Raw genomic sequence first — 54,863 nt, 5'->3', positions numbered from 1 at the left:
CGTCGGCGGGACTATATTTATCTTGCATGATGGTTGCGGCCAGTAGGAATATTGGTGGATATTGGTGAATATGAACCTTTCATTATACTGGTTCACGCCCGGAGTTAGCACGCAGCGTCTTATAGCAGATGTACTACGAAGAAATCCCTCCCCATCCCTTACTGCGCCGTTACGTCGCGTGCCTGTGGCGCAGCGGCTCCCCGGGCGGCGGCCAGGCCGGCGCCACACACCGCGTGTTGCCGGACAATTGCATCGATATCCTGTGGCAAGACAGCGGCCGGCCGGCGTTTGCCGTCGGCATGATGACGCGCGCCATCCACGTGCCGCTGGCGGGGCCGGTGCGCACGGTGGCGGCGCGTTTCAAGCCCGGCGCGGCGGGCCTGTTCCTGGGCGTTCCCCTGCATGAACTGACGGATCTCGACGTGGCGGTGACGGAATTCCGGGCGCTGGGCGACGTCGAGCGGCTGGCCGACGTGCTGTGGCGGGACGGGCTGGACGATGCCGGGCGGCTGCGGCTGATCGAGCAACATTTATTGTCACGTTTGCCGTCACTGGCGCCCATGGCTGGACCGTCGCTGGTCGGCGCGGCGCTGAATGCGCTGGACAGCAGCGGCGGCGCATTGCGCGTTGACGCGCTGGTGGAACGGCTGGGCGTCTCGCGCCAGCACCTGGCGGCGCAATTCCGCACCCACGTGGGCCTGTCGCCCAAACTGTACGCCCGCATTCTGCGCTTCCGGCGCGCCACCGACGCGCTGCCGCAACCCGGCCTTGCCGCCGTGGACTGGGCACACCTGGCGCTGGATTGCGGCTATTTCGACCAGTCACACCTGATCCGCGATTTCCGGGAATTTGCCGACAGTACGCCTGAAGGTTTCCATTTATCCAATCGCGTTTGACGCCCCCGTGGCATCATGCCTCTATTGCAATCTTTTCAGGAGACACATGATGATCAATGGACTGCGCACCGTGAAATATCCCGTCAGCGATCTGGATAAAGCCAAGTCCTGGTACACCGAAGTTTTCGGCACGGCGCCCTACTTCGACCAGCCGTTTTACGTCGGTTTCGCCATTGCCGGGTTCGAGCTGGGCCTGGTGCCGGACGGCGAACCGGGTACGGCCGGCTGCTGCGCTTACTGGGGCGTCGATAACATCGAAGCGGAAGTCGAGCGCATCGCCGGACTGGGCGCTTCCGTGCACGCCGCCATCCAGGACGTCGGCGAAGGCATCAAAGTGGCGGAGCTGGCCGATCCGTTCGGGAATTTGCTGGGGCTGATTTACAACCCGCTGTTCAAGGTTGCGGACGTGCGCTGACGTCCGGCGCTTGCACCGCCCGCCTGGCGCGGTAGCGCTTCCTTGCCCAAAAGGCAAGGATGATGCCGATGATCGCGCCCAGCAGAGCCCCGGCAGGCGCCGTCACCATGGTCATGTAAGGCAATGCCTGGACGTTCGCCGGCGCGCCGCCGCCCGCCACATAAGCCTGGGCGAATGCGAACAAGCCCCAGAAACCGAGAAACCCGCCCAGCATCATGCCAATCAGGCCTGCGGCGATTATGTACAGGCACGTCAGAAATAGTTTCATCGCGGCTCGCTCGACATGGGTGTCGGCCCAATTTAACACGAATCCGCCGCCCATCGTGAGAGCGGCGGCCTGAATCATGATAATATACGTTTCATATACACTTCATATAAACGCATTTGACTTATTATGGGCATCGTAAAAATCTCCGACCAGATGCATGAAAACCTGCGCATCGCGAGCACGGCATTGAACCGTTCGATCAATGCACAGGCCGAGCACTGGCTGCGCATCGGCTTGCTGGCCGAAACCAATCCCGACTTGCGTTACAGCGACATCTGCCAGATGCTGATGCGCACCGCTTCCAGCGAAGGCGGACTCACTTTGGCCGACGCCATGGCGGGAGGCGTGCATGCGTAAAAAGAAAGACAACGCCATCCTGATCAAGACCCCGGCGCAAATCGAAGAGGCGCGCGTGGCGGCCAAGCTGGCGGCCGATGTGTTGACGATGATCGCCCCCCACGTGCAGGGCGGCGTCAGCACCGAATACCTGGACAAGATCTGCCACGAATTCATCGTCGACGAACTGAAAGTCATTCCCGCCAATGTCGGCTACGGCGGCTTCCCCGCGTCGATCTGCACGTCCGTCAATGAAGTGATTTGCCACGGCATCCCGTCGGCGAAGCGCATCTTGCGTGACGGCGACATCATCAACATCGACGTGGCCGTCATCAAGGATGGCTGGCATGGCGACACCAGCCGCATGTATTACGTGGGCCAGCCGTCGAAACAGGCGGAACGTTTGGTGAAAACCACGTACCAGTCGATGTGGGCCGGCATTCGCGCCGTGAAGCCGGGCGCCACCCTGGGCGACGTGGGCCATGCGATCCAGAAGCTGGCGGAAGAAGCAGGTTATTCCGTGGTGCGCGATTATTGCGGCCATGGAATCGGCCTGGTGTACCACGAAGAACCGGAAGTTCGCCATTACGGCCGCCCTGGCGCCGGCATGGTGCTGCAACCGGGCATGCTGTTCACGATTGAACCGATGATCAACGCGGGCAAGCCGCAGTCGCGCCAGATGCCGGATGGCTGGACCGTGGTGACGGCGGACCGTTCGTTGTCGGCCCAGTGGGAACACATGGTGGCGGTGACGGAGACCGGGTTTGACGTGCTGTCGCTGGCGCCGGGTGAGGCGGGGCATTAACCCTTAGCGGCAGTGGTGTGGTGCCAGGCACCTGCGGTACCGGGCACCGTTCGGCGGCAGCGCAACGCCGCGGATCGCGTGATTCAGCGCAGCGTGAGTTTCAGCGCCGGCTTCTCGCCATAATCTTCATAGCGCTCATTGATGCCGCCAATGCAGTAAGCCACTTCCTCGACGATGTCCGGCGCCGCCGCCTGCATCGCGGCGGCATTGGTGATGACGATTTCCAACACTTCATTCGGCTTCAGGCGGAACTTCGTCATGCCGTCTTCATCGCGCAGGTACGACAGGCAATCGACCCACGCATCCATCGTGCCGCCGTACGTGTCGGGGAAGCCGAAGGCGGCGCGGCATTCGTTGTGGAAGGTGGTGAAATCGGTGATTGCCGCACCGTTCAATTCTGCGGTAGCCATTATTTTTTTTCCTTTGGGTCGGTGACGAAGCCCATCTTTTCCAGGCCGCGCGCCTGCGCCGCCGCCATCACCTGGGCGACCGTTTCGTAGCGGGTATCCTTGTCGGCGCGCAGCTGCAATTCCGGCTGCGGCGCCATGTTGGCGGCTTCCTTCAGGCGCTGTTCCAGCACCGGCATCGTCACTGCTTCGTTATTCCAGTACAGGCTGCCAGCGGCGTCGATCGCCACCGTCACGGTGGCGGCCGGCTGTTGCGCCGCCTGCGCTTCCGCCTGCGGCAACTCCAGCTTCACGGCGCCCGTGAATGCGGGCGCGCCGAGGATGAAAATCACCAGCAGCACCAGCATCACGTCCACCATGGGCGTGACGTTGATGTCCGACATCGATTCTTTTTGCCGGTGGTGATTGAATGCACCGAACGCCATGTTCAGCCTTTCAGGTGGGCGCGGTCGCCCGTCGTCAGGTAAGCGTGCAAATCGTAGGCGAACGCGTCGAGCTCGGACAGGGTCAACCGGTTGATCCGGTTAAAACCATTGAAGGCCAGCACGGCGGGAATCGCCACCATCAGGCCGATCCCCGTCATCACCAGCGCTTCGCCCACGGGACCGGCAACCTTATCGATTTGCACCGCGCCGCCGGACGACACGGCGCCCAGCGCGTGATAAATACCCCATACCGTGCCCAGCAAGCCGACGAATGGCGCCGTGGCGCCAATCGATGCCAGCAAAGTCAGGCCGCTTTCCAGCTTCATGGTGGAACGGTGGATGGCGCCGCGCAGCACGCGCGTCACCTGTTCGCCATACCCCATTTCACCGGCCAGCGTGTGGCGCGTGCCGACCGCCATTTGCGCTTCGCCCTGGCGCGCCAGGCCGACATAAATCTGCTCGGCGTCGACGGCGGCCAGCGCCACCACACCATCGGCGATGTTCGGGGCGGACCAGAAGGATTCCACCGCCCCGGACGAACGGCGCACGCGCCAGCTCATCAATGCCTTGGACAGGATGAAATACCAGCTCACCAGCGACATCGCCAGCAGGATGTACGCCACCGCGTGGCTCAGGGCATCGCCCTGCGCCCAGTAGCGCGCCAGGCTGAAATGATTTTCGACCAGGCCCGTATCCATTGTTACTTCAGGTTCAGCACGTCGTACATGTCGTACAGGCCCGTGCTCTTGTCGGCCAGGAAGCGCGCAGCGCGCAGCGAGCCGTGCGCATACGAGACGCGGCTGCTGGACTTGTGGCTGATCTCGATACGCTCGCCATCGCCGGCAAACAGCACCGTGTGGTCGCCGATGATGTCGCCGCCGCGCACGGTGGCAAAGCCGATCGACGATGGATCGCGCGGACCGGTCACGCCTTCGCGCGCATACACGGCGCACTCTTTCAGGTCGCGGCCGATGGCCTCGGCAATCACTTCGCCCATCTTCAGTGCGGTGCCGGACGGTGCATCGACCTTGTGGCGGTGGTGCGCTTCGATGATTTCGATGTCGTAGCCGGTCGCCATGAATTTCGCGGCGATTTCCAGCAATTTCATGGTGACGTTCACGCCCACGCTCATGTTCGGGGCGAACATGATGGCGGTTTTCTTGGCGGCTTCGGCAATCACGGCCTTGCCCGCGTCATCGAAACCGGTGGTGCCGATGATGACTTTGATGCCGTGCTCGGCGCAATATTTCACGTGTTCCAGCGTGCCTCCCGGGCGCGTGAAATCAATCAGGAACTTGGCGTTGGCCAGGCCTTTGGCCAGGTCCGATTCGATCGTCACGCCGGCCGGCGTGCCCAGGAAAGCGGCAGCGTCTGCGCCGATGCCGGGCGCGCCCGGCACGTCCAGGGCGCCGGCCAGGCGCATGTCCGGTGCGGCTTGCACGGCTTCGATCAGCATGCGGCCCATGCGGCCGCCTGCCCCTGCAATTGCGATATTCAACTGACTCATGATGTCCTTATTTCTTTTCGATCTTCGGCGTGACGTCCACCGGCTGCGCCGGCGAAGAGTCCGTCCCGGCCGGCAATGGCGCGCCTGACGCTGGCAAAGCCGTCCTTTGTTCCCTCAACACTTCTTTCGCGCTTTTGGCGGGATTGGCGATCAGGGCGATGTATTCCTTCTCGGTCGGCAGGTTACCGCCTTCGAAACGCTCCACCGTGCCATTCTTGAAATAAACCACGACGGCGCTTTCGATCACTTCGCCATTGCCACGCGCCAAACGGAACGGGTAGTCCCAGCGGTCGGCGTGGAAGATGTCCATCATCAGCGGCGTGCCCAGGACAAAGCGTACCTGGTCGCGCGTCATGCCGACTTTGAGTTGCTGCACCATTTCCTCGGAAATGAAGTTACCTTGCTGGATGCTCGGGCGGTACGGGGAAAAGAACCACATGAACTTTTGCAGCTGGCTGATGGTCCGCACCTGCGCGCCCTGGCTGGCGACCACGGTCGATTCTTCCTTGCTGTCAGCCGCGCCCAGCTTGTTGGTGGACGCGCAGCCACCGACGGCGAAAGCGACACAAATCATGCCTGTGACGACGGGCGCACGGCGTTTCAAACGTTGCAACAGGGACTGCGATAAAGCCTGGGTGACGCGCATAAGGACCTCAATTCATTTGAGCATAAGTGCCAAAACACTATATGATAAAGCACTTTGTCATCCAACCGAGTAAGAAACATGAGTAACAATCCTGCAGACCTGAAGGCAAGCGGCCTGAAAGCGACCCTGCCGCGTCTGAAGATCCTCGATATTTTCCAGAACAGCCCGGTGCGCCACCTGACGGCGGAAGATGTCTACAAGATTTTACTGGCTGACAATATGGACGTGGGCCTGGCAACCGTCTACCGTGTCCTGACCCAGTTCGAGCAAGCCGGCCTGCTGCACCGTAACCATTTCGAATCCGGCAAGGCCATCTTCGAATTGAACGCCGGCACCCATCACGACCACCTGGTTTGCCTCGATTGCGGCCGCGTGGAAGAGTTCGTCGACGAAGAAATCGAAAAACGCCAGCATTTGATCGCCCAGGAACGCGGCTTCCACATCGCCGAGCACGCGCTGGCGATTTACGGCAATTGCACCAAGAAGGATTGCCCGCACCGCCAGCATTGATGGCAGGCGCCATAAACAAACCGGGCGCTGCCCGGTTTTTTTTCGTCTTAATTATTGCTGAGCGCGTTCGACAGCAGCTTGGCCGTGATGTCGACAATCGGGATCACCCGCTCATACGCCATGCGTGTCGGGCCGATCACCCCCAGCGTACCGACGATCTTGCCGTTGGCTTCATACGGCGCCGTCACCACGCTCATTTCATCCATGGGGACCAGGTTCGATTCGCCGCCGATGAAAATCTGCACGCCGGACGCCTTGCTCGACACGTCGAGCAATTGCATCAGCCCCGTCTTTTGCTCGAACATGTCGAACATCTGGCGCAGCGACGTCATGTTCGACGACAGGTCGCTGACCGACAGCAGGTTGCGTTCGCCGGCAATCACCATGTCTTCCGCGCTCTCGGCCATGGCTTCGCTGCCCGCTTCCACCGCCGCCTGCATCAGGCGGCCCATATCGCTTTGCAGCTGGCGCAGTTCGCCTTGCAGGCGGGCGCGCACGTCGTCGAACGCGAGGCCGCTGAAATGCTGGTTGATGTAATTGGCCGACTGGATCAGCTGGGCCGGCGTGTAATCCACGTCCGTCAGCAGCAGGCGGTTTTGCACGTCGCCGCCGGGGCTGACGATCACCAGCAGGATGCGCTTTTCACCCAGCCGCAGGAATTCGATTTGCTGGAACACGGATTCATGGCGCGGCGTCATCACCACGCCGGCAAATTGCGACAGCGACGACAGCATTTGCGCCGCGTTGGCGATGAGTTTTTGCGGTTGCTGGTGTTGCAGGCGCATGCGCGCCTCCACGGAACTCTCATCGATGTGCTGCACCGTCAGCAAGGTATCGACAAAGATGCGGTAGCCGCGCGGCGTGGGAATCCGTCCGGCCGACGTGTGCGGGCTGGCCACATAGCCCATCTCTTCGAGGTCGGCCATGATGTTGCGGATGGTGGCAGGAGACAATTCCAGCCCTGAAATTTTCGACAGAGCGCGCGAGCCGACCGGTTGGCCGTCAGCGATATAGCGTTCCACCAGCGCTTTCAGCAGGGTTTGTGCACGGGTATCGAGTTGCATGTTTCTTAATGACTTCTGAACGTTGACTGCTCATTGACTGCTTATTGCCTACTTACGCATCCATGCGCGTAATGCACCTATTATGCACGCAGGCACAGCGCATGGGGACAATCATTGCGCCAGTTGCGCTTCCAGCCACGCCAGCAATTCATCCAGCGTGGCGCATACCGCATCCGGCGCGATGCCCAGTTCCACGTGGGCGGTGCTGCCGGTCCGGTTCATCCACACGGCGCGCAAGCCTGCTTTTTGCGCCCCATCCACATCGAACTTCAAATCATCGCCCACATACACGGCTTCCTGCGGGGCAACGCCCAACGCGTCGCACGCGGCATGAAAAATCGCCGGGTCCGGCTTGGCGGTGCCGAAATCGCAGGCGGCCAGCGATACCTTGAAATGGTGCGCCAGTCCCACGACTTCAAGGTCCGCATTGCCATTGGTGACGGTACCCAGCATCAGCCGGTCTTTGAGTTTCAATATGCCGGGCAGCACGTCGTCATACGGCGTCACGGCATTGCGGGCCGCCAGGAAGTGGCGCATGGCGCCTTCGATGTGCGCCGCATCTTCCCCCGCTTCGGCAAACGCCGCCTCCAGCCCCAGGCGGCGCACTTGCGCCAGGTTGAAATGCAGGTGCGGCTGCTGCGCCAGCAGCGCCATGCGGCGCGCGCGCAGGGTCTCGATGGAAAACTGCTGGGCGACTTTCGGTGCATGGTCGGCCAGCCACGCATGCAAGGTGACTTCCGCCTGCGCAATCACGGGCGCGATCGGCCACAGCGTATCGTCCAGGTCGAACAGGATGGCTTTGATGGGGTGTGCTGGATTCATCCGGATATTGTCGCATGCCCGGCTACCGCAGTATTCACGGCCGGCCATGGTAAATTAGCGGATTGCCCATATGGAGCCGCCTTTGTCTTCGCCCCGCCCGTTCCGATCCCTGACGTTTTCGCTGCTGCCACTGGTTCCGCTGGCGCTGCTGGGCGCCTGCGCCACGCAGCCAGCGTCCCATCCCGACATGATTGCCTATGTCGTCATCGGTGAACAGGGTGCTGCGATTGCCCGCGTCGTCACGGCCGCCGCCAGTTGCCCGGCGCTGACGGCCGATGGCACACCACTGGCCATGGCCGTGCGCGCGCTGCCCGCGACGCTGGCGCTGCGGCCCACCGGATCGAAGCCGGAGGACAGCAAGCCGTCGGCCTTCCCGCTGCTGACATGCGAAGCCGCGCTGCCTGCGGGCGCCGCATCGGCCAGCGTGGACGGGCAAGCGCTGCCCGTGCCGCGCGCCGCGCCGCAGCGCATTGCCGTGCTGGGCGATACCGGCTGCCGGCTGAAAAAGAAAGACAACGATTTCCAGGAATGTAACGACCCGCAGTTGTTCCCGTTTGCCACGGTCGCGGCGGCTGCCGCGGCATGGAAACCGGATCTGGTGGTGCACGTGGGCGATTACCACTACCGCGAAAACGCATGCCCGGAAGGCAATGCCGGCTGCGCGGGCAGCCCGTGGGGCTATGGCTGGGATGCGTGGAACGCCGACCTCTTCCAGCCCGCCGCGCCGCTGCTGAAGGCGGCGCCATGGGTGGCCGTGCGGGGCAACCATGAAAGCTGCGATCGGGCCGGCCAGGGCTGGTGGCGTTTGCTTGATCCCCGTCCGCTGCTGCCGGGCCGCGACTGCAATGCCGCCGTCAACGATACCAATGGCGATTACAGCGATCCCTACGCGGTGCCGCTGGGCGGCGATGCGCAATTGCTGGTGATCGATACGGCCGCCACCACGTGGAAAGGCTACAAGCCCGGCGCCGTCGGCTATGAAAAATACCGCGACACGTACCGCAAGCTGGAAGCGCTGTCGCAGCAAGCGGCGTGGAATATCGGCCTGACGCACCACCCGATCCTGGGCGTGGGCGCGGAACTGAAGAATGGCGCCTATGAATGGCACAAGGGCGACCTGGGCTTGCAGCAAAGTTTCGGTTCCGTGAATCCGCGCCTGCTGCCGGACAAGGTCCAGGCCATGGTGTCCGGCCACGCGCACCTGTGGGAACAACTGAGTTTTTCCAGCGGCCACCCGAGCCAGTTCGTGGCCGGTTTTTCCGGTTCCGCGGAAGACACGGTGCCGCTGCCGGCCGCGCTGCCGCCGGAAGCCTTGCCGGCGCCCGGCGTCGCGGTGGAGCATTTCAGCACGTGGATCGACGGTTTCGGCTTCATGGGACTGGAGCGCACCGGCCCCGGCGACTGGGACGTGACGGTGTTCGACCGCCATGGCCAGATAAAAAACCGCTGCAAGATCAGCGGCAAGCGCTCCGTGTGCGACGTGGCGCAGGTAAAATAGCCGGTTTGGTCACAAGCTGTTACAAGTTCAATCTTGTGGATGCACTAGAATAGGCGCCGTTTGTGTGCGCCGCGATGCCGCCACACCCCGGCCTTCCGGCCTTTGTTTTGGAGAGTTTGATGAAGAGTTTGACTATGCGTTGCGCCGCCCTCGCGCTGTGCGCAACCACGCTGGCGGCATGCGGTGGCGGCAGCGGCGGCAGCATTCCCCTCAGCGGCAGCATCTCGGGCCTGAACCGCGCCGGCCTGGTCCTGACCAACAAGGGCAAGGACTTCACCGTTGCCGATTCGGCCACCACGTTCACGTTCACCGACCTGGTGGCCAACGATTCCGAATTTGAAATCCTCGTGAAAACCAACCCGGAAGGCCAGGTTTGCACGCCGTCGAACAACAAGGGCCGCGCCAACTATTATTCGTACACGCAGACCATCATCACCTGCACTACGGATAATTACACGCTGAGCGGCACCGTCAACGGCCTGAAGGCCGCCGGCCTGGTGCTGGCCAACGGTCCGATTACCGTCGCCGTGCCTGCCGGCGCCACCACGTTCACCTTCGGCAAAACCGTGCCGAACAAACTGACTTATGGCGTCACCGTGCTGTCGCAGCCTGCCGGCCAGACCTGCACCGTGCAAAACGGTACCGGCACCATGCCGATCGGCGATAAGAACGACGTCATCATCAATTGCATTTGAAAGTAGACCATCCCATGAAAGCAATCCCTGTGCGCACCGCAGCTGCGCTGGCCCTGCTGCTGGCGCTGGGCGCCTGCGGCGGCAAGGCGTCGTTTGACCTGTCCGGCGTCCTGGTGGACACCCTGGGCGCCCCCAAGCCGCTGGCCAATGCCGGCCTGGTGCTGGCCAATGGCGACCAGCGCCTGTCCGTGCCGGTGGGCGCGACCACGTTCAAATTCGCGAACGCGATTTCATACGGTACGGAATACGCGATGACGGTATCGGCGCAGCCGCGCCACATGACCTGCGCATTCGCTGGTGGTGCTTCCGGCACGGCTGGCCGCACGGCCACCATTTCGGCGACGCTGCTGTGCACGCAGAACGCCTGGACGGTCGGCGGTATCGTCACCGGCCTGGGCAGCGACACGCTGGAACTGGTCAACGGCACCGACAAACTGACGGTCACGCAGGCCAAAACCGACTTCACGATGCCGACCGCCGTTCCGGACGGCACCGTGTATGGCATTACCGTGCTGAAGCAGCCAGCCGGCCAGACTTGCACGGTTGCCAATGGCACCGACGTAATGGGTGAAGCGCCGCGCAACAATATCGTTGTCACTTGCACAAATAACTGACCGGATATTCAGGAAGAGTATGGTTGGTATGGCCAAAATAAATTGGCCATCTATTCTGCACTGCAGCATAATAGAACCGTCTCCTCCACTTCTTCACAAAGAAATGGATTCAGCCCGCTCCCGTAGCGGGCTTTTTTTTATTCATAGAAATTGGGGCCTAGAAATTGGGGCCTGGCCCCTTTTGCACTATCGTTCGATAGGCAAGCGATAGCCAGGAACTATTTTATGAAGGCTGCTTCAGCAGGTTGGCCAGCGCCACGTAGCCTTCCAGCGGCACGGTTTCCGGGCGGTCGGTGGGTGTCACGCCTGCTGCGATGATCTGTTCTTCGGTGAACATGCCGGACAGGCAATTGCGGATCACCTTGCGACGCTGCGAAAACGCTTTTTGCACCACGGCTTCCAGCGTCTCCTGATCGCACGGCAGCGGGTTGGCGACGGGGATCATGCGCACGATGGCCGAATCGACTTTCGGCGGCGGGTCAAACGCTTCCGGCGGCACGATAAACAGCAGCGACATGTGATAACGCCATTGCAGCATGACGGACAGGCGGCCATAGGTCTTGCTGCCCGGTTCCGCCACCATGCGCTCCACCACTTCCTTTTGCAGCATGAAATGCTGGTCCTGCACCTGCGGCGCATAGTCCGCCAGATGGAATAGCAGCGGGCTGGAAATGTTGTACGGCAGGTTGCCCACCACGCGCAGCTTTTGTCCCTCATTGGCGCCAGGCACAGGAATCGACCCGAAATCGAACTTCAGCGCATCGCACGAATGGACCGTCAGGCGCTCGCGCGGATACTGCTTTTCCAGCCGCGCCACCAGGTCGCGGTCCAGTTCCACCACGTGCATGTGCTTGACGGAGCGCAGCAGCAAATCCGTCATCGCGGCCAGGCCCGGGCCGATTTCCACCATGGCGTCGCCGGGCTGCGGATTGATCGAATCAATGATGCTGCCAAGGACCTGGTCGTCCTGCAGGAAGTTTTGGCCGAAGCGTTTGCGTGCGATGTGTTTCATATTCCGGTTTTCATTGGTTGTTCAGCATGGCGTCCGCCATGCTGACGGCCGTGGTGATGGCTTCGATCATGCTGCCGCAATCGGCATGGCCCAGGCCCCGCGCAGCGAGGTCCAGCGCGGTGCCATGGTCGACGGACGTGCGGATCAATGGCAAGCCCAAGGTGATGTTGACGCCCCGTCCAAACGTGGCGTACTTCAGCACCGGCAAGCCCTGGTCGTGGTACATGGCCAGCACGCAGTCCGCATCTTTCAGGTACTTGTGCTGGAACAGCGTATCGGCCGGATACGGTCCCGTGGCGGCAATCCCGCGCGCCTGCGCGGCCGCAATCGCCGGGCCCACCACGTCGAGATCTTCGCGGCCCAGGTAACCGTTTTCGCCCGCGTGGGGGTTCAGGCCCGCCACCAGGATGCGGGGCGCGGCGATGCCGAATTTGGTCTTCAAATCATGGGCGACGATGTCGAGGATCCGGCCCAGTCCTTCTTGCGTCAGCGCGTCCGCCACGTCCTTCAATGGCAGGTGCGTGGTGGCCAGCGCAACACGCAACGGCGGCGCGTCGTCCGGGGCGAAGGGCTGGCCCGCCAGCATCATCACCACCTGTTTGGTGCCGGTCTTGTCGGCAAAGTATTCCGTGTGGCCGGAGAATGGCACGCCGGCGTCGTTGATGGTGCTCTTTTGCAGCGGCGCCGTGGCCACCGCTTCAAACCAGCCGGCCTGTATGCCTTCGATGGCGGCATCCAGTGTGGCCAGCACGGCGCGGCCGTTTTCCTTGTCCAGGATGCCGGGCTTGACGTGCGCGGACACGGGGATGTCGATGACGGTGATGCGGTCCGGCCCGAAATGCGGCACGCCGGCATTACGCACGGCCATCATCGACAGCGACGAAATGCGGATGTCCGGGTCGATATCGGCCGCCGTCATGGCCAGGAAGGCGGCGTCGCCCAGCAGCACACAATGGACTTTGTCGCGCAGCGCCCACGCTGCGCGGATGGCGATTTCCGGGCCGATGCCGGCCGGTTCGCCACAGGTGACGGCAATCGCAGGGCGCGCTCCACGGCGCCGGTTATTCAATTGGGCGCTCATGGAACGTTCCCTCCCTGTTTATTTCGTTTCTTTCAAGTCTTCCGCGCGGTATTCGACGTAGGCGCGGTCACGCACTTGCCGTTGCCAGTCTTCGGTCGCTTCTTCCAGCTTGCGCTCGCGGATCGCATTGCGGGCGGCATTGCGAGCCTTTTCCTTGGACACGTCTTCCGTCTTGCGCTCCATCACTTCGATCAGGTGGAAGCCGAAGCTGGTTTCCACCGGCTGCGACACTTCGCCCAGCTTCAGGCCATTCATCGCCGCTTCGAATTCCGGCACCGTATCGCCCGGATACAGCCAGCCCAGGTCACCGCCCTTGCCGGCCGAACCATCGTTGGAGAACAGGCGCGCCAGTTCTTCAAACTTGGCCGCCTTGTTGTCCAGGCGCTCTTTCAATTCCGTCAGCTTGCGCTTGGCGTCCGCCGCCGACACGGCCGGCGTCACCTTGATCAGGATGTGGCGCGCGTGCGTCTGCTGCACGGAAGCGGCGGCCTGCGCTTCGGCCACGCTGCGCTTGTCGACCAGCTTGATGATGTGGAAGCCGGACACGCTCTTCATCACGGCCGTGGTCTGGCCCGGCTTCAGCTTGGACAGCGCTTCCGCGAACACCGGCGGCAGGCGGTCCGGCGTACGCCATCCCACTTCGCCGCCCTTCAGCGCATCGGACGCGTCCGAATACGTGGCCGCCATTTTCGCGAAGTCCGCGCCCACGCGCAGCTGGCGCATCACTTCATCGGCGCGCGCCTTGCGCTGCGCGATGACTTCCGGCGAAGCGTTTTCCGGGATGCGCACCAGGATCTGCGAAATATTCAATTCGAACTGTTCGGCCGCCGCCGCTTTTTCCGCCGCGATGTGGGCATCGACTTCAGCTTCGGAAATATTGATCTTCGCATCCACTTCATGTTCGCGCAGGCGCGTCATGACGATTTCTTCGCGGATCTCTTCGCGGAACGCGGCAAACGTCGTGCCTTCCTTTTCCAGCTGATTGCGCATTTGCTGCACCGTCATCTTTTGCTGCTCAGCGATGCGGCTGATGGTGCGGTCCAGTTGCGTGTCGTCGACGCGCACGCCCATTTCCTTGGCCAGCTGCCCCTGCGCGCGCTCGACGATCATGCGTTCGAGGATCTGGCGCTGCAAGTCGGCTTCCGACGGCAGCTGCACGTTTTGCGCTTTCATGCGCTGCACCACGGTCCGCACACGCTCCGTCAATTCGTTGCGCGTGATGACGTCGTCATTGACCACCACGGCGATCGAGTCGATCGGCGCATTGTTGGTCTGGCCGACCGGCACGGGCGGCGTGAAACCTTTGCTTTGCGCCGCTGGCGCAGCGGCCGGTTTATCGGTAGCCTGGGCCAGTGCTTCCCCGGAAGCGCCGGCGGCGAGTGCGCACAGCAGGGCTGCGATCTTCAATTGGTGCATACGGGCATTACGCATAAAAGTGACGCTCATGTGGTTCGTGGATTAATGGCGGTTGCCTTCGTTCAGGCGCTGGTAACCGGGGATGCTGTTGCGCAGCGCCTCCAGTGGATTGCCGACGCCGAACTTGGACAAGCCGTTCAGCTCCAGCTGGAAAAAGATCGGGGTCGACGCTTGCTTGGCCGTCGTCACGAAGCGCTGCGCGCCCATGCGGAAGACCCAGCAATCGCCGTTGTACTCGAGACCAATCAGGCTTTCGAGGATTTTCTTGTCTTTCAGCGAATAGCTGATGCGGCCGACGCCGAACCAGCGCATCGACAGCGGCCACTGGCTCGACACATCGACGTTGCGGAAGCCATCGTTGTTGCGCACGCCGGTGGTGTTGTTGAACGTGTCGCGCAGGTAGCGGTAGCCCAGGTTCAGCACTTTTTTCGGGCCCGGCATGTAGTTCAGCGCATGGTTCGAGCTGACCACGTGCTTGTCGGACGGATTGTACTGCACTGCGCTGTCCACGCCCCACGTTTCGGAAATGCGGCCCTGGGCGGCCAGCAGCATGTCGGACTTGGCATCCTTGGTCGGCGTGCTGGCGTCCAGCTGCACGCGCTGGTCGGAGAAATAAAAGCGCTGGCCGAACGCCAGGCGCAGGCGCTCGGCGCCACTCTCTTCCAGGAAGCGCGACACGATGGCGGCCGTCACCTGGTTGGCGTCGCCGATACGGTCCGAACCGACGAAGCGGTTTTCACTGAAGATCTGCGAGAAGTTGAACGTCGACACCGCGGTGTCGAAGTTCGGGAAATCTTTCTGGTCGCGGTACGGCGTCTTCACGTAAAACAGGCGCGGCTCCAGCGTTTGCGTGGCGGCGCGGCCGAACATCGTGGTATCGCGCTCGAACACCAGGCCGGAATCGAGCGACACGGTCGGCACCGCGCGCGTCAGCGAATGCCCCGCCGTATACGTCGTGCCTTCGGTGTGCGCATCGAGCTGGTACGCGCTGGCGTGCAGCTGGATTTTCGGCGTGATGAAGAAGCTGGGGCCGATGATCGGGTAGCTGATCTGCGGGATCGCCACGAAGCGGTTGCCGCGGATAGCCGTCGGGTGCCAGAAGCTGGTCAGTTCACTGTCCACCGCCCAGTCGAAGCCGCCCACGTCATAGCGCGCCGCATGGAAATTGATGGCCGGCAGGCGGTCATACGGACGCGTGACGAACAGCGACGGATCGGTGGCGGACGCCGGGTCTTGCAGCACCTGGTACTTTTGCACGCGCGCCGACAGGCTCCAGTATTCGCCCCGGTAATCGCTGCGCAACTCGCGCAGCAACTGGCGCTCGGCACTGCCGGACACGGTCTTGGAAAAGTCGTTCGGGTAATTGTTATCCGACGCGGCGCGCATGTTCCAGCCAAACGACCAGTCCTTCGCGATCGCCTGCGTATGGTTGGTGGTGATCATCCACCGGTCTTTGTGCGCCTGGCTGTCGTTCGGCAGGTATTCGATGAACGTGTCGCCCGCGTAGCTGCCGGCGTCCGTTTCGCCGATATAGCGGCCGTGCGCGCCCAGCTGGAAACCGCGCCGCGCAATCAGGCGGGGGAACAGCGTCAGGTCGCGGTTCGGCGCGATATTGAAGTAGTACGGCACCGTCAGCTCGGCGCGGCCCTTGGAGCCGAAACCGGGAATCGGCGGCAGCCAGCCGGAGCGGCGCGCGCCGGACAGCGAGAATGACAGCGCGGGGGTGCCGATCAGCGGAACGCCCTTGAAATACACGACGGTCTTGCCGGCCACGCCGACGTCGCGCCCCGAATCGAGGTTCAGGGTCGACGACTTCAGGTACCAGTCCGGGTTCGGGCCCTGGCACGTGCTGTAGGTACCGTCGACCACCACTGCTTCGTCTTCATTGATGAAGTTGACGCGGTTGGCTTTGCCCTGCGCATGGTTCAATTCCAGCTGGTACGTCGGGTTCAGCATGTAACCCTTGCCCGACTCCAGGTTCAGTTTGACTTCATCGCCCGTGTAATAGTCGCCATAGCGCCAGATCCGCACGTTGCCCTTGGCTTCGACCTCGTCTTCCACCTGGCGGAAGCAGGCGATATCGGCCGTCACGCGGGTCTTGTCGCGTACCAGTTCGACGTTGCGGTCCAGGTTCAGTTCACGGTCCGGACGGCCCGTGATGTCTTCCGCCTGCACGATGGTGGGCGCATCCTTGTCCGTCACGTGCTGGGGGCGTTGTTTGGGCGGAGTTTGGGCGTGACTGGTCGTTGCGGTAACAAGCGCGGTGAAGGCGAACGCCCAGCGGTGCGCGTTGGGTGGGGCTTTAAACCGGCTCATGAATGAATGTGGATCGTAACACTGGCGATTTTTTAAGATGAATCCCTTATTATATGGGAATCTCCGACTTCGACTGCTTTTGTCAGACTTTGTTTCATGTCTTTATTACCTAATTCATCACACGACGCCCGTTTCACTTTGGTTCAGGAGTGGCTGGCGTCCCTCGCCCTGGTCGATGCGGCCAGCGCCCGCCCAGCTTCCGCCGATGCCAGCTTCCGCCGCTATTTCCGCGTCGATGTCTTGCCGCAGCACCAGCAACAGCATGGCGCGACCCTGATCGTCATGGACGCGCCGCCCGAACGGGAAAACACGGCCGCCTTCCTGAAGGTCGACCAGCTGCTGCAGGAAGCCGGCGTCACCGTGCCCGTCATCGTGGCGCAAGACCTGGCGCAGGGTTTCGTGCTGATGTCCGATCTCGGAGTAAGCACTTACCTGCAAGTCCTGGACCATGACAACGCCGCCACCCTGTACGCGGAAGCGCTGGGTGCACTGATCAAGATCCAGAAAGCCAGCCAGCCGGGCGTGCTGCCGGAATTCGACCGCGCCTTCATGCTGCGCGAAATGAACCTGTTCCCCGAGTGGTACATTGAAAAACACCTGGGCGCCAAGCTGACGGACGCGCAAAGCGCCGAACTGCAAAAGGTGTTCGACGCCATCCTGGCCAATTGCCTGGCCCAGCAACAGGTCTACATGCACCGCGATTACCACTCGCGCAACCTGATGTGGATGGACGATAAAAAGAATCCAGGTATTCTGGATTTCCAGGATGCCGTCTACGGCCCGATCACGTACGACGTGGCGTCGCTGCTGCGCGATGCGTACATCCAGTGGGATGAAGAACTGGTGCTGGACTGGGCGATCCGCTACTGGCAGCAAGCCAAGGCGGAAGGCCTGCCGGTACACAAGGATATCGATTCGTTCTACAAGGACATGGAGTACATGGGCTTGCAGCGTCACATCAAGATCCTCGGCCTGTTCTGCCGCCTGAACTACCGCGACGGCAAGTCCAATTACCTGGGCGATTTGCCGACCGTGATGGAATACGTGCGCAAGACCGCCAACCGCTACAAGGACTTGCGTCCGCTGGTGAAGTTGCTCGATACGCTGGAAAACAAGCAAGCCCAGGTCGGCTACACGTTCTAAGGACCAGCAATGAAAGCAATGATCTTCGCTGCGGGCCGCGGCGAACGCATGCGTCCACTGACGGATACGATTCCCAAGCCCCTGCTGAAAGTACGGGGCCGTCCGCTGATCGTCTGGCACATCCTGAACCTGGTGCGCGCCGGCATCACGGACATCGTCATCAACCACGCCCACCTGGGCCACATGATCGAAGAAGCGCTGGGCGACGGCAGCCAGTTCGGCGCGAAAATTCAGTATTCGCGCGAAGCGGAAGCACTGGAAACCGCGGGCGGCATCGCCTATGCGCGCGACCTGCTGGGCGACGAACCTTTCCTCGCGATTTCCGGCGATATCTATTGCCCGTATTTCGACTTCGAACAAGTCAAGGATGTCCTGCACGACAAGGACATGTGGGGCAACCCGTACCCGAAGGACAAGCGCGACGTGGCGTGGCTGTACCTGACGCCGAATCCGTGGCACAACACCAAGGGCGACTTCGCGCTGAACATGTACACGCTGGCGAATACCGGCGACACGCTGTGGAACTTCGGCAATATCGGCGTCTATCGTCCGGAAATGTTCGACGGGATCGAACCTGGCACCAAGGCCAGCCTGGGCAAGCTGCTGCGCCACTACGTGGAACTGGGCCAGGTCGGCGGCGAACTGTATGAAGGCGAATGGGTCAATGTCGGCACCGTGCAGCAATTGGACGACCTGAATGGGGGCAAGCCGCAATGACCTTCAATCCGGCGGCATACGCCGCACGGCGCGTTCGCCTGCTGGAGCAAATGGAACCGGGTTCCGTGGCAGTGCTGGCCACTGCGCCCGAAGTCGCGCGCAATGCCGACAGTGATTACCCGTACCGCCACGACAGCCATTTCTTTTACCTGACGGGTTTTCCCGAGCCGGAAGCCGTCGTGGTATTGGTTGCCGCAAACGGCGACCAGCCCGCGCAGTCGCTGCTGTTTTGCCGCGAAAAAAATATGGAACGCGAAATCTGGGACGGCTTCCGGTACGGTCCCGAGGCGGCGCGCAGCACGTTCGCCTTTGACGCCGCGCACGCCATTGCCGCGCTCGATGGGGAAATGGCCAGGCTGCTGGCCGATGCGCCCGCCGTGTATTACGCGCTGTGCCGCGACCGCAAAACCGACATGCAAATGAAGCGGTGGCTCGACGCCGTGCGCGCCCAGTCGCGCAGCGGCGTCACGGCGCCGGACACGGCCCACAACCTGCTGCCGCTGGTCGATGAAATGCGCCTCGTGAAAGACGAGACGGAAATCGCCACCATGCGCCGCGCCGCCGCGATTTCCGCGCAGGCGCACGCCCGCGCCATTCGCGCCACCCGGCCCGGCATGCGCGAATATGAAATCGAAGCGGAATTGCTGCATGAATTCCGCCGCAACGGCGCGCAATCGCCCGCCTATACATCGATCGTGGCGGCGGGCGCCAACGCCTGCGTGCTGCACTACATCGCCAACAACGATGAAATCAAGGACGGCGACCTGGTGCTGATCGATGCGGGCTGCGAACTGGATGGCTACGCGTCCGACATCACGCGCACCTACCCCGCCAATGGCCGCTTTACTGCGCCGCAACGCGCCTTGTATGAACTGGTGCTGGCGGCGCAGGCGGCGGCGTTGGAAGCGATCCGTCCCGGCCAGCCATACCAGTCGGTGCACGATGCGGCCGTCCGCGTGCTGGTGCAGGGCATGCTGGACCTGGGGTTGCTGGACCAGGGCCGGCACGGCACGGCCGACGAAATCATCGCCACCAAGGCGTACACGCGCTTCTACATGCATGGCACGGGCCACTGGCTGGGCATGGACGTGCACGACGTGGGCCAGTACCGCGACGTGCACACGCCAGGCAAGCCATCGCGCCCGCTGCGTCCCGGCATGGTGCTGACAGTGGAACCTGGCATCTACGTCCGTCCCGGCGACGACGTGCCGGAGCAGTTCTGGAACATCGGCATCCGCATCGAAGACGATGTGCTGGTGACGAACGATGGCTACAGCATCCTCAGCGCCGGCGCACCGAAGACCGTCGAAGAAATTGAACAGGCAATGGCGGCATGACTGATCTGGTTACCGATTACGATATCGCCATCTGCGGCGCGGGCCCTGCCGGCATGGCGCTGGCGGCGCTGCTGGTCAAACGCGGCGTGGCCGCTTTCCGCATCGCGCTGATCGATGCCCGCACGTTGCAGCAGGCGGGCAACGATCCCCGTTCGCTGGCGCTGTCCTATGGCAGCCGCCAGATTCTTGAAGACATCGGCTGCTGGCCCATCCCGGCGACCGCCATCAATGAGATTCACGTTTCGCGCCGTGGCCAGTTCGGCCGCAGCATGATCACCAGCGGCGAGCACAATCTGCCCGCGCTGGGCTACGTGACGCGCTATGGCGCGCTCGTGGCGGAACTGGGCGGCGCCTGCGAACGCCTCGGCATTGCCGCGCTACGCCCCGCGCTGGTGACATCGCTGCGCGAAGCGGATGACCATGTGGCGCTGGATCTGGAGGAAGAGGCGGCCGGAAGTTCCGGCGTACAGGCCGGCCGCACGATCACGGCCGCCATCGTGGTGCAGGCCGAAGGCGGTCTGTTTGGCGAACAAACCGTGAAATCCATGCTGCGCGATTACGGCCAGACCGCCGTCATTGCGCAAGTACGCGCCAGCCGCCCCGTCGCGCACCGCGCCTATGAACGCTTCACGGATGAAGGCCCGCTGGCCTTGCTGCCACAGGACGACGAATACGCGCTGGTATGGTGCGCCACGCCGCGCACCAGCGAGGAATTGATGGCGCTGGACGATGCCGAATTCCTGCAGCGCCTCGGCAATGCCTTCGGTTCGCGCCTGGGCACGTTCACGCACACGTCGCGCCGCGTGGCGTTCCCGCTGGGCCTGAACGCCGGTGCGCAAGGCACGGCGCGCATCGCCGCCATCGGCAATGCCGCGCAAACCCTGCACCCGGTGGCCGGGCAAGGCTTGAACCTGGGCCTGCGCGACGCCACCGTGCTGGCGCGCCTGCTGGCGCAAGGGGCCAATCCATTCAACCTGGCGCAATTCCACGGCCAGCGTGAAAAGGACCGCACGACGACGGTGCACCTGACCGATGCGATGGCCACACTGTTTGCCAACAGCTCGCCGCTGCAGGCGGTGCTGGGTGCATCGCTGGCCGCCATCGACCTGGTGAGCCCGGCACGCAGCGTGCTGGCGGAATTGATGATGTACGGACGGCGGTAGCCCGGGCGCAGCCCTTGAGTCATGGCTTGCGAAATGCTACCGTAGACACAGACCCTGCAACGGAGCAGAACCGCATGACATCACCGCACCGCCTGTTTCAATACCTGGGACCGCTGGCTGCCATACTGGCGGCCGGCCAATCCCGCGTGGCCGCTGCGGAAACCATGGTCTGGGTCATGCCGGACTTCCCGCCCGCATCGATTCCCGACAATGGCCAGCCCGGCAACGGCGTGGCGGACCGCGTGGTGCGCTACATCGTGTCGAAGTGGCCGGACGCGGAACACCGCTTCATTTACGCCAACGCCAAGCGCACCTGGCAAATGCTGGAGCAAGGCGACAAGGTCTGCTATGCCGCCGCGCTGCGGACGAAGGAGCGGGAACAGGTCGCGTATTTCACCAACACCAACGTCATCGCACCGCCCAGCCTGATCGTGCGCCATGCGGCGCTGGCGGCAGTGCCGCGCAATGCGGCCGGTGAAGTGGATTTTCCCGCGCTGCTGGCCAGCCGCAAGCTGCGCGGCTTGCTGGTGGAAAAGCGCAGTTATGGCGCCATGATCGACGGCCTGATCGCGCGCAGTCCGCAGCAGTCGAAGCCGGCGACGACGTCGGTCGGCAATTACGGCCAGAAGATCTTCCAGATGATCGCCGCCGACCGCGTCGATTACACCATCGATTACGACTTCACGTTCAGCTATGAATGGTCGCGCCACAGTGAACTGGCGGCGCTGCAAACCCTCCCCATTGCCGGCAATACTGCGCTGGTGACCACCGGCGTGGCGTGTCCCCGCACGGACTGGGGCCGCGCTGTCATCACCAGGATCGACCGGATCGTCGGAACGAAGGAAGGGGCGGACACGCTGTTGCAGGCGCAAAACGCGTGGCATACGGAAGCAGCGAAACAGCGCTATGCGGCGCAATTCGCGGAATTCGCGCGGCAGCGCGCCATGCCGGCGCCTGCCGGAGAGTACAAATAAAAACGGGTCCCGCAGGACCCGTTCAGGGAAGGAAACCCGGTCTTAATCGACCGCCTTCACCATATCCTCAATGACTTTCTTCGCATCGCCAAACACCATCATGGTGTTGGCCTGGTAGAACAGGTCATTGTCCAGGCCCGCGTAGCCGGACGCCATCGAGCGCTTGTTCACGATGATGGACTTGGCCTTGTACGCTTCCAGGATCGGCATGCCGGCGATCGGCGACTTCGGATCCTTGGCGGCAGGGTTCACCACGTCGTTCGCGCCCAGCACCAGCACCACGTCGGTCTGGCCGAATTCGCCGTTGATGTCTTCCATCTCGAACACCTGGTCGTACGGCACTTCCGCTTCCGCCAGCAGCACGTTCATGTGGCCAGGCATACGGCCCGCCACCGGGTGGATCGCGTAGCGCACGTTGACGCCTTTGTGCGTCAGCTTTTCCACCAGTTCTTTCAGCGAGTGCTGCGCACGGGCCACCGCGAGGCCATAGCCTGGAACGATGATCACGGATTCCGCATTGGCCATGATGAACGACGCGTCGTCGGCCGAACCGGATTTCACCGGACGGGCCGCCTGTGCGCCGCCGCTAGCCGTTGCCGCTGCCGCATCGCCGCCGAAGCCGCCCAGGATCACGTTGAAGAACGAACGGTTCATCGCCTTGCACATGATGTACGACAGGATCGCGCCCGAGGAGCCCACCAGCGAACCGGCAATGATCAGCATCGAGTTATTCAGCGAGAAGCCGATACCGGCAGCCGCCCAGCCCGAGTACGAGTTCAGCATCGATACCACGACCGGCATGTCGGCGCCGCCGATCGGGATGATGATCAGCACGCCCAGCACGAAGGCGATCGCCGTCATGATCAGGAACGGGGTCCATGCCGGCTCGGTGCCGCCGGCGAACACGAACACCAGGCCCAGGCCCACCATCACGGTCGCCAGCACCAGGTTCAGCATGTGCTGGCCCGAGAACACCACTGGCGCGCCCTGGAACAGGCGGAACTTGTACTTGCCGGCCAGCTTGCCGAAAGCGATCACGGAACCGGAGAACGTGATGGCGCCCACGAAGGTACCGATGAACAGTTCGATACGGTTACCCATCGGCAGCGCTTCACCGATACCGGCAATGCCGAACGCTTGCGGTTCCGACACGGCAGCCACCGCGATACACACCGCCGCCAAACCGATCAGCGAGTGCATTGCCGCCACCAGTTCCGGCATCTTCGTCATTTCGACTTTCTTGGCCAGCGTGGCGCCGATGCCGCCGCCAACCAGGACGCCCAGCGCCACCAGGCCGAAGCCCATGCCGCCGGTGGAGGCTTGCGCTTCGGCCTGCAACTTCAGGATCAGCGCCAGCGTGGTGACCACGGCGATAGCCATGCCCACCATGCCGAAGGCATTACCCTGGCGGGCGGAGGCGGGCGACGACAAGCCTTTCAGTGCCTGGATGAAGCAAACCGATGCCACCAGGTACAGCAGGGTTACGAGGTTCCAGCTGATGAAGCTCATGCTTTGGCCCCTTTATCTTTTTTCTTGAACATTTCCAGCATGCGCTGCGTGACGAGGAATCCGCCAAACACGTTGACGGCCGCCAGCGCCACGGCAACCGTGCCCGCGATCTGGCCGACCTTGCCCTGCGTCAGCGCGGCCGCCAGCATGGCGCCCACGATGATGATGGCGGAAATCGCGTTGGTAACGGCCATCAGCGGCGTGTGCAGCGCCGGCGTCACGGTCCACACCACGTGGTAACCCACGTAGATGGCCAGCACAAAGATGATGAGATTGATGATGGTGTGACTGACTTCCATGTCGCTTCCCCTTATTTGCGCAGCACTTCACCGCCCATGGCGATCAAGGTGGCTTTGATGATTTCGTCTTCACGGTCGATGACCAGCTTATCTTCCTTGTCGAATACCAGTTTCAGGAAGTCGAGCACGTTGCGCGCATACAGCGCGGACGCATCGGCCGCCACCAGGCACGCCAGGTTTGGCTCGCCAATGATGTGCACGCCGTATTTGGTCACCGTCTTGCCCGCTTCCGTCAGCGGGCAGTTACCGCCCTGCTCGGCCGCCAGGTCGACAATCACGGAACCCGGTTTCATGGCTTTCACGGTCTCTTCGGAAATCAGGACCGGCGCCTTGCGGCCCGGGATCAGCGCGGTGGTGATGATGATGTCGGCCAGCTTGGCGCGCTCGTGCACCAGTTCGGCCTGGCGCTTCATCCACTCCGGCGGCATCGGACGGGCATAGCCGCCCACGCCTTGCGCGATTTCCTTTTCCTCATCGGTCAGGTAAGGCACGTCGATGAATTTCGCGCCCAGCGATTCCACCTGCTCTTTCACGGGCGGACGCACGTCGGACGCTTCAATCACGGCGCCCAGGCGTTTCGCGGTCGCAATCGCTTGCAAGCCGGCCACGCCGACACCCATGATCAGCACGCGGGCCGCTTTCACGGTGCCCGCCGCCGTCATCAGCATCGGCATGAAGCGCTGGTACGTGTTGGCCGCCATCATGACGGCTTTGTAGCCGGCAATGTTGGCCTGCGACGACAGCACGTCCATCGATTGCGCACGGGTGATGCGGGGCGCGGCTTCCAGCGCAAAGGCCGTGATGCCTGCCTGCGCCATCAAGCCCGTGTTGTCCGCGTCGAACGGGTTCAGCATGCCGACGACGACGGTGCCGGACTTGATTTGCGCCCGTTCCGCGTCGTTCGGTGCACGCACCTTCAGCACGATGTCCGCGCCAAACGCTTCCTGCGCCGACACAATGGTGGCGCCCGCTGCCGCGTACGCCTCATCAGTAATCGATGCCTGAAGGCCCGCGCCAGACTGCACCAGCAGTTGGTGCTTTGCCGCAAGCTTCTTCACCGTTTCGGGCGTTGCCGCTACCCGCGTTTCACCCGGCCTTGTTTCGGCCGGTATGCCTATCCTCATAACTACCTCCGGTAATGTCGAATATGAAAATTATAAAAATTATGGATGGGAAAAGTTGCAAAAGTATGACGTTCTGCTAAGACCATAACATGAATTTTGCGAAAGTTATCCCTTTTTAGAGAGCAATAACCATATTCTGTCGCGCATGACCAACCGCATGTTTCATAGCGTGAGAGCAATATCTCACGTCGTGCAATTAACCGGTTTTAATCGAAGATACATGTAATTTCGACACTGTTCGTCGTCCGTTACGACGATATCTCGAAGCGCATCGGAAATCCGCAGCTTTTCCGAGGTTCCTTCGCGGAACAAGATAAAATGGCGGCTCTTTCATGGACGACCCTATGCCGCGCACCTGGAAACCCTCTGTCACTGTTGCCGCCATCATTGAACAAGATGGCAAGTTTTTGCTGATTGAAGAAGAAACCAGCGATGGCATCCGGCTGAACCAGCCGGCCGGCCACCTGGACCCGCACGAATCGCTGGAACAGGCGGTGGTGCGCGAAGCGCTGGAAGAAACAGCCTATGAATTCAAGCCGACCGGACTGGTCGGTATGTACATGTCGCGCTACCGCTCGGCCCGCACGGGCGAAGCCGTGACGTATTTGCGCTTTGCCTTTTGCGGCGAAGTGGGCGCCAAGCTGGACCGCCCGCTCGACGCGGGCATCTTGCGCACCATGTGGCTGACGCGCGAAGAAATCGCCGCCTGCCCGGAACGCCACCGCAGCCCGCTGCTGTTGACGTGCATTGATGAATATTTGGCGGGGAAGCGCGCGCCGCTCGAACTGCTGCACACGCATGCGTCGGTGTATGGCGACATTTAACGCCGATACCGTAATTTACGTGTAATTAACTGGAATTAGTACTATGAGTAAGAAACGAGTCGTGATCGGGATGTCTGGCGGGGTCGATTCCTCGGTCTCGGCATGGCTGCTGAAAGAACAAGGCTATGAAGTCATCGGCCTGTTCATGAAAAACTGGGAAGACGACGACGATTCGGAATACTGCTCCACCCGCCAGGACTGGATCGACGCGGCCAGCGTGGCCGACGTGGTGGGCGTGGACATCGAAGCCGTCAACTTCGCGGCGGAATACAAGGACCGCGTGTTCGCGGAATTCCTGCGCGAATACCAGGCCGGCCGCACGCCGAACCCGGATGTGCTGTGCAACGCTGAAATCAAGTTCAAGGCGTTTCTCGACCACGCGATGCACCTGGGCGCGGATTTGATTGCCACCGGGCACTATGCGCGGGTGCGCCAGAATGACGTGTCAGGCAAGTTCGAGCTGCTGAAAGCGCTCGACCATACCAAGGATCAAAGTTATTTCCTGCACCGTCTGAACCAGGCGCAATTGTCGAAAACCCTGTTCCCGCTCGGTGAAATCCCGAAAACCGAGGTGCGCAAGATTGCCGAACAATTACAGTTGCCGAATGCCGCCAAGAAAGATTCCACCGGTATCTGCTTTATCGGCGAGCGCCCGTTCCGCGAATTCCTGAACCGCTACCTGTCGCACAAGCCGGGCCCGATGAAAACCCCGGACGGCAAAGTCGTGGGCGAACACATCGGCCTGTCGTTCTACACGCTGGGCCAGCGCAAGGGCATCGGCATTGGCGGCGTCAAGTCGTACCAGAAAGCGGACGGCAGCAGCGACGCGTGGTATGTGGCGCGCAAGGATGTCGCCACCAATACCTTGTGGGTGGTGCAGGGCCACGACCATCCATGGCTGCTGTCGCCGGGCTTGCAGGCGGGCCAGGCCAGCTGGGTGGCGGGCGAACCGCCGGCCGCGGGCCGCCTGTCGGCCAAGACCCGCTACCGCCAGGCGGACGTGCCGTGCGACGTGGCGGCCGACGGCTTGCTGAATTTCTCGCTGGCGTTCCCGGATGCGCAGTGGGCGGTGACGCCGGGCCAGTCGGCGGTGCTGTATGACGGCGACGTATGCCTGGGCGGCGGGATTATCGACGGGATCGCCACGCCGGCGTAACGTTAATCCGCAGCGCCGGCCTGCGGCTCGGCGCCGCCGGCGGCTTCCGCCTGCGCCTTTTGCTGGCGTTTGACGGTCGCGATAATCGTGCTGCGGATGGTTTTCAACACGGTTCCGCCGTTGAACGGCTTGACTATGAAGCCGATAAAGCCCATCGCATGCGCCTTTTGCACGGTGGGCGCGTCGAATTCGCTGGAGACCATGAACAGCATGGCTTTCGGCCAGCCCTTGCGCAATTCGGCAATCGACGCTTCATCGGCGTCCACCACGTCGCGCGCAATGCAGACGATTTGCGGGTTGTGCTTCACCATCAGCGCAATCGCGCTGGCGCCCGTGTGCCCCTGTCCCACCACGTCATAGCTGCCATCCATCAGTACGGTATTGAGCAAGCCGCGCGCCACCGCACTGGAATCGATAATGACCGCCTTTAACATCTTGTCCCCATTGTTTATGCGTTGTTATGGATGATGGTGCCAGGCCAGCATGTTCCAGCTGACGCCGACTTTGACATCGGTCTTCAGTTGCACCAATTGGCGGGAAAGATACAACATCTCCCGCTCTTTTCGTAAGGTTTCGCCCAGAGTATCTTTCAATATACCAGCCCCTGCCATAATCGCATCCAATGTGCCGTATGTACGCAACAGCCTTGCCGCGGTTTTTTGCCCCACCCGCGACACGCCGGGAATGCTGTCGGTGGCGTCGCCCATCAGCGCCAGCAAATCCGGCAACTGTTCGGGCGGAACGCCCCACTTGTTTTCCACCCACGCGGAATCGTGCCACTCGCCCTTGAAGTGGTCCCACACCAGCGCGCCGTGCGCGATCAGGCAATGCAAATCCTTGTCGGTGCTGGCCACCACGGCATCGCCCCGGCCTTCCTGCAGCCAGCGCATGACGGCCGTGCCGATCACGTCGTCCGCTTCCACGCCGGGCAGCGATACGGGCTGCAAGCCGATTTTCGCCAGCGAGTCATAAAAGCCGGGCAAGGCGGCGCGCAGCGGGTCCGGCATCGGTGCGCGGCCCTCGCGGTAGCCTTCATACAAGTCGTGGCGCCACGTGCGGCCGCCGAAATCAAAGGCCGGCAGCACGTGGGTCGGTTCATGGCCGGTAATCAGGTGGCGGAACGATGACAGCGCGTGGCGCAGCGCGATATCCGCCTTCAAGTCCGAATCCGGCTCGGGACTGGCTTCATACACGCGGCGCACGATGTTCAGGCCGTCGATGGCGAGGAGTCTGGCCATAATGAAAAATACAAGTGTTGCCGATACGGTATTGTAACCGTAGGGCTTACTTTAATAGTTCGTACGGCCCGCCCGCCTCCAGCGCCTTCTGGTACGCGGGCCGCGCATGGATGCGCTCCAGGAACGCCATCAGCTTCGGATGGCGGCTGCTGCCCACGCCGCCCGCCGCGCCTCCGGCGGACCGGCCGGCCACGCTCGACAATCCCCCGCGCGCGGCCGCCGCTTCCAGCGGAAAACTCATTTGCACGTCGGCCGCACCGAATTCCGCGCCGGAAAACCAGGGCGCCTTGCCCAGTTCCCCTTCCAGGTAATCCAGGTGCGATTCGATCTGCGGCTGGATGTACGTGCTTTTGACTTTATGCGCAATCGCCTTGGCGATCGGCTTCACAAAGAATGGCGCGGGCGCCGACGCCACGCGGTCGAACACCAGTTTCATCAGCAGCGGCGTCATCAGCGACCCTTCCGCATAGTGCATGAAGTAACGCCAGCGCAGCTTGTCCGGCGTGCCGGCGGCGGGCACCAGGCGGCCATTGCCATAGCGCTCGACCAGGTATTCGATGATGGCGCCGGATTCCGCCACCGTCACGTCGCCGTCGGTGATGACGGGCGACTTGCCCAGCGGGTGGATCGCGCGCAGCGACGGTGGCGCCAGCATGGTTTTCGCGTCGCGCTGGTAACGCACGATTTCATACTTCAAGCCCAGTTCCTCCAGCAGCCACAGCACGCGCTGCGAGCGGGAGTTATTGAGGTGATGGACAACGATCATGGCAATCCCTAAAAAAGCACGGCCGTGCGCCGCAATCCGCCAGCTTAGCATTTCCGGCAACGTTCCGTAGCCATCAGGCGCACGTGATCCTGAATATCAATGCAAATGATAATAATTCACATTTACTTAGCAATGGGAAGTTGCTATCATCTTTCGGATATTCACTACTTTCCCAAGAAAAAGATCATGGCAATCAAGAGCCGCAAACACTCGACTTCAGCGTATTCGCAGATGAGTACTGTCCTTGCCGCCATGCTGTTGCCTGCTGCAGCAGCACACGCCGCAGACGCCACGCCCGCCCCGCCGGTCGCTTCCGGTGGCGTGATGCAGGAAGTGCGCGTGGAAGGCACGAAAGAGAACGATTTCAAGGCGGACCGCGCCACGTCCAACAAGTACACGGAATTGCTGGTCAATACGCCGCAAACCATCACGGTCATCAAGAAAGAACTGATCGAACAGCAAGGCGCCGTCACGCTGGCGGACGCGTTGCGCAACACCCCGGGTGTGGGCGCCTTCTTCCTCGGTGAAAACGGCAACACCAATACCGGCGACGCCATCTACATGCGCGGCTTCGATGCCTCGTCCAGCATTTACGTGGACGGCGTGCGCGACATGGGTTCGATTTCACGCGACATCTTCAATGTCGAGCAAATCGACATCGTCAAAGGCCCGGCAGGTACGGACGGCGGCCGTGGTTCGCCCACCGGCTCGGTCAACCTGAGCTCCAAGCAAGCCTCCATGCAGGATGCCTATTCGGGCATCGTGACCGCCGGCAGCGGCAAGCAAAAGCGCGCCACCGCCGACTTGAACAAGGTCATCGACTACAACAGCGGAACGGCATTCCGCCTGAACGTGCTGGCGCAGGATTCCGGCAACCCGGCCCGCGACGTCGTGAAAAACAAGCGCTGGGCCGTGGCGCCGACCATCGGCTTCGGCATCGGCAGCCCGACCCGCGTGTCGCTGAGCTTGCTGCACGTGGACCAGGACAATATCCCTGATGGCGGCGTGCCGACCATCGGCCTGCCTGGCTACACCAGCCCGGACAGCGCCAACACGGTGGTAGCCAAGCGCCGCCTGTACCTGAACGACGCGCAGCGCGTCGACCCGAGCGGCTTCTATGGATCGACCTCGGACTACGACAAGGTCAAGGCCGACATGGCGACCGTGCGGATCGACCACGACTTCTCGCCGTCCGTGAAGCTGCAAAACATGTCGCGCTATGGCAAGACGCAGCAGGATTATTTGCTGAGCGCCTTCCGTGGCAATGCCGCCAACCTCGTGACGGAAACCGCGGTCGGCGTGGTGCTGCCCGCTGCGCAATGGACCTTGAAGCGCCCTGACCTGCGCACCATCAAGGACCAGGAAAACCAGCTGCTGACCAACCAGACCACGGTGACCTTCGATTTCAATGGCGCGGGCATGAAGCACACGGCCGTCGCCGGCCTGGAATTCATCAATGAAAAACAGCTGACCTATGGCTATGACACGGCCAGCCTGGGCGTGCTGGCGGACGCCAACCTGTATCACCCGAACCCGGACGCGGCGTTCAAAACGCCTTCCGCGCCGAAGCGCAATGGCGTATACGGCGACGCCACCACCAACACGCAGGCGCTGTACCTGTTCGACACGGCCAAGCTGGGCGAACAGTGGATGTTCAGCGGCGGCGTGCGCGTCGACCACTACCGCACCAGCTATGACGCGGTGGTGCTGACCACGGCCACGTCGAACCCGCCGGTTCCGGCCGGCGTCTTCCTGCCGGTGAAGCTGGACCTGGCCGACACGCTGTTGACCGGCAAGCTATCCGCGCTGTACAAGCCGACAGAAAGCAGCAGTGTCTATGCCACCGTGGCCACGTCCAAGCAGCCTCCGGGCGGTGGCACGTTCCAGCTGAGCACGTCGGCCAGCAGCGCGGCCAATCCGAAGTTCGACCCGCAATCCACGGTGACCAAGGAAATCGGCGGCAAGTGGGATTTGTTGAAGCAAAAGCTGGCGCTGGCCGGTGCGATTTACCGCACCGACGTGCGTAACGAGATCGAACAGGATCCGACCGACCTGCTGTACTACCAGACCGGCAAGAAGCGCGTGGACGGCATCGAAGTGAGCCTGACGGGTGAAATCGCCCGCAACTGGCTGATCTCCGGCGGCTACTCGCACATGAAGACCAAGGTCACGTCCGGCAAGGTCATGACCGCCAGCGGCGACAACAGCCTGAGCTACACGCCAAAGGATTCGTTCACCGTGTGGACGTCGTACACCTTGCCGATGGGCCTGAAACTGGGCGGCGGCGCCAACTACGTGGGCAAGCTGCTGCGCGGCACCGACGGCGCGGTCGGCACCCCGGCGTATGCGGATGCCTACTGGGTGGTCAACGCGATGGCGGCTTACCCGGTCACCCGCAACATCGAGCTGCAGCTGAACATCAACAACGTGTTCGACAAGGACTACATCCAGGCCATCAACAAGTCCGGCTACCGCTATACGCCGGGCGCCCCGCGCTCGGGCAGCCTGACGGCGAATTTCCGCTTCTGACCGGATCAAGCTTCAACGCCAGCGCCACCTTCGGGTGGCGTTTTTCATGGTGGTATCGCTTGCGCGAGGGATATCGGCCTGCGTGCATGGCGGCTTTGCCTTTGGCAAAACCGCCCTACGCATTCGGCGTTATCGGCGCGGCGAGCGCCCAAGGGGGAAAAGATCAGCGCTGCACGTGCAGGAGGATCACGCGGCGGGCCGTGTTGGAGGAATCGGTGGGCGCGCTTGCTGCGCCGGAGGACGGGGACGTTCCGCAAGCGGACGCGGACGACGAGGACGCCGCACCGCAGCTGCCGCAACCGCTGCCGCAGCTTGGTTCAGTCTTGAACAGCTTGGCCAGGCGGGCCTGGTCGAAACCGCGGCGCGACAGTGCATACACAATCTGCCGCCGCCACGCGACCGGCAGGTAGCGCGTGGCCGCATGGAGCGCGCACGCTGCGACGATCACGCCAACAATCAACTGCTGCCACATATCAGCCTCCCAGCGCCAATGCGATACGGTAAGTAAGGAACGACGCCGTGTACGCCAGCGCGAACATGTAACCGGCCATCATGAATGCATAGCGGACGTGGCCCGTTTCGCGGCGCACCACCGACAGCGTCGAGATGCACTGCGGTGCGAACACGTACCACGCCAGCAGCGCCAGCGCGGTCGGCAGCGGCCAGCTTTGCGACAGCAGCGGTTCCAGCTGCGCCGCCAGTTCATCGCCCGTCTGCGACAGCGCATACACGGTACCCAGCGCGCCCACCGCCACTTCACGCGCGGCCAGCCCCGGCACCAGTGCAATGCAGATCTGCCAGTTGAAACCGATCGGCGCAAAGATGTATTCCAGGCCGCGGCCCAGGATCCCCGCGATGCTGTAATAAATCGGCGGATGCGTGGCGCCGTCCGGCGCACCCGGGAAGCTGGACAGGAACCACAGCAGCACCATCAACGTCAGGATGATGGTCCCCACGCGGGTCAGGAAGATTTTCGCGCGTTCCCACAGGCCCAGGCCCAGGTTGCGCAAGTGCGGGATGTGATAGCTGGGCAGTTCCAGCATCAGCGGCTGCTGGCGGTTGGCGCCCATCGTGCGCTTCATGAAGTACGCCACGGCCATGGCCGACACGATGCCGGCCACGTACAGCACGAACAGCACCAGCCCCTGCAAGTTCACCAGCCCCGCCACCATGCGGTCAGGGATAAAGGCGGCGATCACCAGCGCATACACCGGCAGGCGCGCGGAACACGTCATCAGCGGCGCGATCATGATGGTCACCAGGCGGTCGCGCGGGTTTTGAATGGTGCGCGCCGCCATCACGCCGGGAATCGCGCAGGCAAAGCTGGACAGCAGCGGAATGAACGCGCGGCCCGACAGGCCCACACCGCCCATCAGGCGGTCCAGCAGGAATGCCGCGCGTGGCAGGTAGCCGCAATCTTCCAGCACCAGGATAAAGAAGAACAGGATCAGAATCTGCGGCAGGAAGACCAGCACGCTGCCGACGCCGCCCAGGATGCCGTCGACCAGCAGCGAACGCAGGACGCCATCGGCCATATGCTCTTTCACTATGGACCCAACGCCTTCCACGCTTTCCTTGATGAAGTCCATCGGCACGGCGGCCCAGCTGAACACGGCCTGGAACACCAGGAACATCAGCACCGCGAGGATGATGGGACCGGCTACCGGGTGCAGCACCACGTCATCGATCTTTTCAGAGAAATTGCCAGTGTCGGCCGTGGTGTTCACAACCTTCGACAGGATGCGGCGCACTTCCTGCTGCGTCTGTTCGACCGGCACCGCATCGATGGCGGCCAGCGGGTTCGGCACGCCCTGGTGCATCGGCCACATGCCATCGAGTTGCTGCAGCAGCGCTTTTTCGCCGCCGCTTTGCACCGCCACGGTTTGCACCACCGGCATCCCGAGTTCTTTCGACAGCAAATCCGCATCGACCAGGATGCCGCGCTTTTGCGCCACGTCCATCATGTTCAGCGCCAGCACCATCGGCAAGCCGAGGCGCTTGATTTCCAATACCAGGCGCAGGTTCAGGCGCAGGTTGGTGGCGTCGACCACGCACACCACCACATCCGGCGCAGCTTCACCGGCGCGCAGGCCGGCCACCACGTCGCGCGTGATTTCCTCATCCGGCGTGTGGGCCGACAAACTATAGGCGCCAGGCAAATCCAGCAAGCGGAATGGATGGCCTGCCGGCGACGTGAACTGGCCTTCCTTGCGTTCGATCGTCACGCCCGCATAGTTCGCCACCTTCTGGCGCGCACCGGTCAGGCGGTTGAACAGGGCCGTCTTGCCGCAATTCGGATTCCCCAGCAGCGCCACCATCGGCGACTGTGCCACGGCTTGCGCCGGCTTTTCTACTGCGCCCATGTTTTATTCCGGTTGGATAGAGATCAGCGCCGCTTCGAAACGGCGCAAGGCGAACGTCGCATTGCCAACTTTAATGGCCAGCGGTTCGCCGCCCGGCATGCCGCGTTTCAGCATGCGGATACGTTCACCTGGCACAAAACCCAGTTCCATCAGGCGCCGTGCGAGGTCGGCGCCATCTTCATAATTACCTGGAGCAACGTGGACCACGGTGCCGCTCTTGCCGACAGCCAGCGTGTCGAGCTGAATCAAGGTAGGGGCTTGCGTCATGGTCATTCCGAGGGTTCTGTGAGGAAATTTTGTGCAGCCATTATAAAGCGTAAATGGGAATGGTTTGTATTCTCAGGATTTTCTTGCATTGTACGCTGGACTGCGGCAGAATAGGAAACGTAATGATAACGATTCTCATTAACCAAGATGCAACAGTGCAAGAACGTTATCAACCACCATCCCGTTTAGCCAGAAGGTAACGCAATGATCGTTTGTGTCTGCAACAACATCTCCGACCGCGAAGTCCGTCAAGCCATCGAACTGGGTATCACTTCTTTGGATGAATTGCGCCGCGACCTGGGCCTCGCCACTTGCTGTGGCCAGTGCGCCGATACCGCTGCGGAAATCCTGAATGAACACCTGGGCAGCTTGAACGAAACCGTGCTCAAGCGCCCTTCATTTACTGCCTAAGGACGCTATGACTACGATGACGATACCGGCCGCCAGTGCCGAGAACCCGCTTTCCGGCTTATCTGCGCTGTGGCACGAAAAGCGCGGCAAGCTGATCAAAGTATCCGTTGTCGTAGGCTTGCATGTCGGCTTGGCCGCCATGCTGCAATCCGGTATGCTGCACAGCGCCGTGCAAGCGGTCATGCCGGAGCCGGTCATGGTCACGTTCGTCACCCCGCCGCCACCTCCTGAAAGCAAGCCACAGCCAAAGACGGTTGAAGTCGCCAAAGCGCCGACCGTTGCTCCGCCGCCACTGCCGCAATTGAATATTCAGGTGGAAAACACCATCACCCTGCCGCCGCCCGCACCACGCGTGGCGCAGGAAGCCCCGGCCACGCCGGCCGCCGCGCCTGCCGCACCGCCGGCGCCACCCGCGCCACCGGCGCCGGCCACGCCGCGTACGGTCCAGGGCGTGGAATATGTGCGCCCGCCGGCGCTGGTGTACCCATCGGTCTCCAAGCGCCTGGGTGAAACCGGCGTCGTCATGCTGCGCGTGCTGATCAGTGAAAAAGGCCAGGCCGAGCAAGTGCAAATCCATAAATCGTCCGGCTTCACCAACCTCGACGAAGCCGGCCGCCAGGCCGCGATGCGCGCACTGTTCAAACCTTACGTGGAAGATGGCAAAGCCGTGCCGGTGTATGTGCTGGTGCCGATCAATTTCCAGCTGAGCTGATCAACCAGCGATTGCTGCAGGGCGGATTGGCCGGCCAATCCGCCCTGCCCTCCTCACATGTCCGCCCACATCCGCAACAGGTTGTGGTAATGCCCCGTCAGTCCCACCACCGCATCCCCATCACCAATCTGCGCGCGCAGTTTCTGGATGTTCTGGTCCAGGTCGAACAACATCGAGCGCCGCCAGTCGTCGCGCACCATGCTTTGCGTCCACAGGAATGACGCCACCCGTTCGCCCCGCGTCACGGGCGCGACGCGGTGGATACTGCTGGAGGGGTACACGATCGCATCGCCGGCCGGCAATTTCACTTCATGGGCGCCATAGGTATCCATGACGATCAATTCGCCGCCGTCATATTCGTCCGGGTTGCTGAGAAACACAGTGGTCGACACGTCCGCCCGCATGCTCTGCATATTCACGCTGTTGACGCGCACCGCGCCATCGATGTGCAAACCATATTGTTCGCCGCCGGCGTAGCTGTTGAAATACGGCGGCAGGATGCGGTGCGGCAGCACGGCGGAAAAGAACAGCGGATTGGCGGTCAGCGCGCGCGTCACGATGTCGCCCAGTTCCAGCGCCAGCGGCGAACCTTCGGCCAGCTGGCGATTGCGTTTGACTTGCGCGCCCTGCGCCCCCACGCTGGCGCGGCCATCGATCCATTCCGAGCCCGCCATCTTCTGGCGGAAATAATTGACTTGATCCGGCGTCAAAATGCCGGGTATGTGCAGCATCATGGTGCGATCCCTTGCGGTTGGCTCAACCATTATTATGCGGCATCGCCAGCATAATGAGAACGATTATTATTCGCGCTCTCACCAGCATTTTTGCCACCACTGTTATCTGGCTACTTTTCCAACATTTACTTAGAGTTATCAGCAAGTTCGTGGCAAAATGGCGAAAAATCCCGCTCCATCAACATACAAAAAAGGCCATCCCATGAAGGGCGATAAAGACGTGATCCGTCTGCTGAATGCTCAGCTGACCAATGAATTGACTGCGATTAACCAGTACTTCCTGCATGCCCGCATGTACCGTCACTGGGGTTTCGAAAAGCTGGCGAAGAAGGAATACGAAGAATCGATCGGCGAAATGAAACACGCCGACAAACTGATCGACCGCATCCTGATGCTGGACGGCTTGCCGAACCTGCAAGCGCTGCACAAGTTGCTGATTGGCGAATCCACGCAGGAAATGCTGGAATGCGACCTGAAACTGGAACGCGCCGCACACGTGACGATCAAGGAAGGCATCGCCACGGCGGAAAAAGCCACCGACTACGTGTCGCGCGATTTGCTGCTGATGATCCTGGAAGATACGGAAGAACACATCGAGTGGCTGGAAACCCAGATCGACCTGATCGGCAAGATCGGCCTGCAGAATTACCTGCAAAGCCAGATGGGCGGCGCCGAGTAACCGCCCCCTGCTGACGTACCAAAGGCGCCCCGTTTCGCAACGCGGCGCCTTTGTTCTTTATGCGGGTACGCCGTGCGCCAGCGGCGCGTCTTTCCCCGCCACCTTCACAAACAGCACCGCCACCGCTCCGCACAGCAACAGCGCGCCCGCCAGCCTGATCACGTTTTCCGGATGACCACCCAGCCACGCGTGGTAATACAGCGGCAAGGTGAGGATCTGGATGATCATCGGGATCACGATGAACATGTTGAAAATGCCCATATAAACGCCCGTGCGGTGCGCAGGAATGCTGCCCGCCAGCATCACGTACGGATTGCCCATCATGCTGGCCCACGCCAGGCCGATGCCGATCATCGGCACGTACAGCAGCGCCGGCGACGTGATCAGCGGCAGGCACAGCATGCCCACACCGGCCAGCGCCAGGCACACGCTGTGCATGGTCTTCGGCCCGTAGCGGCGCGTGAACGGCACCAGTGCAAAGGCGGCAAGGAAGGCGACGAAGTTGTAGAACGCGCCGATTTCCCCGTTCAGCAAGCCCGCCTGGCGGAAGCCCGGCGATGCCGAATCCGTGGTGCCGTACAAGGTCGACGACAGCGACAGCATGATGTACTGCCAATAGCAAAACATCGCGTACCACTGGAACAGCTTGACCAGCGCCAGCTGGCGCATGGTCAACGGCATGTCGCGCAAGGCATCGACGATTTCCGCCAGCGTATCGCGCCAGCCGCCCGGCGCGGCTTTCATGCGCGCCAGTTCGGCCGGTTCCAATGGCAGTTCCGGCGTGGTCCTGACGGTCCACAGCACGGACGCCAGCGAAAACACGGCGCCGATCAAAAACGCGGCAATCACCGTGTGGGGGATGTGATGGCTGTTGACCGCGTCGCGGTTCATGCCGAACGCCACCAGCAGTGACGGCGTCAAGTACGCCAGCGTTTGCCCCAGCCCCGTAAACGCGCTTTGCGTGAGGAAGCCGATCGAATGCTGCTCCTGGTCCAGCCGGTCGCTGACAAAGGCGCGGTAGGGCTCCATCGTCACATTGTTGGCCGCGTCCAGGATCCACAGCAGGCTGGCCGCCATCCACAGCGCGGGACTGAACGGCATGGCCAGCAAGCCCAGGCTGCACAGGATGGCGCCGATCAGGAAGTACGGTGTGCGCCGTCCCCAGCGCGACACCGTGCGGTCGCTCATCGCACCGATCAGCGGCTGCACCAGCAGTCCCGTGACGGGCCCCGCCAGCCACAGGTAAGGCAGACTGGCTTCGTCGGCGCCCAGGTATTTATAGATGGGACTCATGCTGCTTTGTTGCAGGCCAAAACTGAACTGGATGCCAAAGAAGCCCACGTTCATGTTGACCACTTGCCAGAACGACAGGCGTGGTTTGTACTGCGCCATTTGGATGCTCCGGTTGGGTGGGGATCAGTCCGCGCTACGGTGCCAGCGGCCGATCCAGTCAGAATAAAAGCGCATGTCGCCCGGCACCGCGCCGGCCAGACCGCACACGGCGCCGGCAAAGGCATTGGCCCGCTCCAGCGTAGTGTCCAGCGGCCAACCGCGCGCGCGGCCCAGCAGGAAGACGGCGGAAAACGCGTCGCCGGCGCCCACCGTGTCGACCAGCTTGTCCACCGGCGCGCCGGCCACCGCCGTCATGCCGCCATCGGCGCTGAAATACACGGCACCGCGCGGTCCCAGCGTGACGATCATGCCCTGCAAACTGAAGTTCGACATCAGCTCCGCGCACGCCATGCGCACGTCGAGGCTGGCCATATCGTCCAGTGGCGGACACTGGTGGCTGTACCAGTCGAACAATTGCGCCAGTTCGTCGTCGTTGACTTTCAGGATGTCGGCCTGCGCCAGCGAATCGAAGACCGTGCGTTCCGTGTATTGCCCGTCGCGCAAATTCAAGTCCAGGTAGCGCTGCGCCCCCGCCGCCTTTTGTACGGCGTGCAAGGCGGCGCGCGACGCTTCCTCGCGCTGCACCAGCGTTCCGAAATACAACACGTCCGGTTGCGCCTTCGCCAATGCCTGCACGGCGGCCTGGGCATCGATGGCGTCATACGCCTGGTGCGGCAGGATGTCGAAGCGATGGCTGCCATCGGCCGCCATTTCCACCGCGACACGGCCGGTGGCTTCACCGGTTCCCGTTTGCAATCCTGCCTCGTCCATCCGGTAGCGTTCGAACTCCCCCCGCACCAGCGCGCCATTCGCATCATTGCCGATACGGGTGATCATCAGCGGCTGCAAGCCCAGTCCGGCCAGGTGGCGCGCCACGTTGAACGGGGCGCCGCCCACCACTTGCACGCTGCCGAAATCGTCGACCAGTGCTTCACCGAATACTGCAATTTCCTGCCTGACCATCGTCTTCTCCTGTGCATTCATGTCGCGCGCTCCAGCCACAGCAGGGCGTACGGTTCCAGCACCACTTCACCTGAAAAGGCCTGGCCGGTCAAGCAATCGGACCATGCGCCGTCCAGCGCCTGCGTCTGCGCCCGGGCCGAGAAATTGCACAGACAAATAAAATCGTCGCCACGCGCCAGCGCCAGCAATGCCGGCGCCGATGGCAATACCGTGCGCGGCGCGCCCGCCGCCAGCGCCGGCAGACGGCGCCGTGCGCCCAGCAACGCGCGCAAGCCCATGAACATGCGGCCCGCATCCGTGCCGGCATCGTCGCGCTGCAACAGCGCCACATCGTCCAGGTATGGCCGCTGCAGCCAGCGGCTGTCCATCGCGTGCTGCGGGCGCTGGAGGTAACTGTTGTCGTTCAGTTGCGCCAGTTCGTCGCCCATGTACAGCACCGGCAACGCGCCAAATGCCAGCGCCAGGCCATGCAGCAGCAGGTTGCGCCGCAGCGCCGCGTCGCGCTCAACCTCGTTGCCGGCACTCTGCAATCCCAGCAGCGATGCGGTGGCGCCATTGCTGCCATGCGCGGCATTCGGGTCGCTGCTCTGGAACGATGCGCCCGCCGCGTAACTTCCTTCTGCGCCCGTATAAAAGCGAGCGATTTTCGCCAGCCGCGCGGCAGCATCCCCGCCCTCTTCCGCCGCTTCCGAACGCAACACGTTCCAGCCGATATCGTCATGGCAGCGCACGTACGACAGCCACGACGCGGCCGGCGGCAAGTCCGGCGTGCGGGCGATCACGGCTTTCAGCAGCGCCGCATCCTGCTCGGCCAATGCGCCCCATCCCGCCGCCATCAGGCTGCTGTGGTAAGCGATATGGCATTCCGCCGCGCCACCGTCGCTGCCCTGGTTGCCCAGGTAGGCGGGCAATTCGCGGGTCGGCACGATGGCTTCGGCCTTCAGCAGCACGCCCGGCGCGGCAATCGCCACGATGGCGCGCAGCGCCTGCAACAGCAAATGGGCTTCCGGCTGGTTCATGCTGTTGGTGCCCTCGCGCTTCCACAGGAACGCGGTGGAATCGAGGCGGAACACGTCGATTCCCCGGTTCGCCAGCCGCAGCAGCGCTTGCGCCATTTCCGCAAACACCGCGGGATTGGCGTAATTCAAATCCCACTGGTAGGGATAAAACGTGGTCCACACCCAGCCGCCCATCGCTTCCACATACGTGAAATTGCCGGGCGCCACTTGCGGGAACACTTGCCCCAGCGTGGCTTCATGGCGGTCCGGCATGGTGCGGTCCGGATACACGATGAAGTAATCGCGCATAGCCGGATCGCCGGCCTTGGCCGCCTGTGCCCACGCGTGGTCATCGGCCACGTGGTTGAGGATGAAGTCCGAGCACAGGCTGATGCCGGCCTGGCGCAGTTTATCCGCCAGCCGGTCGAGGTCGCCGTTTTCACCCAGTTTCGGGTCGACGTCGTCAAAGCTGGCCACCGCGAAGCCGCCATCGTTTTCACCGCTGCGGGGACGCAGGAATGGCAGCAAGTGCAGGTAGCGCACGCCCAGCTCTTCCAGATATGGAATGCGGTGCGCCACGCCCTGCAACGAGCCGCCGAAGCGGTCCACGTAACTGCAATAACCCAGCATGCGCTGGTCGAGGAACCAGTCCGGATCCGCTTCGCGGCGCGCGTCCTGCGCCTGCAGCGCAATCGGCCGCCGCGCCAGCAGGCCGCCGACCGCGCCCAGCAACACCGCGTACCACTGCGGGAAGTCGGGGCGCTGGCCGTACAGGGAAAACAGCCGCTGATGCAGCACGGCGTGCTGCACCGCGTAACGGCGGGCCGCCGTTTCGCGCAACCCGCCAGACAGCGGCGCCAGCAGCGCTTGCATGGACACAGGAATATCAGAAAAGTCAGTCATCGCTTCAGAACGAATATTGCAGGCTGGCCTTGATGGCACGGCCCGAGATGGCGCGCGCGGCATGGCCGTCGCCCTCCACTTCGGTGTAGCCCAGTTTGTTGAACAGGTTGTTCGCGGACAGCGTCACGGTCGCCTGCGGCGTCACCAGGTATTGCACGCTGGCGTTGACCACGTGGTAAGCCGGCATGCGGATGGTGTTCGCATCGTCAGCCCACGATTTGCCGGTGCCGATCAGCGACAGGCTCACGGTGGCGTCGCCGATGGTGTAGCTGGGCGCCAGCTGGTACACAACCTTGGCCTGGCGGCGCGGCGTATGGCCGATTGCGGCTTCCTGGCCCGGCGCCGTGCCGGTGATTTCGGCATCGGTGACAGTCAGGCCGCCGTTGATACGGAAATCGCCCGCGCTGTATGCCGCTTCCAGTTCCACGCCTTTCGCGCTGTAGCGATTCGACGTGCTGATGCGGGTGGTGGCTTCGTAATTGCTCTCGGCGGTTTTCGCGTGGAACAGCGTCACGAATGCGCTGGCGCCGCCCTGGCGCCATTTCAGGCCGCCTTCGATTTGTTTGACCGTATTGATGCTGACCGGTGCGCTGCCGTCGAGCGGCGTGCCGAACAGGATACGGTCCGCGTTGAACGCGACGCCATCGCTGACGCGGGCAAACAGGGCCAGGTTGCGCTGCAACTGGTAGTTGCCGCCCACCGAATACGACGTGTGCGCCAGGTCATAGTTGACCAGTTGCTGCGTGGCCGGCTCGTAGCGCACGCCGCCGGTGGCGATGTTGGCGCTGCCGGTGGCGCGCTGGCTGTCGCGGCGCACGCTGGCGTCCACGTTCAACGGGCCCTGTTCCCAGCCCACGTTCACATACGGCGACACCAGCTTGTATTCCATGTCGACGGCGCGCATGCAGCAATTGCCCCATGCCGGGCCGATATAGCCGGGGGTGGCGCTCGCCGTTTTCAGCAGCGCGGGGCTGTCGGTTTTCGCCTGCAGCAGGTATTCATTGAAGTTCCACGTCAGCCCCAGCTTTTGCTGCGACGTGTACAGGCCGGCCGTGCCGGTGAGCTTGCCGCCGTCGACGTTCCAGGTCTTCGACAATTTCACGTCGTTCAGCGTATTGCCCGCGTCATCGATCGACGTGTTGAACACCACGGCATGGAAGGCGCGGCCGTTATACGCCTGCCCCGCCTGCGGGCCGGTGGCGATGGTGTAGCTGCCATTGGCGCCGTTATCGGCCGGGAACACGCCGACAAAGCGGCCCGAGTTGCGGGCGTGGCGGAAGGATTCCGTCAGCGCCACGCCTTGCCCCAGGTCCAGCGACAGGGCCACGCCGAACGTGTCGCTCTTCACGGCCAGGCCATCGTTGACGTTGGACGACACCTTGTTGTTGCCCTTGGCCAGCGAGACGTCCTGTACCCAGTACGGCGAATAGAAGCTGGCCGTGCGCGGATCGATACCGGCGATTTCACTGATGCGGCCATTGGTGACAGAGACCGGCACCGGCAGCGCCGTAGGCGTCTTGTCGTCGAGGTGCTTGAACGACAGGCGCAGGTAGCCGCGGTCGAATTCGTGCGTCAGGTTGCCCTTGATCTGGCCGCCGCTTTCCGTGCTCATGCCGGTGGGGCGGATGCCTTCGCCCGTGCGGTAATGGCCGCCGATGAAGAAGCGGGTTTTATCCGTCAGCGGTGCGCCATACGAAAAGTCATAGCGGGTCTGGTCGTAATCGAGGCCGCGCGTGATACCGATGCTGCCGCCCTTGTTGTCGCCGGTCTTGCTGATGAAGTTGATGATGCCGCCCGGCGAATTGCTGGCCAGGGTCGACGCGGAACCGCCGCGCACAGCTTCCACGTGGTCCAGCGTGCCATCGATTTTCACGTAGCTGTCCGGCGTGATGAAGTTGAAGTCGCCGGACTGCAATACCGGCAAGCCATCTTCCTGCATTTGCACGTAGCGCGAACCGCCGGCGGAAATCGGCACGCCGCGCACGGTGATGTTGGCGTTGCCTTCGCCGCCCGACGATTCGGCGCGCAAGCCTGGAATCGAGCGCAGCAGCTCCGCGGCGCTGGTGGGAACGGCGCGGGCAATGGCGTCGTCGTCCATGGTGGAGACCGACACACTGGTTTTCATTTTCGACTGGCCACGGGCAGTGCCGGTCACGACGATGCGTTCCATTTTCAAGCCGTCGGCTGCGGCAGGCGCAGGAGCAGGTGCAGCGGCGACTGGCGCGGCGGTTTCAGCGGCGGCGGCCGGGGTGTCGGCGGCCGTGTCGGTTGCCTGCTGGGCTTGGGCGGCAAAGTGCATCAGGGCGGCGGCGACAGCGGTCGCCATGCGGCCGCGCTGGGCGGTACGAACTTGCATGATATCTCCTCCGATTGTTGTGGGCGCCGCTGCGCTGGCGGCTGTGGGTTCTGCACTGCAGATGCCACATTATTCATCAACTTAATTTTTATTGCAATCGATTGCAAAGACATTTTTCAAAGTATTTTCAGCACATGCGTGCTTAACACTGCAACCGGTTGCAATTGCACGCATAGATAAGGCAAGCGGTCTATGGGTCCTCGCGTTCGCGAGGATGACAGCGTCACACGCTGCTGGCGCGTACGATCAGTTCGGTGGGGAGTTGTTGCGACGCGGCGCTGCGGCCTTCGGCCAGTTCCAGCAGCGTGGCGACCAGGGCGCGGCCGGCATCGGCCAGCGGCTGGCGCACAGTGGTCAGCGGCGGGTGGAAGTAAGTGGACTGTTCGATATCGTCGTAACCGGCCACGGCCACGTCGTGCGGCACGGTGCGGCCCTGTGCGCGCAATGCGTTAATCGCCGTCATGGCCAGCAAGTCGCTGCAGGCAAACAGCGCGTCATACGTCGCGCCACGGCGCGCCAGTTCCTGCACGCCTTCCGTGCCGCCCTCCGGCAGGAAGGACACGGACACCTGCAAGGCGGGATCGGGCGCCAGTCCCTGCTCCTGCAGCGCCTGGCAATACCCCTGGTAGCGCATCGCCGCTTCCGGCAACTGGATGTCGCCAAGGAAGGCGATGCGGCGGCGGCCCTGTTGCAGCAAGTGGCGCGTGGCCAGCAAGCCGCCGGCCACGTTGTCGCCGCCCACCGTGCAATACAGTTGCTGCGGCAATTGCGCGCCCCACACGACGATGGGGACGCCCCGCGCCGCCATCTGGTTCAACTGGTCGTGGTGGCGCCACTGGCCGATCAGGATCACGCCGATCACGCGGCCCGTGTCGTACGGCTGCGCGGCCGCATCCAATTGGTCGGCATCGACGCGCGACAGCAGCATGTCGAAGCCCTGCTCCGTCAGCGCGTCGGCCAGGCTGCCCAGCATGCCGAGAAAGAACGGGTCCGTCAGGTGCTGGCGCGTATGGGTATCGGAGACGGCGGGAATCACCACGCCCACCGTGCGGTTTTGCTTGAGGCGCAGGTTTTGTGCGCCGATATTGATCGTGTATTTCAGCGAGCGCGCCAGCTCCATCACGCGGTCGCGGGTTTCCTGGTTGACCAGCTTGCTGCCGCTGAGGGCGCGCGACACCGTCGACGTCGACACGCCGGCCAGGCGTGCGATGTCGGCCATTTGCAAGCGGCGTTTTTCCGCGTTCGACAGGGAAGAAGGGGGGGCAGGCGGCGCAGCCGCATCGGGCTGCGCAGGCGCTTTTTTCGGCATCAGCTTATTGCGGGACGGTGTCGCGGAACGATGGACGCTCGGACAATTTATCGTACAGGCGGGCCAGGTTCGGATGGTCGCCGCGCCAGTCGATTTCCGGGAAGCGGAACGCCAGCCAGCCGACCGTGCAGCCGACGGCCACGTCGGCCAGCGAATAATGGTTGCCCGCGCAGTACGGCGATTCGCCCAGCTTGTCCGACAGGAACGCCAGGCCCTGGCTTACCTTTTGCAGCTGGCGGTTGATCCACTCCTGGCTCTGTTGCGCGGCCGGGCGCTGCGTGCGCTCCAGGCGCACCAGCACGCCCGCGTCCAGCACGCCGTCCGCCACGGCTTCCCAGCATTTGATGTCGGCGCGCTCGCGGCCATTCGGCGGCAACAGCTTGCACACCGGCGTCAACGTATCGAGATATTCCACCATGACGCGCGAATCGACCAGCGCATGGCCATCTTCCATGATCAGGCAGGGAACTTTGCCGAGGGGATTGACGTCGTGGATGCGCGTATCCGCGTCCCACACGTTTTCCAGCTCAAACTGGTAATCGAGCTTTTTTTCAGCCAGGACAACCCGGACTTTCCTTACGTAAGGACTGGCGAGAGAACCGATAAGTTTCATAGACGCTAACAAAAGGAGGTTAGATCGCAGTATAGCATCGGCTCGGGCGCCCATCGACTACCGGTCGCCGCCGGCAGCCATTGGGCGGCGGCCGGCCGGGCAATGGTAAAATCACCGCTTCACCTGTTTTCTGCCTGTTTTTTCGGCTGTCGCCGCCACGCCGTGACACAGTTGCGCCGTGGCTTACACACAACGCAGGCCCGCATCACCCACTTTTAACTTAGCACCCCGCTTCCCATGACCACTACGCCCTACTCCACCCTGTCGGCCCTGTCCCCGCTGGACGGCCGTTATGCATCGAAGACCGACAAGCTGCGCCCGATCCTGTCCGAAGCCGGCTTCATGCACAACCGCGTGAAAGTTGAAATTTCCTGGCTGCAAGCACTGTCGCAAGCCGGCTTTGCGGAAATCAAGCCGTTTTCCGCCGAAGCCACCGCGCTGCTGGACAAGCTGGCGTCGGACTTCTCGGAAGCCGATGCGGCCCGCATCAAGGAAATCGAAGCCGTCACCAACCATGACGTCAAGGCGGTCGAGTACTGGCTGAAGGAACAGGTGAAGGACGTGCCGGAACTGGTGGCCGCTTCCGAATTCATCCACTTCGCCTGCACGTCGGAAGACATCAACAACACGTCACACGGCATGATGCTGAAAGCCGCCCGCGACGGCGTGATGCTGCCTTCGCTGAACGCGGTGGTGGCCAAGCTGACGGAAATTGCCCATGTCAACGCGGAACTGCCGATGCTGTCGCGCACCCACGGCCAGACCGCCAGCCCGACCACCCTGGGCAAGGAATTCGCCAACGTGGTGGCCCGCCTGCAGCGCGCCATCAAGCGCATCGAGCAGGTGGAAATCCTGGGCAAGATGAATGGCGCCGTGGGTAACTACAACGCCCACCTGTCCGCTTACCCATCGTTCGACTGGCCAACCTTCTCGAAGAACGTCATCGAACAGCGCCTGGGCCTGGTGTTCAACCCGTACACCATCCAGATCGAGCCGCACGACTACATGGCCGAACTGTTCGACGCCTTTGCCCGCGTCAACACCATCCTGCTGGACTTGAACCGCGACATCTGGACCTACGTGTCGCTGGGCTACTTCAAACAAAAGCTGAAGGCCGGCGAAATCGGTTCGTCCACCATGCCGCACAAAGTCAACCCGATCGATTTCGAAAACTCGGAAGGCAACCTGGGTCTGGCCAACGCCGTGCTGAAGCACCTGTCGGAAAAACTGCCGGTGTCCCGCATGCAGCGCGACCTGACCGACTCCACCGTACTGCGCAACATCGGCGTGGGCCTGGGCTACACCTTGCTGGCCTACGACAGCTGCCTGCGCGGCCTGAACAAGCTGGAAGTCAATCCACAGCGCCTGGCGGCCGACCTGGACGCATCGTGGGAAGTGCTGGCCGAGCCGGTGCAAACCGTGATGCGCCGCTATGGCATTGAAAACCCGTATGAACAGTTGAAAGAACTGACCCGCGGCAAAGGCATTTCGAAAGATGCGCTGCAAGTGTTCATCAACGGCCTGGCGATCCCGCAGGAAGCCAAGGATGTGCTGCTGCAGATGACCCCGGCGAATTACATCGGCATCGCCGACAAGCTGGCCAAAGCCATCTAAGCAATATTAAAGTTCCGACATGCAACGTGTCGGAACTGCTGTACAGTATAGGCGGATCACTGATCCGCCTTTTTTATACCCTTAAGCGTTACCTAATCTTCGCGTTCAGCAGAGTTCCCGTTTCTTTGTTATATTTAGTTCTAACACGTACTAATTCTGAAGGACCACCATGGAACGCTACACCAGGACCGCCATGCTGCTGCATTGGCTGGTCGCCCTCCTGATCATTGCCGCCTTTTTACTGGGCCTGACGATGGTCGACATCAAGGGCATCACGCCGACCAAGCTGAAATACTACTCGTGGCATAAATGGATGGGCGTGACCGTACTGTTCCTGGCTGTGGCCCGTGCACTGTGGCGCGCCAAACATACGCCGCCGCCGCACCCGGCCGGCATGCCCGCATGGCAAAACAAGGCGGCGGACGCGGTCCACTATGCGCTGTATTTCTTCATCTTTGCCGTGCCGATTTCCGGCTACCTGTATTCGCTGGCGGCCGGCGTGCCCGTGGTCTACCTGGGCGTCTGGCACATGCCGGTGCTGTTCGAAGGCACGCCGGAATTGAAGGCGTTCTTCAAGCCGATCCACTACTGGCTGAACATGACGATGGCGCTGTTTGTCATCGCCCACGCGGGCGCCGCGTTAAAACACCAGTTCATTGACCGTGACGGCGTGCTCAAGCGCATGCTGCCGTAACCCCTCACACCGGATATTAATTATGAAACAACATGTCTTATTGGCCTCGCTGCTGGGCCTGTCGCTGGCGGCTGGCGCCGCCGTCCTGAAAACCGACGTCGCGAAAAGCTCGGTGTCCGCCACCTTCAAGCAAATGAACGTGCCGGTCGAGTCCAAGTTCAAGAAGCACAACATCGTCATCGATTACAACGACAAGTCCCCGGAAGCGTCGAAAGCCACGGTGGAAATCGAGACGGCCAGCCTGGACCTGGGCGAAGCGGAAATGAACAAGGAAGTGGCGAAGAAAGAATGGTTCAATTCGGCCCAGTTCCCGAAAGCCACCTTCACGTCCACGTCGATCAAGAGCGCCGGCGCCGGCAAGCTGACCGTGACGGGCAAGCTGACCATCAAGGGCAAGGCTGCCGATGTGTCGTTCCCTTTGAGCGTCAAGGCCGATGGCAAAAACCAGGTGTTCGATGGTTCGCTGCCGATCAAGCGCCTGGCCTTCAACATTGGCGAAGGCGAATGGAAAGACACCGGCATGGTCGCCGATGACGTCATCATCAAATTCCACGTAGTAGCAACACAGTAACCATCCAACCCGGAGACACACGAATGAAAGCTCAAGTCCTGATCGCCGCCCTGATCGCCGCCACCGCAGGTTCGGCCTTTGCCGCCGAGACCTACAACATCGACCCCAACCACACCTACCCAAGCTTCGAAGCCGATCACCTGGGTATCTCGGTATGGCGCGGCAAATTCACCAAGACCAGCGGAACAGTCACGGTGGACCGTGCAGCCAAAACGGGTACGCTCGATATCGTCATCGATGCGAAATCGATCGACTTTGGCCACGAAAAAATGAGCAATCACGCGCGCTCGCCGGAAATGTTCAACGTCGAGAAATTCCCTGAAGTGACGTACAAGAGCAAAGCGCTGAAATTCGACGGCGACAAGCTGGTGTCCGTCGACGGCGACCTGACCCTGATGGGCGTGACCAAGCCGGTCACCCTGAACGTGAAATCGTTCAAGTGCATCCAGCACCCGATGCTGAAGCGTGAAGTATGCGGCGCTGACGTGGCGGCGGAATTCAAGCGCAGCGACTTTGGCCTGAACTATGGCTTGCCGCGCTTCTCGCCAGACGTGAAACTGGCGATCCAGGTGGAAGCCGTCAAAGCGGACTGATCGCAAGCCGCTGAATTCAAGGGCCGGCCGGGCATTCCCGCCGGCCCTTTTTACTTACGGGGTTTCACGGTAAGGATCGACCGGCGCCGGATGGCCGGCCCGGTCCCACGCGGCGCGTGCGGCCGCTTTGGCTTGCGCCCAGCTGAGGCGCGACCGTTCCTTCATGCTTTCCCAGTCATTGCGCAGGCGTTCTTCCGCCGCGTCCCAGTTGCCGCCGTAGCGTTCACGGCTGTTATAGCCCAGCGCATAGGCAGGACCATAATCGTCATAGTCATAGCCCGGCACGTAGTAGTCTTCGCGCTTGAAGTGGTCTTGCCAGAAGCGCTGCTCGTCGGCCGGATTGACCGCCGCGCCGACACCCAGCCCCACCGCGCCACCGGCCAGTGCGCCAACCGCCGCGCCAGCCGCCATGCCAACGGGACCGCCGGCAGCCCCGATGGCAGCCCCCGCCATGGCGCCTCCGCCACTACCGATCCCTTCGGCCATATGGTGGTTTTCCAGGTGATCGCCCGGTTTCGGGTTGACCACTTCGGCCGTGCCCTTGCCGGCCAGGCCGCCGGCAATCCCGCCAATCACGGCGCCTGCCGCCATCCCCACCGGACCGGCGGGCGAGCCCGCGGCAATCCCGGCCAATGCGCCGGCACCCGCGCCCACACCCGTGCCCAGCACGTGCTCACCGGACTCTTCCTGCCAGCTTTTCGCCAGGTATGCGGCATCATCCTCGGAGCGGGCATGGATGCCCATCAGGATGCCGCCCTTCTTGACGCCTTCCTCGTACAGGTGCGCGCGCTCTTCCGGTATCCCGGCGCCCACCAGCGCGCCCAGCACACCACCCGTGACGGCGCCGGCCCCCGCGCCGGCAACGGCGGCGGCCACCGGCCCCGCCACCACCACGCCAATCCCCGGCAGCACCACCGTGGTGCCCACGGCGGCAATCGCCGCCAGTACGGCGCCGACAGCGCCGCCTATCCCCGCCCCCACGCCGGCGCCTTCGGCAGCCTTGCTGCCCAATTCCGTATCGTCGGTGGCGAAGTGGCGACGGCGTGCTTCGTCCGACATCACCAGGTTCACGTCATCTCTGCTGTAGCCGCGCTGCGCGGCCCGTTCATATGCGCGCTCGGCGCTGTCGCGGTCGTGGAACAAGCCGGTGACCAGCCGGGAACTGTCATAGTTACTCATGTTGAGTCTCCCAAAGTTTGTCATTACAGAATGGCCACCTTACGGCTGACATCCCTTGGCTTCTGTGCGGAGACGCGCTTACGTCGAAACCAATCATCCTGGCGGCCATGACGGCGATCCAAGCTCTGCTGTATGACGCGCCCGATAAATTGCACTTGCGCAAAGGGGTATAAGCAATTTCGCGTCTGTACGTTGGCGCACGGACGTGGCGCCGAAAGCACGGACAGAATAGGTTCAACGGCCCTTCCAACCGGGATGGCCTGTCGTCTACGATAGGAGGGTATATGAGCTTCGTACTTTGGATCGTTATTGGTGGGATCATTGGCTGGCTCGCCAGCATGGTGATGAAAACCGACGCACAACAGGGCATCTTCCTCAACATGGTGGTCGGTATCGTCGGCGCCTTGCTGGGTGGCTGGCTGCTGGCGCCGATGTTTGGCGGCGGCACCATCAATGCCGATGACTTCAGCGCCGTGTCGCTGATCGTGTCCTTCCTCGGCGCGGTGGTCTTGCTGGGGATCGTCAACCTGATCTTCCGCGGCCGCCTGCGCTGAAACTCCCCTGCCGGCCGGACGTTCGTCCGGCCTCTTCCTGATTCCCCGCCGAATTCCCTGAATAGTTTGCAGCAATGCTCACTATTCTTTCCTGCTGAAATTAATTAAATAGTAATTCCAATTTCCTTAAAATAATTAATACCGCAATGCGCCCGCATTTAATTTGTCATTCCATTGACATTTAATTTGTCACCCTATTGACAATTAAAAAAATTTTTTATTTGGATAGTTGACATTCGAATTTACGAGGTCTAAAGTTCGGTCCGGGTGTTACGAAATGCCCGGTTTAATTGAAAAACATACCTTTTAAGGAGAGTTGAAATGAAGAAAATTTCCGCAATCAAAGCGCAAAAACTGAAAACCACCGCAGTGGCAATGTACCCAATCTTCTGCTGCTGGCCTTTCTAATCCGGATAAATACCGGATTTAAATCATTCAAATAAAACCTGAAGGAGTTATTACCATGAAAAAGATCTCGGCAATCAAAGTACAAAAACTCAAAACCACTGCCGTGGCCATGTACCCGATCTTCGCGTGCTGGCCCTTCCCGCTGTAAGGGATCGCTGAAGCGATGAGAAGGCCGGCAGCAGGCCACTGCCGCCTTTGATTCCCGTCAAATAAAAAAACCTGCCGCACTCCCCCGATAAGACCGGAATACACCATGGCTGACCAACGAAATGACTGCGCAACGTACTGCGTAATTCCCCTGTCCATCCAGCCCGAAGGCGATGATTTCCTGGTCGGAAACCAGGACTTGCAGGAGTATTACCAGTTCCCGCAAGAAGGCGTGCGCATCATCCGCCTGCTGCAACAGGGCGTCACCGTGGCGGAAATCAAACGGACCTTCGGGGAGGCGGTGGATATCGACGATTTTCTCCATGTGTTGCTGGAAGCGCGTTTTATCCATGCGCCCGGCACGCCGGCGCCCGCCGCCGCCACGGAGGCGGACCGCCGCTGGAAATTTGCCGTTCCCGCCCGTCTCGCCGGCCTGTTCTTTTCGTGGCCCGCGTGGGGCGCCTATGGCGCGCTGATCGCGTACGCATTGTTCGAAGCGGTCGCCGATCCCCGCCTGCGCATCAATCCCACCGCGTTGTACCTGCAAGACCATTTCACGGTTTCACTGCTGACTTTACTGGTATTGCACAGTTGCACCACCGGATTGCATGAATTAGGCCACATGATGGCCGCCGCCAAATATGGCGTGCAATCGCGGCTGGGCTGGGGAAACCGGCTGTGGAATATCGTGGCGGAAGCGGACTTATCCGGCCTGCACGCTCTGCCCCGCCAGTCCCGCTATTTACCGTTGGTGGCCGGCATGCTGGTTGATGTTTTGAATATCGCTTTGATTACGCTGCTGATTAAAGTATTCATTAATGAAGGCAGCCACCCTTTTATTATTAATATTTTCCAGGCACTGATATTGCAGATCTTGATTACGTTGTCGTGGCAATTCAATGTCTTCCTGAAAACGGATGTCTATTATGTCCTCTGTACTTACTGCAACTACCCGAATCTCGATAGCGAGGCCCGCGTCTATTTGCGCGAAAAACTGCACCAGCTCAGCCTGGGACGGGCCGGGGCGCCGGGCCACACGGATTACTACCATTTGCCCACTTTGCGCGCCTTTGCCGCCGTCTGGGTGGCAGGACGGGTCGCCTCCCTGGCTTTCCTGTTCCTGGTCGTAATCCCCACCGTGCTGCGCTATGGCCGGGACGCGTGGAATGCGCTCGGTAGCGCCGCGTCCGCCAGCAGCCAATGGGACCTGAGTTTGTTCTTCATCCTGTCCGCCACACTCCTCGCCGCCGGGCTGATCGTCTGGATCCGGGGTCGGACCCATACCCAAAAAACGTAGGGAAGAAAAAAATGCTGAATACCACCCACCTGTACCGCATCCGCCCCGTGCAGCAACTGGATGCGCCCGCGCTGGCCACCGCCGTGCGCGCGTATGAACTGGACACCAGCTTCGCCAACCATGGCGTCTGGGCCGGCGTCAGCAACCTGGTCGAGCAAGCCTATCTTTATTACGCGGCGCAGGGCCGCCAGGACGTGCTGGATGAACACAATTACGCGCTGTATATGATGCTGCCGCAACACCGCAACACTATCGGATTGAAATATGCGTGCCTGACCGACACCGCCAGCATGACGGAAAAAACCCGCAATTTCCCGCTGGACCGCGCCTATCGGCTCATCAATGGCGCCGTGGGACTGATCCGCGCATGGAAGGCGGAAGTGGGCGCCGATGAGCAATGGGCGCTGCTGATCCGTAACTTCCATGGCGCGGGCCACCTGGCGTCGCGCTTCGTGACGGAACTGGCGCGCCGCCTCACCATCGGCAGCCGCATCACGGTCTGCATCGAATCGCCGACGATGCCGGATACCGTTGCCCTGCCGCTGGCCGCATCGGGCCTCGCGCTGGCGCCGGAAACCGGCTTCCTGCCGCTGATCCGCCTGGCGCCGCAAGACGATGCGCCGCCGGTGGCGGAAGGGCTGACCTATGAAGACCTGTATGGCGCCGGCATGGCCGAATGGGAGCGTTTATACATCCCGCTGCTGCGCTATTACCGCAACCGGGGCGATGGTTTGAACACGGCCCGCGTGGCGATGCGCGCACTGTGCGTGCACAACCACTATGGCTTTTATTACGAAGCGTCGACCTTTGTCGACACCGTGCTGCCATGGCTGGAACAACTGGTGGGCGGCGACGAAGCGGCGCGCTGGGATTACATCGGCAATATCTTCCAGGGCCTGGTCACGACCGGCCAGGAACAGCGCGCGCTGGACGTGGTGGAAAAATATGCGCTGCCCTACCTGACGCAGCACGTCCTGCAAGCCAAGCTGCATTACCTGCTGGCGATGGTGCACTTGCGCTACCTGAAGGAACAGAATGTGCCGCTGTCGCACCGCCACATCGAACTGGCGCTGCACCACCTGCAGCTGGCGGAAGGCGACATCCCCGACGAACAATTCGCCTTCCTCAACGTGTTCATCAACAATGGCTTGGCCTTCGTGCGCGTGCGCCAGGGCCGTCCGGAAGATGCGCTGATGCTGTGCCAGCAAGGCTTCCTGTATTTGACGGACATGCTGGGCGATGACGTGCACAAGCTGCACCGCTCGGTGCTGCTGTATAACTCGGCGCAAGTGCTGTCCGCGCTGGGGCAGCAGGAAGATGCGCTGCACTATTACTACCGCTCGATGGAAATGGACCCGTACTACTCCGAGTACTACAACGAGAGCGGCAATATCCTGCAACGGCTGGGCCGCCACGATGAAGCGCTGGCGATGTACAGCCTGGCGGCGCGCTACAGCGCACCGTATGCGGAAGTGTATTTCAACAAGGGCGCCTGCCACGCGCAACTGGGCCAGTGGGATGCCGCCGTGGCGTGCCTGCGCACCAGCCTGGAACTGAATCCGCAGCAGCCGGAAGCGTGCCTGCTGCTGGGCGAAGCGTTCGACATGCTGGAGCGCCGGCGGGAAGCGCAGGCCGCGTACAGCGCCGCCATCGAACTGGACCAGCGCCACGTGGCGGCCCGCGTCAACCGCGCCGTCAACCACTACGCGCATGGCGACTTGCCGGCCGCGCTGGCCGACATGGACCGCGTGCTGGAACTGGAACCAATGGTGGCCAGCCATTACGCCAACCGCGCGGAAATCTATAAGGCGCTGCAACTGCGCGACATCACCGCCATGCGGCAATACCAGGAGGCAGCGTGATGAACCCCCAACGCCCCGCCAGCCATTTAACCCGCCGCGCGCTGCTGCTGGTCGCCGCGCTGAGCGCCACCTTTGTCGCCCTGATCCTGTTTATGGGAGGTTTTATCATGTACACCCAAGCCGTCGCCGCCGAACTGCCTTCATCCCCATTGGCCGACCTGGTGCGCGCCCACGCGGAAGCCCAGCGCAATTTCGACCAGGCGCGCTTGCAGGCGCTGACCACCGACGATTACATCGAAGTGTCGCCCGTCGGTGAACTGGACAGCCGCGAAAAAATGCTGACCTTTTACGCGCCGGGCCAGCAGCGTCCCGCCCCCACCGTGCAGGTGCAGGATACCGTGGTGCGGCTGATGGGCCCCCACAACGATATGGCGCTGGTGGTGGCCAAACTGGTGTACACGATGGAAGCGGAAGGCCAGGCCCGCAGCTTCGCCATGCGCGCCAGTTACGTTGCACAACAGAAAGATCACCAGTGGAAACTGGTGTCGGCGCACTACACGGGCATCCGGCCGCCGAAACAGAGTTGACGTGTACATGATTGACGTATACGTCAATCAGGCGGATACTTGCGCGCTGTGGCCCGATCCGGGCCACAGTCATATCCAACCCGCCAAGAGCCCGTAATGAAAAAGACCCTGATCGCGCTCGCGATTCTGAGCGCCGCGAATACCTATGCCGACGAAGGCATGTGGATGCCCCAGCAACTGCCGCAAGTTGCCAAACAATTGAAGG

At 62.1% G+C, this 54,863-nt stretch carries 58 protein-coding genes (2 of these 58 cut by a window edge); 28 read left to right on the top strand and 30 right to left on the bottom strand.

Going from position 1 to position 54,863, the window contains the following annotated elements:
• A protein-coding gene (gene leuS / locus GJ700_RS27425; RefSeq protein WP_154380009.1) for a leucine--tRNA ligase crosses the window boundary here: on the bottom strand, window positions 1-28 show its start. 2,615 nt of this gene lie to the left of the window's left edge; the window shows 28 of its 2,643 coding nt (coding positions 1-28); it begins with the start codon at window positions 26-28; its stop codon lies beyond the left edge, outside the window.
• A gap of 100 nt (window positions 29-128) precedes the next feature.
• Between leuS and GJ700_RS27420 the strand changes: the two genes are divergently transcribed.
• Window positions 129-896, top strand: a complete 768-nt coding sequence (locus GJ700_RS27420; protein WP_154380007.1) for an AraC family transcriptional regulator — start codon at window positions 129-131, stop codon at window positions 894-896.
• A 46-nt stretch (window positions 897-942) separates the two neighbouring features.
• Window positions 943-1,311 (top strand): VOC family protein, encoded by a 369-nt coding sequence (locus tag GJ700_RS27415; RefSeq protein WP_229507281.1) that lies wholly within the window; start codon window positions 943-945, stop codon window positions 1,309-1,311.
• On the opposite strand, the gene GJ700_RS27410 is transcribed toward GJ700_RS27415, so the two are convergent.
• Window positions 1,289-1,657, bottom strand: a complete 369-nt coding sequence (locus GJ700_RS27410; RefSeq protein ID WP_154380005.1) for a hypothetical protein — start codon at window positions 1,655-1,657, stop codon at window positions 1,289-1,291. The genes GJ700_RS27415 and GJ700_RS27410 overlap by 23 nt on opposite strands.
• A 48-nt stretch (window positions 1,658-1,705) precedes the next feature.
• Between GJ700_RS27410 and GJ700_RS27405 the strand changes: the two genes are divergently transcribed.
• Window positions 1,706-1,936, top strand: coding sequence for a ParD-like family protein (locus GJ700_RS27405; protein ID WP_154380003.1), 231 nt, complete (start codon window positions 1,706-1,708; stop codon window positions 1,934-1,936).
• Window positions 1,929-2,720, top strand: a complete 792-nt coding sequence (map, locus tag GJ700_RS27400) for a type I methionyl aminopeptidase (RefSeq protein WP_154380001.1) — start codon at window positions 1,929-1,931, stop codon at window positions 2,718-2,720. The genes GJ700_RS27405 and map overlap by 8 nt, the downstream gene beginning before the upstream one ends.
• Window positions 2,721-2,803: 83 nt before the next feature.
• Here map and GJ700_RS27395 read toward each other — a convergent pair whose 3' ends face one another.
• From GJ700_RS27395 to GJ700_RS27375, 5 genes are read right to left on the bottom strand one after another with little or no spacing between them, the layout of a single operon-like run.
• Window positions 2,804-3,130, bottom strand: a complete 327-nt coding sequence (locus GJ700_RS27395) for a barstar family protein (RefSeq protein ID WP_154379999.1) — start codon at window positions 3,128-3,130, stop codon at window positions 2,804-2,806.
• The gene (locus tag GJ700_RS27390; RefSeq protein ID WP_154379997.1) at window positions 3,130-3,552 is read right to left on the bottom strand and encodes an ExbD/TolR family protein; all 423 of its coding nucleotides are present in this window, start codon (window positions 3,550-3,552) and stop codon (window positions 3,130-3,132) included. Before GJ700_RS27390 ends, GJ700_RS27395 begins: the two co-directional genes overlap by 1 nt.
• 2 nt (window positions 3,553-3,554) lie before the next feature.
• Window positions 3,555-4,250, bottom strand: coding sequence for a MotA/TolQ/ExbB proton channel family protein (locus GJ700_RS27385; protein ID WP_154379995.1), 696 nt, complete (start codon window positions 4,248-4,250; stop codon window positions 3,555-3,557).
• Between the two features lie 2 nt (window positions 4,251-4,252).
• Window positions 4,253-5,059: a 4-hydroxy-tetrahydrodipicolinate reductase gene (dapB, locus tag GJ700_RS27380; RefSeq protein WP_154379993.1), complete on the bottom strand. Its 807-nt coding sequence runs from the start codon at window positions 5,057-5,059 to the stop codon at window positions 4,253-4,255.
• A 7-nt stretch (window positions 5,060-5,066) separates the two neighbouring features.
• Complete coding sequence (locus GJ700_RS27375; RefSeq protein ID WP_229507280.1) at window positions 5,067-5,672, bottom strand: outer membrane protein assembly factor BamE; 606 nt, start codon at window positions 5,670-5,672, stop codon at window positions 5,067-5,069.
• A 111-nt stretch (window positions 5,673-5,783) separates the two neighbouring features.
• On the opposite strand from GJ700_RS27375, the gene fur reads away from it, so the two are divergent.
• A complete protein-coding gene (gene fur, locus GJ700_RS27370; RefSeq protein ID WP_154379989.1) occupies window positions 5,784-6,215 on the top strand; it encodes a ferric iron uptake transcriptional regulator in 432 nt (143 codons plus the stop codon).
• 47 nt (window positions 6,216-6,262) lie between these two features.
• On the opposite strand, the gene hrcA is transcribed toward fur, so the two are convergent.
• Both hrcA and GJ700_RS27360 read right to left on the bottom strand, forming a co-directional pair.
• Entirely contained in the window at window positions 6,263-7,279 is a 1,017-nt protein-coding gene (gene hrcA / locus GJ700_RS27365; protein ID WP_154379987.1) for a heat-inducible transcriptional repressor HrcA, read from the bottom strand.
• 111 nt (window positions 7,280-7,390) lie between these two features.
• Window positions 7,391-8,101, bottom strand: a complete 711-nt coding sequence (locus tag GJ700_RS27360; RefSeq protein WP_154379985.1) for an HAD family hydrolase — start codon at window positions 8,099-8,101, stop codon at window positions 7,391-7,393.
• An 82-nt stretch (window positions 8,102-8,183) separates the two neighbouring features.
• On the opposite strand from GJ700_RS27360, the gene GJ700_RS27355 reads away from it, so the two are divergent.
• From GJ700_RS27355 to GJ700_RS27345, 3 genes are all read left to right on the top strand, one after another.
• Window positions 8,184-9,599 (top strand): metallophosphoesterase family protein, encoded by a 1,416-nt coding sequence (locus tag GJ700_RS27355; RefSeq protein WP_229507279.1) that lies wholly within the window; start codon window positions 8,184-8,186, stop codon window positions 9,597-9,599.
• A 119-nt stretch (window positions 9,600-9,718) separates the two neighbouring features.
• Window positions 9,719-10,294 (top strand): hypothetical protein, encoded by a 576-nt coding sequence (locus GJ700_RS27350; protein WP_154379981.1) that lies wholly within the window; start codon window positions 9,719-9,721, stop codon window positions 10,292-10,294.
• 14 nt (window positions 10,295-10,308) lie between these two features.
• A complete protein-coding gene (locus GJ700_RS27345; RefSeq protein WP_154379979.1) occupies window positions 10,309-10,908 on the top strand; it encodes a hypothetical protein in 600 nt (199 codons plus the stop codon).
• Between the two features lie 223 nt (window positions 10,909-11,131).
• Here GJ700_RS27345 and rsmA read toward each other — a convergent pair whose 3' ends face one another.
• Genes rsmA through GJ700_RS27325 form a run of 4 tightly spaced genes read right to left on the bottom strand, consistent with a single transcriptional unit; the run spans window position 11,132 to window position 16,733 of the window.
• Window positions 11,132-11,920 (bottom strand): 16S rRNA (adenine(1518)-N(6)/adenine(1519)-N(6))-dimethyltransferase RsmA, encoded by a 789-nt coding sequence (gene rsmA / locus GJ700_RS27340; protein WP_154379977.1) that lies wholly within the window; start codon window positions 11,918-11,920, stop codon window positions 11,132-11,134.
• 10 nt (window positions 11,921-11,930) lie between these two features.
• Window positions 11,931-13,001 carry a 4-hydroxythreonine-4-phosphate dehydrogenase PdxA gene (gene pdxA, locus GJ700_RS27335; protein WP_154379975.1) on the bottom strand — a complete coding sequence of 357 codons (1,071 nt, stop codon included), beginning with the start codon at window positions 12,999-13,001 and terminating at the stop codon, window positions 11,931-11,933.
• Between the two features lie 18 nt (window positions 13,002-13,019).
• Window positions 13,020-14,447, bottom strand: a complete 1,428-nt coding sequence (locus tag GJ700_RS27330) for a peptidylprolyl isomerase (protein WP_229507278.1) — start codon at window positions 14,445-14,447, stop codon at window positions 13,020-13,022.
• 12 nt (window positions 14,448-14,459) lie between these two features.
• Complete coding sequence (locus GJ700_RS27325; protein WP_154379973.1) at window positions 14,460-16,733, bottom strand: LPS-assembly protein LptD; 2,274 nt, start codon at window positions 16,731-16,733, stop codon at window positions 14,460-14,462.
• 96 nt (window positions 16,734-16,829) lie between these two features.
• Here GJ700_RS27325 and GJ700_RS27320 point away from each other — a divergent pair, with 96 nt between their 5' ends.
• The 5 genes from GJ700_RS27320 (at window position 16,830) to GJ700_RS27300 (ending at window position 22,067) form a co-directional block, all read left to right on the top strand.
• Window positions 16,830-17,876 (top strand): aminoglycoside phosphotransferase family protein, encoded by a 1,047-nt coding sequence (locus tag GJ700_RS27320; protein WP_154379971.1) that lies wholly within the window; start codon window positions 16,830-16,832, stop codon window positions 17,874-17,876.
• Window positions 17,877-17,885: 9 nt separating this feature from the next.
• Window positions 17,886-18,593 carry an N-acetylmuramate alpha-1-phosphate uridylyltransferase MurU gene (gene murU, locus GJ700_RS27315; RefSeq protein WP_154379969.1) on the top strand — a complete coding sequence of 236 codons (708 nt, stop codon included), beginning with the start codon at window positions 17,886-17,888 and terminating at the stop codon, window positions 18,591-18,593.
• Window positions 18,590-19,930, top strand: coding sequence for a Xaa-Pro aminopeptidase (pepP, locus tag GJ700_RS27310; protein ID WP_154379967.1), 1,341 nt, complete (start codon window positions 18,590-18,592; stop codon window positions 19,928-19,930). Before murU ends, pepP begins: the two co-directional genes overlap by 4 nt.
• Complete coding sequence (locus tag GJ700_RS27305) at window positions 19,927-21,093, top strand: FAD-dependent monooxygenase (protein WP_154379965.1); 1,167 nt, start codon at window positions 19,927-19,929, stop codon at window positions 21,091-21,093. Before pepP ends, GJ700_RS27305 begins: the two co-directional genes overlap by 4 nt.
• 74 nt (window positions 21,094-21,167) lie before the next feature.
• Complete coding sequence (locus GJ700_RS27300; protein ID WP_154379963.1) at window positions 21,168-22,067, top strand: TIGR02285 family protein; 900 nt, start codon at window positions 21,168-21,170, stop codon at window positions 22,065-22,067.
• Between the two features lie 42 nt (window positions 22,068-22,109).
• Here the strand turns inward: GJ700_RS27300 and GJ700_RS27295 are convergent, their stop codons facing one another.
• From GJ700_RS27295 to GJ700_RS27285, 3 genes are read right to left on the bottom strand one after another with little or no spacing between them, the layout of a single operon-like run.
• On the bottom strand, window positions 22,110-23,576 hold the full coding sequence (locus GJ700_RS27295; RefSeq protein WP_154379962.1) for an NAD(P)(+) transhydrogenase (Re/Si-specific) subunit beta: 1,467 nt from the start codon (window positions 23,574-23,576) through the stop codon (window positions 22,110-22,112).
• A complete protein-coding gene (locus GJ700_RS27290; protein WP_154379960.1) occupies window positions 23,573-23,875 on the bottom strand; it encodes an NAD(P) transhydrogenase subunit alpha part 2 in 303 nt (100 codons plus the stop codon). Before GJ700_RS27290 ends, GJ700_RS27295 begins: the two co-directional genes overlap by 4 nt.
• A gap of 11 nt (window positions 23,876-23,886) precedes the next feature.
• On the bottom strand, window positions 23,887-24,999 hold the full coding sequence (locus tag GJ700_RS27285) for a Re/Si-specific NAD(P)(+) transhydrogenase subunit alpha (RefSeq protein WP_154379958.1): 1,113 nt from the start codon (window positions 24,997-24,999) through the stop codon (window positions 23,887-23,889).
• A 344-nt stretch (window positions 25,000-25,343) separates the two neighbouring features.
• Here GJ700_RS27285 and GJ700_RS27280 point away from each other — a divergent pair, with 344 nt between their 5' ends.
• Window positions 25,344-25,823: an NUDIX hydrolase gene (locus GJ700_RS27280; RefSeq protein WP_154380059.1), complete on the top strand. Its 480-nt coding sequence runs from the start codon at window positions 25,344-25,346 to the stop codon at window positions 25,821-25,823.
• Between the two features lie 43 nt (window positions 25,824-25,866).
• Complete coding sequence (mnmA, locus tag GJ700_RS27275; RefSeq protein ID WP_154379956.1) at window positions 25,867-26,979, top strand: tRNA 2-thiouridine(34) synthase MnmA; 1,113 nt, start codon at window positions 25,867-25,869, stop codon at window positions 26,977-26,979.
• 2 nt (window positions 26,980-26,981) lie between these two features.
• Here the strand turns inward: mnmA and GJ700_RS27270 are convergent, their stop codons facing one another.
• From GJ700_RS27270 to GJ700_RS27260, 3 genes are read right to left on the bottom strand one after another with little or no spacing between them, the layout of a single operon-like run.
• Window positions 26,982-27,413, bottom strand: a complete 432-nt coding sequence (locus tag GJ700_RS27270) for an ANTAR domain-containing protein (protein WP_154379954.1) — start codon at window positions 27,411-27,413, stop codon at window positions 26,982-26,984.
• A 24-nt stretch (window positions 27,414-27,437) separates the two neighbouring features.
• Entirely contained in the window at window positions 27,438-28,217 is a 780-nt protein-coding gene (locus GJ700_RS27265) for a 5'-3' exonuclease (RefSeq protein ID WP_154379952.1), read from the bottom strand.
• Window positions 28,218-28,263: 46 nt separating this feature from the next.
• Window positions 28,264-28,983 (bottom strand): glutathione S-transferase family protein, encoded by a 720-nt coding sequence (locus GJ700_RS27260; protein ID WP_154379950.1) that lies wholly within the window; start codon window positions 28,981-28,983, stop codon window positions 28,264-28,266.
• Between the two features lie 186 nt (window positions 28,984-29,169).
• Here GJ700_RS27260 and GJ700_RS27255 point away from each other — a divergent pair, with 186 nt between their 5' ends.
• The gene (locus GJ700_RS27255) at window positions 29,170-31,512 is read left to right on the top strand and encodes a catecholate siderophore receptor Fiu (protein ID WP_154379948.1); all 2,343 of its coding nucleotides are present in this window, start codon (window positions 29,170-29,172) and stop codon (window positions 31,510-31,512) included.
• Between the two features lie 163 nt (window positions 31,513-31,675).
• Here GJ700_RS27255 and GJ700_RS27250 read toward each other — a convergent pair whose 3' ends face one another.
• The 3 genes from GJ700_RS27250 to GJ700_RS27240 are packed head-to-tail and all read right to left on the bottom strand — an operon-like array spanning window position 31,676 to window position 34,142.
• Entirely contained in the window at window positions 31,676-31,984 is a 309-nt protein-coding gene (locus GJ700_RS27250; protein WP_154379946.1) for a DUF6587 family protein, read from the bottom strand.
• Window position 31,985: 1 nt separating this feature from the next.
• Window positions 31,986-33,875, bottom strand: coding sequence for a ferrous iron transporter B (feoB, locus tag GJ700_RS27245; protein ID WP_154379944.1), 1,890 nt, complete (start codon window positions 33,873-33,875; stop codon window positions 31,986-31,988).
• 3 nt (window positions 33,876-33,878) lie between these two features.
• On the bottom strand, window positions 33,879-34,142 hold the full coding sequence (locus tag GJ700_RS27240) for a FeoA family protein (RefSeq protein WP_154379941.1): 264 nt from the start codon (window positions 34,140-34,142) through the stop codon (window positions 33,879-33,881).
• A 204-nt stretch (window positions 34,143-34,346) separates the two neighbouring features.
• Between GJ700_RS27240 and GJ700_RS27235 the strand changes: the two genes are divergently transcribed.
• Together GJ700_RS27235 and GJ700_RS27230 are read left to right on the top strand one after the other, a co-directional pair.
• The gene (locus tag GJ700_RS27235) at window positions 34,347-34,553 is read left to right on the top strand and encodes a (2Fe-2S)-binding protein (RefSeq protein ID WP_154379939.1); all 207 of its coding nucleotides are present in this window, start codon (window positions 34,347-34,349) and stop codon (window positions 34,551-34,553) included.
• Window positions 34,554-34,560: 7 nt separating this feature from the next.
• Window positions 34,561-35,265 carry an energy transducer TonB gene (locus GJ700_RS27230; RefSeq protein WP_154379937.1) on the top strand — a complete coding sequence of 235 codons (705 nt, stop codon included), beginning with the start codon at window positions 34,561-34,563 and terminating at the stop codon, window positions 35,263-35,265.
• A 53-nt stretch (window positions 35,266-35,318) separates the two neighbouring features.
• Here the strand turns inward: GJ700_RS27230 and GJ700_RS27225 are convergent, their stop codons facing one another.
• The gene (locus GJ700_RS27225; RefSeq protein ID WP_154379935.1) at window positions 35,319-35,999 is read right to left on the bottom strand and encodes a Fe2+-dependent dioxygenase; all 681 of its coding nucleotides are present in this window, start codon (window positions 35,997-35,999) and stop codon (window positions 35,319-35,321) included.
• A 202-nt stretch (window positions 36,000-36,201) separates the two neighbouring features.
• Here GJ700_RS27225 and bfr point away from each other — a divergent pair, with 202 nt between their 5' ends.
• A complete protein-coding gene (gene bfr / locus GJ700_RS27220; RefSeq protein WP_154379933.1) occupies window positions 36,202-36,678 on the top strand; it encodes a bacterioferritin in 477 nt (158 codons plus the stop codon).
• Between the two features lie 57 nt (window positions 36,679-36,735).
• Here bfr and GJ700_RS27215 read toward each other — a convergent pair whose 3' ends face one another.
• The 6 genes from GJ700_RS27215 to GJ700_RS27190 form a co-directional block, all read right to left on the bottom strand.
• Window positions 36,736-38,070: an MFS transporter gene (locus GJ700_RS27215; protein ID WP_154379931.1), complete on the bottom strand. Its 1,335-nt coding sequence runs from the start codon at window positions 38,068-38,070 to the stop codon at window positions 36,736-36,738.
• 24 nt (window positions 38,071-38,094) lie between these two features.
• A complete protein-coding gene (locus GJ700_RS27210; protein ID WP_229507277.1) occupies window positions 38,095-39,054 on the bottom strand; it encodes a PfkB family carbohydrate kinase in 960 nt (319 codons plus the stop codon).
• Window positions 39,051-40,934: an alpha-amylase family protein gene (locus GJ700_RS27205; RefSeq protein WP_229507276.1), complete on the bottom strand. Its 1,884-nt coding sequence runs from the start codon at window positions 40,932-40,934 to the stop codon at window positions 39,051-39,053. Before GJ700_RS27205 ends, GJ700_RS27210 begins: the two co-directional genes overlap by 4 nt.
• A gap of 4 nt (window positions 40,935-40,938) precedes the next feature.
• Entirely contained in the window at window positions 40,939-43,290 is a 2,352-nt protein-coding gene (locus GJ700_RS27200) for a TonB-dependent receptor domain-containing protein (RefSeq protein ID WP_154379929.1), read from the bottom strand.
• Between the two features lie 223 nt (window positions 43,291-43,513).
• Window positions 43,514-44,509: a LacI family DNA-binding transcriptional regulator gene (locus tag GJ700_RS27195; RefSeq protein WP_154380053.1), complete on the bottom strand. Its 996-nt coding sequence runs from the start codon at window positions 44,507-44,509 to the stop codon at window positions 43,514-43,516.
• A 94-nt stretch (window positions 44,510-44,603) separates the two neighbouring features.
• Complete coding sequence (locus tag GJ700_RS27190; protein ID WP_154379927.1) at window positions 44,604-45,212, bottom strand: glutathione S-transferase family protein; 609 nt, start codon at window positions 45,210-45,212, stop codon at window positions 44,604-44,606.
• Window positions 45,213-45,449: 237 nt separating this feature from the next.
• Here GJ700_RS27190 and purB point away from each other — a divergent pair, with 237 nt between their 5' ends.
• The 4 genes from purB to GJ700_RS27170 all read left to right on the top strand — a co-directional run bounded on the left by purB (window position 45,450) and on the right by GJ700_RS27170 (window position 48,684).
• Window positions 45,450-46,826, top strand: a complete 1,377-nt coding sequence (gene purB / locus GJ700_RS27185; RefSeq protein ID WP_154379925.1) for an adenylosuccinate lyase — start codon at window positions 45,450-45,452, stop codon at window positions 46,824-46,826.
• Window positions 46,827-46,995: 169 nt separating this feature from the next.
• Complete coding sequence (locus tag GJ700_RS27180; protein WP_154379923.1) at window positions 46,996-47,520, top strand: cytochrome b; 525 nt, start codon at window positions 46,996-46,998, stop codon at window positions 47,518-47,520.
• 22 nt (window positions 47,521-47,542) lie between these two features.
• Window positions 47,543-48,091, top strand: a complete 549-nt coding sequence (locus GJ700_RS27175; RefSeq protein WP_154379921.1) for a YceI family protein — start codon at window positions 47,543-47,545, stop codon at window positions 48,089-48,091.
• 23 nt (window positions 48,092-48,114) lie between these two features.
• The gene (locus tag GJ700_RS27170) at window positions 48,115-48,684 is read left to right on the top strand and encodes a YceI family protein (RefSeq protein WP_154379919.1); all 570 of its coding nucleotides are present in this window, start codon (window positions 48,115-48,117) and stop codon (window positions 48,682-48,684) included.
• Between the two features lie 54 nt (window positions 48,685-48,738).
• On the opposite strand, the gene GJ700_RS27165 is transcribed toward GJ700_RS27170, so the two are convergent.
• A complete protein-coding gene (locus tag GJ700_RS27165) occupies window positions 48,739-49,863 on the bottom strand; it encodes a hypothetical protein (protein ID WP_154379917.1) in 1,125 nt (374 codons plus the stop codon).
• Between the two features lie 284 nt (window positions 49,864-50,147).
• On the opposite strand from GJ700_RS27165, the gene GJ700_RS27160 reads away from it, so the two are divergent.
• The 5 genes from GJ700_RS27160 to GJ700_RS27140 all read left to right on the top strand — a co-directional run.
• Window positions 50,148-50,417 (top strand): GlsB/YeaQ/YmgE family stress response membrane protein, encoded by a 270-nt coding sequence (locus GJ700_RS27160; RefSeq protein ID WP_154379915.1) that lies wholly within the window; start codon window positions 50,148-50,150, stop codon window positions 50,415-50,417.
• Window positions 50,418-51,078: 661 nt separating this feature from the next.
• Window positions 51,079-52,269, top strand: coding sequence for a hypothetical protein (locus tag GJ700_RS27155; protein WP_154379913.1), 1,191 nt, complete (start codon window positions 51,079-51,081; stop codon window positions 52,267-52,269).
• Window positions 52,270-52,280: 11 nt separating this feature from the next.
• Window positions 52,281-54,131 carry a tetratricopeptide repeat protein gene (locus GJ700_RS27150; protein WP_154379911.1) on the top strand — a complete coding sequence of 617 codons (1,851 nt, stop codon included), beginning with the start codon at window positions 52,281-52,283 and terminating at the stop codon, window positions 54,129-54,131.
• Window positions 54,131-54,658 carry a nuclear transport factor 2 family protein gene (locus GJ700_RS27145; protein WP_154379909.1) on the top strand — a complete coding sequence of 176 codons (528 nt, stop codon included), beginning with the start codon at window positions 54,131-54,133 and terminating at the stop codon, window positions 54,656-54,658. Before GJ700_RS27150 ends, GJ700_RS27145 begins: the two co-directional genes overlap by 1 nt.
• A 96-nt stretch (window positions 54,659-54,754) precedes the next feature.
• Window positions 54,755-54,863 carry the 5' portion of a S46 family peptidase gene (locus GJ700_RS27140; RefSeq protein ID WP_154379907.1) on the top strand. It continues 2,051 nt past the right edge of the window, so only the first 109 of its 2,160 coding nucleotides appear in the window; it begins with the start codon at window positions 54,755-54,757; its stop codon lies off the right edge, out of view.

It is taken from the genome of Pseudoduganella rivuli, assembly GCF_009674485.1.
GTDB lineage: Bacteria > Pseudomonadota > Gammaproteobacteria > Burkholderiales > Burkholderiaceae_D > Rugamonas > Rugamonas rivuli_B.
The sequence above is the reverse complement of the archived record's forward strand: the minus strand, read 5'-3'. Positions and strand labels throughout refer to the sequence as shown.

What these genes read in the sequence shown, in the direction of transcription:
- GJ700_RS27420 (WP_154380007.1), top strand. Translation starts at nt 129, where the DNA reads ATGTACTACGAAGAAATCCCTCCCCATCCCTTACTGCGCCGTTACGTC.
- GJ700_RS27415 (WP_229507281.1), top strand. Translation starts at nt 943, where the DNA reads ATGATGATCAATGGACTGCGCACCGTGAAATATCCCGTCAGCGATCTG.
- GJ700_RS27410 (WP_154380005.1), bottom strand. Translation starts at nt 1,657, where the DNA reads ATGATTCAGGCCGCCGCTCTCACGATGGGCGGCGGATTCGTGTTAAAT.
- GJ700_RS27405 (WP_154380003.1), top strand. Translation starts at nt 1,706, where the DNA reads ATGGGCATCGTAAAAATCTCCGACCAGATGCATGAAAACCTGCGCATC.
- map (WP_154380001.1), top strand. Translation starts at nt 1,929, where the DNA reads ATGCGTAAAAAGAAAGACAACGCCATCCTGATCAAGACCCCGGCGCAA.
- GJ700_RS27395 (WP_154379999.1), bottom strand. Translation starts at nt 3,130, where the DNA reads ATGGCTACCGCAGAATTGAACGGTGCGGCAATCACCGATTTCACCACC.
- GJ700_RS27390 (WP_154379997.1), bottom strand. Translation starts at nt 3,552, where the DNA reads ATGGCGTTCGGTGCATTCAATCACCACCGGCAAAAAGAATCGATGTCG.
- GJ700_RS27385 (WP_154379995.1), bottom strand. Translation starts at nt 4,250, where the DNA reads ATGGATACGGGCCTGGTCGAAAATCATTTCAGCCTGGCGCGCTACTGG.
- dapB (WP_154379993.1), bottom strand. Translation starts at nt 5,059, where the DNA reads ATGAGTCAGTTGAATATCGCAATTGCAGGGGCAGGCGGCCGCATGGGC.
- fur (WP_154379989.1), top strand. Translation starts at nt 5,784, where the DNA reads ATGAGTAACAATCCTGCAGACCTGAAGGCAAGCGGCCTGAAAGCGACC.
- hrcA (WP_154379987.1), bottom strand. Translation starts at nt 7,279, where the DNA reads ATGCAACTCGATACCCGTGCACAAACCCTGCTGAAAGCGCTGGTGGAA.
- GJ700_RS27360 (WP_154379985.1), bottom strand. Translation starts at nt 8,101, where the DNA reads ATGAATCCAGCACACCCCATCAAAGCCATCCTGTTCGACCTGGACGAT.
- GJ700_RS27350 (WP_154379981.1), top strand. Translation starts at nt 9,719, where the DNA reads ATGAAGAGTTTGACTATGCGTTGCGCCGCCCTCGCGCTGTGCGCAACC.
- GJ700_RS27345 (WP_154379979.1), top strand. Translation starts at nt 10,309, where the DNA reads ATGAAAGCAATCCCTGTGCGCACCGCAGCTGCGCTGGCCCTGCTGCTG.
- rsmA (WP_154379977.1), bottom strand. Translation starts at nt 11,920, where the DNA reads ATGAAACACATCGCACGCAAACGCTTCGGCCAAAACTTCCTGCAGGAC.
- pdxA (WP_154379975.1), bottom strand. Translation starts at nt 13,001, where the DNA reads ATGAGCGCCCAATTGAATAACCGGCGCCGTGGAGCGCGCCCTGCGATT.
- GJ700_RS27330 (WP_229507278.1), bottom strand. Translation starts at nt 14,447, where the DNA reads ATGAGCGTCACTTTTATGCGTAATGCCCGTATGCACCAATTGAAGATC.
- GJ700_RS27325 (WP_154379973.1), bottom strand. Translation starts at nt 16,733, where the DNA reads ATGAGCCGGTTTAAAGCCCCACCCAACGCGCACCGCTGGGCGTTCGCC.
- GJ700_RS27320 (WP_154379971.1), top strand. Translation starts at nt 16,830, where the DNA reads ATGTCTTTATTACCTAATTCATCACACGACGCCCGTTTCACTTTGGTT.
- murU (WP_154379969.1), top strand. Translation starts at nt 17,886, where the DNA reads ATGAAAGCAATGATCTTCGCTGCGGGCCGCGGCGAACGCATGCGTCCA.
- pepP (WP_154379967.1), top strand. Translation starts at nt 18,590, where the DNA reads ATGACCTTCAATCCGGCGGCATACGCCGCACGGCGCGTTCGCCTGCTG.
- GJ700_RS27305 (WP_154379965.1), top strand. Translation starts at nt 19,927, where the DNA reads ATGACTGATCTGGTTACCGATTACGATATCGCCATCTGCGGCGCGGGC.
- GJ700_RS27300 (WP_154379963.1), top strand. Translation starts at nt 21,168, where the DNA reads ATGACATCACCGCACCGCCTGTTTCAATACCTGGGACCGCTGGCTGCC.
- GJ700_RS27295 (WP_154379962.1), bottom strand. Translation starts at nt 23,576, where the DNA reads ATGAGCTTCATCAGCTGGAACCTCGTAACCCTGCTGTACCTGGTGGCA.
- GJ700_RS27290 (WP_154379960.1), bottom strand. Translation starts at nt 23,875, where the DNA reads ATGGAAGTCAGTCACACCATCATCAATCTCATCATCTTTGTGCTGGCC.
- GJ700_RS27285 (WP_154379958.1), bottom strand. Translation starts at nt 24,999, where the DNA reads ATGAGGATAGGCATACCGGCCGAAACAAGGCCGGGTGAAACGCGGGTA.
- GJ700_RS27280 (WP_154380059.1), top strand. Translation starts at nt 25,344, where the DNA reads ATGCCGCGCACCTGGAAACCCTCTGTCACTGTTGCCGCCATCATTGAA.
- mnmA (WP_154379956.1), top strand. Translation starts at nt 25,867, where the DNA reads ATGAGTAAGAAACGAGTCGTGATCGGGATGTCTGGCGGGGTCGATTCC.
- GJ700_RS27270 (WP_154379954.1), bottom strand. Translation starts at nt 27,413, where the DNA reads ATGTTAAAGGCGGTCATTATCGATTCCAGTGCGGTGGCGCGCGGCTTG.
- GJ700_RS27265 (WP_154379952.1), bottom strand. Translation starts at nt 28,217, where the DNA reads ATGGCCAGACTCCTCGCCATCGACGGCCTGAACATCGTGCGCCGCGTG.
- GJ700_RS27260 (WP_154379950.1), bottom strand. Translation starts at nt 28,983, where the DNA reads ATGATCGTTGTCCATCACCTCAATAACTCCCGCTCGCAGCGCGTGCTG.
- GJ700_RS27255 (WP_154379948.1), top strand. Translation starts at nt 29,170, where the DNA reads ATGGCAATCAAGAGCCGCAAACACTCGACTTCAGCGTATTCGCAGATG.
- GJ700_RS27250 (WP_154379946.1), bottom strand. Translation starts at nt 31,984, where the DNA reads ATGTGGCAGCAGTTGATTGTTGGCGTGATCGTCGCAGCGTGCGCGCTC.
- feoB (WP_154379944.1), bottom strand. Translation starts at nt 33,875, where the DNA reads ATGGGCGCAGTAGAAAAGCCGGCGCAAGCCGTGGCACAGTCGCCGATG.
- GJ700_RS27240 (WP_154379941.1), bottom strand. Translation starts at nt 34,142, where the DNA reads ATGACGCAAGCCCCTACCTTGATTCAGCTCGACACGCTGGCTGTCGGC.
- GJ700_RS27235 (WP_154379939.1), top strand. Translation starts at nt 34,347, where the DNA reads ATGATCGTTTGTGTCTGCAACAACATCTCCGACCGCGAAGTCCGTCAA.
- GJ700_RS27230 (WP_154379937.1), top strand. Translation starts at nt 34,561, where the DNA reads ATGACTACGATGACGATACCGGCCGCCAGTGCCGAGAACCCGCTTTCC.
- GJ700_RS27225 (WP_154379935.1), bottom strand. Translation starts at nt 35,999, where the DNA reads ATGATGCTGCACATACCCGGCATTTTGACGCCGGATCAAGTCAATTAT.
- bfr (WP_154379933.1), top strand. Translation starts at nt 36,202, where the DNA reads ATGAAGGGCGATAAAGACGTGATCCGTCTGCTGAATGCTCAGCTGACC.
- GJ700_RS27215 (WP_154379931.1), bottom strand. Translation starts at nt 38,070, where the DNA reads ATGGCGCAGTACAAACCACGCCTGTCGTTCTGGCAAGTGGTCAACATG.
- GJ700_RS27210 (WP_229507277.1), bottom strand. Translation starts at nt 39,054, where the DNA reads ATGAATGCACAGGAGAAGACGATGGTCAGGCAGGAAATTGCAGTATTC.
- GJ700_RS27205 (WP_229507276.1), bottom strand. Translation starts at nt 40,934, where the DNA reads ATGACTGACTTTTCTGATATTCCTGTGTCCATGCAAGCGCTGCTGGCG.
- GJ700_RS27200 (WP_154379929.1), bottom strand. Translation starts at nt 43,290, where the DNA reads ATGCAAGTTCGTACCGCCCAGCGCGGCCGCATGGCGACCGCTGTCGCC.
- GJ700_RS27195 (WP_154380053.1), bottom strand. Translation starts at nt 44,509, where the DNA reads ATGGCCGACATCGCACGCCTGGCCGGCGTGTCGACGTCGACGGTGTCG.
- GJ700_RS27190 (WP_154379927.1), bottom strand. Translation starts at nt 45,212, where the DNA reads ATGAAACTTATCGGTTCTCTCGCCAGTCCTTACGTAAGGAAAGTCCGG.
- purB (WP_154379925.1), top strand. Translation starts at nt 45,450, where the DNA reads ATGACCACTACGCCCTACTCCACCCTGTCGGCCCTGTCCCCGCTGGAC.
- GJ700_RS27180 (WP_154379923.1), top strand. Translation starts at nt 46,996, where the DNA reads ATGGAACGCTACACCAGGACCGCCATGCTGCTGCATTGGCTGGTCGCC.
- GJ700_RS27175 (WP_154379921.1), top strand. Translation starts at nt 47,543, where the DNA reads ATGAAACAACATGTCTTATTGGCCTCGCTGCTGGGCCTGTCGCTGGCG.
- GJ700_RS27170 (WP_154379919.1), top strand. Translation starts at nt 48,115, where the DNA reads ATGAAAGCTCAAGTCCTGATCGCCGCCCTGATCGCCGCCACCGCAGGT.
- GJ700_RS27165 (WP_154379917.1), bottom strand. Translation starts at nt 49,863, where the DNA reads ATGAGTAACTATGACAGTTCCCGGCTGGTCACCGGCTTGTTCCACGAC.
- GJ700_RS27160 (WP_154379915.1), top strand. Translation starts at nt 50,148, where the DNA reads ATGAGCTTCGTACTTTGGATCGTTATTGGTGGGATCATTGGCTGGCTC.
- GJ700_RS27155 (WP_154379913.1), top strand. Translation starts at nt 51,079, where the DNA reads ATGGCTGACCAACGAAATGACTGCGCAACGTACTGCGTAATTCCCCTG.
- GJ700_RS27150 (WP_154379911.1), top strand. Translation starts at nt 52,281, where the DNA reads ATGCTGAATACCACCCACCTGTACCGCATCCGCCCCGTGCAGCAACTG.
- GJ700_RS27145 (WP_154379909.1), top strand. Translation starts at nt 54,131, where the DNA reads ATGAACCCCCAACGCCCCGCCAGCCATTTAACCCGCCGCGCGCTGCTG.